Consider the following 57,671-nt stretch of genomic DNA (forward strand, 5'->3'; position numbering starts at 1 on the left):
GCACGCGAGCCTGCTGACCCTCGAGGGCGAGGGCCACGGCGCGTTCGGCCGCAGCAAGTGCGTCGACGCGGCGGTGGCCGCCTACATCATCGAGGGCAGGCTGCCGCCCGCCGGCACCCAGTGCACCGACGGCAAGTAGCCGCCGACCGTTGCCGGATGGGCGGCCGACGCCGCGCGGCGGCGGCGTCGTGGATGCGCGCGAGGGCCGCGGCGGCGCGGGAGCGCAGCCTCGCGCCCGGCACCCATACCAGGCAAATACCTGAAACACCGACCGGTATCCCAAAACAGCTATAGCTCCGCAGTCGTCGCCACGCCGTGCCGTCCGGGTGCGACGCGAAGCCGGGAGCCGCCGTCGTGTGCCGCCGGTTATCGCTCCCGGGCGTTCATGGCCTCGATCAGGGTCCGGGGGCGCATGTCGGTCCAGGTGTGTTCGACATGGTCGAGGCAGGTTTGCCGGTCGGCCTCGGGGTGGGTCACCCGCCAGCCGGCGGGGACGTCCAGGGTCGCCGGCCACAGCGAGTGCTGGTCCTCGTCGTTGACCAGGACCAGGTAGGTGGCGTCGTTGTCCTCGAAGGGGTTGGTCGGGTGGCTCATGTCGGCTCCCTGAGGAGGGTCGGCGGTCCGGGCGGACCGGGTGTGGGGGACGTCGGGTGAGGCGTGCCGGGCCCGTCCGTCGAGTCGCACGCGCTGATCCGGTCGAGGTGGGACGCGAGGATGGGGCCGATCCGGGCGAGAGCGTCCGGGTGCGTCAGGGCGTTGTGTCGCGCCGGGATCTCGTGAACCTCGATGCGGCCGGTGACGTGTCGGTGCCAGGACGCGGGCTCGGGGGTGTGGGGGTCGCGGTCGGCGCCGGCCTTGAACAGCAGCATGTCGCCGTCGAGGACGCCGGGGGTGAACGCGTGCGCCGCCGCCGCGTTGTGGTCCAGTACGGCCGCGACGGTCGCGAGTTGGTGCGGTTGCAGGGCGGCCAGGATGTGTTCTCGTTCGCGCAGCACCCGGGCGAGCCCGTCGTAGGTGATCCGGTGTGGGGCGAAGGCGTTCGGATCGCAGTCGAGGACGAGGGCCAGGTGCTCCGCTCCCCCGCGCAGGGTCGACGCGTGGGGGGCGATCGTGTACAGGGGATAGGCGTCGAGCACGGCCAGCAGCGCCGTGTGTTCGCCGCGCGCGGCCAGTTCGGTGGCCATGGCGTGCGCGATCAGTCCGCCCGCGGACCAGCCGAGCAGCCGGTAGGGGCCCCGCGGCTGGATCTTGCGGATCTCCTCCAGATAGTCGGCGGCCATCTCCTCGACCGAAGCCGGCGCCGGCGCGGACCGGCTCAGGGCGCGGGCCTGGAGCGCGTACACGGGTTGGTGCGGGGGCAGGTGGCGCAACAGCCCGCCGTAGGACCAGCCGACACCGCCCGCGGGATGCACGCACCACAGCGGGGGCCGGGTTCCGTGCGGGCGCAGCGGCAGTACCACCTCCAGGGCGCCGCCGGGTCGATCCGTCCCCGATCGCGCGGCCAGGCCGGCCGGGGTGGGTGTCTCGAAGAGGGCGCCGAGTGCGATGTCGACGCCGAGGACGGCGCGGATCCGGGAGATGAGGCGGGTGGCGAGGAGGGAGTGGCCGCCTAGGTCGAAGAAGGAGTCGTCGGCCCCGACGGCGGGCAGGTCCAACACCTCGGCGAACAGTTCGGTGAGGACCCGTTCGTGGGGGGTTCGTGGGGTCGTGTGGGTCTCGTCCCCGGTGTTCGGTCGGTGTTCGGGGTCGGGTAGCGCGGCGCGGTCGGGCTTGCCGTTGGGGGTCAGCGGCATGGCTTCGAGGAGGACGAACGCCGAGGGGACCATGTAGTCGGGCAGGTGTTGTCGGCTGTACGCGCGCAGTTGCGCGGGAGTCGCGGCGGGCTCGCCTGGGGCGGGGACGAGGTGGGCGGTGAGGTGTTTGTCGCCGCGGCGCCTCTCGCGGACGACGACCGCGGCCTGGGCAACCGCCGGGTGCGCGGTCAGAACGGCTTCGATCTCGCCGGGCTCGATGCGGAAACCGCGGATCTTGACCTGCTGGTCGACGCGACCGGCGAACTCCAGGCCCGTGCCGTCGGCGCGCAGGCGGGCGAGGTCGCCGGTGCGGTACATCCGTTCCCCGGGTGGGCCGAAGGGGCACGCCACGAACCGCTCGGCGGTCGTGCCCGGCCGGTTGAGGTAGCCGCGGGCGACGCCCGGGCCGGCGAGGTACAACTCGCCCGTCGCGCCGGGCGGCAACGGATCGAGCGCCGGGCCCAGGACCCATGCCCGCATCCCCGGCATGGGCCGGCCCAGCGGCAGCGGACGGTCGGCGGCGACCACGGGGCCGACCCGGTGGTGGGTGGCGAACGTCGTCGTCTCGGTGGGGCCGTAGACGTGCACCACCTCCGTGCCGGGACATGCCTGCCGCACCCGGGCGACGGCGGACGGGGAGACCACGTCGCCTCCGGTCCACACCTCGCGCACACCCGCCAGGCACTGCGGCTGCTGCTCCGCGATCAGGTGGAAGAGTCCGCAGGTGAGGAACACGGCGGTGACCGCGTGGCGGTCGAGGACGCGGTGGAGGGTGTCGGGGTCCAGGGGGTCGGGTGGGGCCAGGACGACGGTGCCGCCGTTGAGCAGGGGTGTCCACAGTTCGTAGGTGGAGGCGTCGAACGCCGTGGGCGAGTGGGTCAGGACGCGCTCGTGGGCGCCGCCGCGCCATGTGGGGGCCAGTGCCAGCGCGGCCACGTCGTGGTGGGTCACGGCGATGCCCTTGGGTTCGCCGGTCGAGCCGGAGGTGAACATCACGTAGGCGAGTTGGCGGGGGTGGCAGGCGATGTCCGGGGCGGCGGCGCCGTGGTGGTGTCGGTCGAGCGCGGTCAGCGTTTCGGGGGTCAGCAGCAGCGCCGCGTCGGTGTGGCGCATGATCAGGTCGATGCGGGAGGACGGGAACCGCGGGTCCAGCGGCACGTATCCGGCCCCGGCCTTGACGATCGCCAGCAGGGCCGCGACCAGGTCGAGGGAGCGTTCCAGCAGGACCGCCACCGTGTTCTCGGGTCGTACGCCCCGGTCGACGAGGGCGTGTGCGAGCCGGTTCGCGCGCTCGTCCAGTTCGCGGTAGGTCACGGTCGTGGCGCCGGCGATCACGGCCGGCGCGTCCGGGGCGGTCCGCACCCGCTCGGCGAACAGGTCGGGCAGCGCGGCCCACGGCACGGCGTCGTCGTGCGTCTCGGGCCGGTCGGTGCCGGAGCGCAGCGTGCGCCGTTCGTTCGGGGAGAGCAGGTCGATGCGGCCGATGGGTGTGTCGGGGTGGGTGGCGGCGGCCCGCAGCAGGCGGATCCATCGTGTGGTCAGTGTCTCGATCGTGGACCGGTCGAAGAGGTCGGTGGCGTACTCGATCAGGCCGCTCACGCCGGCGGGGCCGGCATGGGGGCTGTACCGCTCCTCCAGTACGAACGCGAGGTCGACCCGGGCGGTTTCGGGGTCGAGGGGCACGGCGGTGGTGCGCAGTCCCGGGAGCGCGAGGTCCTGCGTCGGCGCGGGGTGGAGGCCGAGCATCACCTGGAACAGCGGGTGCCGGGACAGCGACCGGGCGGGGTTGAGTTCTTCCACCAGTTGTTCGAACGGCAGGTCCTGGTGGGCGTAGGCGGCCAGGGCGTTGTCGCGGATGCGGGCGAGGAGTTCGGCGAAGGTGGGATCGCCGGAGGTGTCGGCGCGCAGGACGAGGGTGTTGACGAAGAATCCGACGAGGTCGTCGAGGGCCTGGTCGGTGCGGCCGGCGATGGGACTGCCGATCGGGATGTCGGTGCCCGCGCCCAGGCGGGTGAGCAGGGCGGCGAGCCCGGCGTGCAGGACCATGAACAGGCTCGCGCCGTGGCGTCTGCCCAGCTCGGTCAGGGCCGCGTGCAGGTCGGCGTCGAGTGCGACGGCCAGGTGCTCGCCGCGATGGGTGGCGGTCGCGGGGCGGGGGCGGTCGAAAGGCAGTGGCAGCTGATCGGGCAGGCCGTGCAGGGCGTGTTTCCAGTGGGCGAGTTGGCGGGCGGCGAGACTGTCGGGACGGGCCGGGTCGCCGAGCAGGTCGTGCTGCCACAGGGTGTAGTCGGCGTATTGGACCGGCAGCGGGTCCCATGCGGGTTCCTCGTCGCGGGCCCGCGCGGTGTAGGCGAGGGTGAGATCGCGCGCGAGCGGGCCCGTCGACCAGCCGTCGCCCGCGATGTGGTGTACGAGCAGCAACAGCACGTGCTCGTCCGGTCCGACGATGAACAGTTCCGCGCGCAGCGGCGGTTCGACGGCGAGGTCGAAGGAGTGTCGGGCGGCGGTGACGAGCCGGTCGCGAAGTTCGCTCTCGTCGAGTCGGGTGACGGGCAGGCGCAGGGATCGGCGGGTGTACGCCGGGTCCAGCACCTGCTGGTGGGGCGGTCCGTCTCCCGACGCGGGAAAGATCGTGCGCAGGCTCTCGTGTCGGACCGCGACGTCGGCGAGGGCGGCGTGCAGGGCCGGTCGGTCCAGGCGGCCGGTCAGGCGCACCGCGAAGGGGATGTTGTAGGTGGGGCTGGGGCCTTCGAGGCGGTACAGGAACCACAACCGGCGCTGGGCGCTGGACAGTGGCAGGTTCCGGGGGCGTTGCCGGCGGCCCAGGGCGGGTCGCCGGACGGGGCTTGCGCCGTGCAGTCGCCCCGCCAGGTCGGCCGGGGTGGGGGCCTCGAAGAGTGTGCGCAGTTCCACGTCGGTGTCGAGGGCGGCGCGGATGCGGGAGGTGAGTCGGGTCGCCAGGAGGGAGTGGCCGCCGAGGTCGAAGAAGTTGTCGTCGGGGGACACGTGCGCGAGGTCGAGGGTTTCGGCGAACAGTTCGCACAGCAGACGTTCCCGCGGGGTGCGGGGGGCTCGCGGGTGTTCGTCGGCGGGGCGGTGTTCGGGGGCGGGGAGCGCACGGCGGTCGAGTGTGCCGTGTGTGGTGAGGGGCAGGGCGTCCACGGTCGTGAACGTCGAGGGGATCACGCCTTCGGCCAGATGTTGTCGCGCGTACGCCGTCACCTCGGTGGCGGAGGGGGTGCGGCCGGTGGCGGGGATCAGGTAGGCGACCAGGTGCGCGCCGCCGTGCCGATCGCCCCGGACGACGACGGCGGCTCGGTCCACGTCCGGGTGGGCCGCCAGGACGGTTTCGATCCTGCCCGGGTCGATGGGGACACCGCGGAACTCGACCCGGTCGTCGGCGCGACCGCGAAAGTCCAGCCCGTTCTCGTCCGAGCGCCATGTCGCGAGGTCGCCGGTGCGGTACATGCGTTCGCCCGGCCGGCCCCACGGGCAGGCGACGAACCGTTCGGCGGTGGCGCCGGGCAGGCCCCGGTAGCCGCGAGCCAGTCCGGCTCCGGTGAGGTACAACTCCCCCGTCACGCCCGGCGGCACCGGCCGCAGGGCGGCGTCCAGCACGTAGGCGCGCATGCCCGCCACGGGCCGGCCGAGGCCGATCGGCGCCACGGGCCCGGCGGGGGCGAGCGGGGCGCCCATCAGCGCCCACGCGGTGGTCTCGGGTGGACCGTAGGCGTGGATCACGCGTCGTCCGGGCGCCCACCGGTCCCCCGGGTGCGCGTCGCCGGCGACGACCAGCCGGGCCACGGGGCCGTCGATCGCGGACGGCGGCACGGTGGTGTGCGTCGGGCGCGACAACGGTTCGGCGAGCGTGTTCGGCGGGTCGGCGACGGCGCATGACGCTTCGGCGAGCGCCGACGGCGCGTCGGCCTCCGGGTCGATCACCAGCGCGGCGCCGGACAACAGGGCCGCGCACACGTCCCGGACCAGCACGTCGAAGGCGCGGGAGAGCAACACGCGGCTGCCCGCGCCGAGCCCGAGCGTTTCGGCTTGGACGGCGGCCATGTGGGCGACGCCGGCGTGCGTGACGGTCACTCCCCCGGGGCGGCCGGGGTCGCCGAAGGCGTGCAGGACGCAGGCGCCGTGCCTGGGGTCGACGGCGATGCCCGGGTCGGTGTCCGGGCGTTCCTCCCCCGGGGCGGGGACCTGGTCCGGGTGGTCGAGGACGAGTGCGGGGCGGGCGCCGTCGAGGATCGTCCGGACGCGAGCGGTCGGGCTGTCGGGATCGACGGGCAGGAAGGCCGCGCCCGCCTTGAGCGTGCCCAGGATCGCGACCACGAGGTCGATCGAGCGGGGCAGCACGAGGGCGACGACGTCCTCGGGGCCGATGCCGCGGGCGATCAGGGCGTGTGCGAGCCGGTTCGCCCGGGCGTTCAGCTCCCGATGACTCGGCCGGCTCTCGCCGGCGATCAGCGCGACCGCGTCCGGTGTCCGCGCCACCCGTGCCGCGAACAGCTCCGGCATCGACCGCCACGGCGTCGCGGGGGCGGCCCGGTCGAACTCCGGGAGCACTCGGCGGCGTTCGTGCGCGGACATGATCTCCGCCCGGCCGATCGGCCGGTCCGGGTGGGCGGCCACCGAGGCCAACAGGCGGGTCCACCGGTTCGTCAGCGTCTCGATGCCGGCGCCGTCGAAGACGTCGGTGGCGTATTCGGCGGTGCCCACGATCCCGTCCGGGGCGCCGTCGGGGGTGTGCCGTTCGGTGAGGTCCAGGGTCAGGTCCACGCGCGCCGTGCCGGTGGGTGTCGCTCGCCCGCTCACCCGCAGGCCGGGCAACTCGATGCTCGCGTCGGGGGTGTTCTGCAGGGCGAGCATCACCTGGAACAGGGGGTGGTGCGCGAGGGAGCGGGTCGGGCTCAGCTCTTCCACCAGGCGTTCGAAGGGCAGGTCCTGGTGTGCGTAGGCGGCCAGGTTGGTGTCGCGGACACGGGTGAGGAGTTCGGCGAAGGAGGGGTCGCCGCCGGTGTCGGTGCGCAGGACCAGCGTGTTGACGAAGAATCCGACGAGGTCGTCGAGGGCCTCGTCGGTGCGGCCGGCGATCGGGGTGCCGATGGGGATGTCGTGTCCGGCGCCGAGGCGGGTGAACAGGGCGGCGAGACCCGCCTGGAGGACCATGTGCAGGCTGGCCCCTCGGGCACGGGCGAGATCGAGCAGGGTGGCGTGGAGGTCGGCGCCCAGTGTGAGATCGACGGTGGCGCCGCGGTGGGTGGCCACCGCGGGCCGGGGTCGGTCGGTGGGCAGCGCGAGTTGCTCGGGCAGGCCGGCCAACGCCTGCTTCCAGTAGGCGAGTTGGCGCGCGGCCAGGCTTTCGGGATCCGCCGGATCCCCCAGGAGGTCCCGCTGCCACAGGGTGTAGTCGGCGTACTGCACCGGCAGCGGCGTCCAGACGGGCGCCTCGCCGCCGCACCGCGCGCGGTATGCCGTGGACAGGTCCCGTGCCAGCGGACCGATCGACCAGCCGTCGCCGGCGATGTGGTGCACCACCAGCGACAGCACGTGCTCGTCGGGGGCCAGGGCGAACAGTTCGGCGCGCACCGGGGGTTCGATCGTCGGGTCGATGCCGCGACGCGCCGCCGACGCCGCCCGGTCGGCGAGTTCCCGCTCGTCGACGAACGTCACCGGCAGGGCCAGGTGCCGACGGATTTGTGTCTCGTCCAGAACCCGCTGACCGGGCAGGCCGTCCTCGGACACGGGGAAGACGGTGCGCAGGCTCTCCTGCCGCAGGGCCACGTCCACCAGCGCCTGTTCCAGTGCCGCCGCGTCGAGTTCCCCGTTCAGGCGCAGGGTGAGGGCGATGTTGTAGGTGGCCGTGGGGCCGTGCATGCGGTGGAGGAACCACAGGCGGCGCTGGGCGTGGGACAGCGGCAGCGGCGTCGGGCGGCGCCGTGGGCGCAGCACGGGCCGGGTGCGCCCCGCGGGGTCGAGCCGGGCGGCCAGACCGGCGGGGGTGGGTGCCTCGAACAGGGTGCGGATGCCCACCTCGATGCCAAGGACCGCGCGCAGGCGGGAGATGAGGCGGGTGGCGAGGAGGGAGTGTCCGCCGAGGTCGAAGAAGGAGTCGTCGGCGCCGACCCGGGGCAGGTCGAGGATTTCGGCGAACAACTCCCCCAGCACCTGTTCGTGTGGGGTACGCCCGGCCCGGCCCGCCTCGCCGAGGTGCTGCTCGGGAGCCGGGAGCGCGGCCGTGTCGAGCTTGCCGTTCACCGTCAGGGGAAGCGCGTCCAGCGTCATGAATACCGAAGGGACCATGTGGTCGGGCAGGTGCCGCCGCGCGTGCCCGCGCAGTTCCGCGGCCGTCGCGCCGCCGGGACCGGGAACGATGTAGGCGACCAGGCGCCGGTCGCCGGGCCGGTCCCCCCGCGCGGCGACCGCGACCCGGGCCACGGATGGATGGCCCGCCAGGACGGTTTCCACTTCGCCGGGTTCGATCCGGAAGCCGCGGATCTTGATCTGCCGGTCGGCGCGGCCGAGGTAGACCAGGGCGCCGTCGGCACGCCGGCGCACCAGGTCCCCGGTGCGGTACATCCGCTCGCCCGGTGTCGCGTACGGGCAGGCGACGAAACGTTCGGCGGTGAGGCTGGGCCGGTTGCGGTAGCCGCGGGCCAGTCCCTCGCCGGCGAGGTACAACTCGCCGGGCACACCAGGGGGTACCGGTCGCAGGGCGGCGTCGAGGACGAAGGCGCGCATGTCGGGCAGCACGGTGCCGATCACGCTGGCCCCCGCCGCGGCGGCGGTCGCCCGGTCGAACGCGGCTTGGGTGACGTACATCGTGGTCTCGGTGGGGCCGTACAGGTTGAGCACCGCGGCCCCGCGGTCGCCGTGGCGGCTGTACCAGTCCTCCAGGCGCGCGGGGTCCAGCGCCTCGCCGACGAGGGTCACGGTGCGCAGCGAGAGCGCCTGCCCGAGCTGCGGCGCTTCGCGATCGGCGTGCATGAGGGGATGGAACGCGGACGGGGTCTGGCAGAGCACCGTCACGCGCTCGTCGACCAGCAGGCGCAGGAACTTCTCCGGGGAGCGGGTGGTGTCGTGGGGGACGACGACCAGGCGCCCGCCGTGCAGCAGCGCGCCGAAGATCTCCCACACCGAGACGTCGAAGGTGTAGGAGTGGAACATCGTCCACACGTCGTCCGCGCCGCACGCGAAGTGGCCCCGGGTCATCGCGAACAGCCGCACCATGTTGCGGTGGGAGACCATCACGCCCTTGGGCCGGCCGGTCGAACCCGATGTGTGGATGAGGTAGGCCGGATGCCGGGGGTCGATGGTGACGAGCGGGTCGGAATCGGGGAGATCGCGCAGGAGCGCGACGGTCGAGGGGGCGTCCAGGAGCAGCGAATTCGTTTCGGGGGCGGGGTCGATCGCGGCGTGGATCGCGCAGTGGGTGAGCAGCAGGGTCGCGCCGGTGTCGGCGAGCGTGTCCCCCAGTCGGGTGGCGGGGCAGTCGGGTTCGATGGGCAGATACGCGGCGCCGGCCTTGAGGACCGCGAGGATCGTGGTCACCATCTCGACGCCGCGCGGCAGTAGGAGGGCGACGATGTCCTCGGGGCCGACGCCGCGGGCGATCAGGGCGTGCGCGAGGCGGTTCGCCCCGGCGTTCAGCTGCCCGTAGGTCAGGGAGTCCGCTCCGCACACCACGGCGACGGCCTGCGGGGCGGTGCGGGCGTGTACTTCGAACAGCTCGGGCACGACGGTCCGCACGACAGCGGTCGGCGCGGGTTCGCGGGGGCCCATCGACTCGCGGCGCTCGTCGTCGGACAGCAGTTCGAGATCGCCGACTCGCCGTTCGGGGTCGGCCGTGGCCATGGCGTCGAGCAGGCGCAGCAGCCGGGTCTGGTGGTCCATCAGGTCCGCGTCGGTGTACCGCTCCGCCGGGGCGTGCAGTTCCAATCGCAGGCCGGCGCCGTCGCGTTGTTCCAGGACCACCAGTGTCGGGCCGGCGACGCCTCCCCGGGAGAGGTTGTGCGTCGTGGAGCGGTGTCCGGCGAACGTGAGGGGGGCGCCGAACGTCATGACGTTGACGGTCATGGTGAACCGGGAGCCGACCGGGTCGGGCAGGCCGAGGTCGCGGGTGATGTCCTCGCCTCGGTAGCGCTCGTGCGCCACCGCCTGCTCCACCGCGGCGTCGACGCTCGCGAGCAACTCCGCCAATGGCATGGCCGGATGCATCCGCAGGCGCAGCGGCACGATGTTGGCCAGTACGCCCGGGATGTTGAGCAGGTCGCGCCGCATGCGCCCGGAGACGACGAGGCCGAGGAGCACGTCCCGCGCGCCGGTCAGCCGGTGCGCGTAGGCCGCCGCCGCGGCGATGGCGTAGCGCGACCGCTGTGTCCCGCTCCGCTCGCTCGCCGCGCGCAACGCTTCCGGGGATGCCATCGGGCGCGCCCGGGTTCGGCGTCCGGTACCGGGAAACCACACGCCGTCCTCCGCGCCGTCGTCGCCGTGCGCGAGGTCCGGTCGGGCGGGCAGCGGGGCCGGGTCGGGCAGGTCGGCGAGCGCGTTCGTCCAGTACGCGCGGTCGGCGTCGAACTGCTCGGAGGTCCGGTAGTCCAAGTCGGCTCGCACCAGATGCTCCGGCGATCCGAACGGGGAGGCCCCGGGGGCCTTTCCGGCGACCAGGGCGGTGTACACGCGCGCGACCCGGCGCGCGACGAGGGCGAAGCCGAAGCCGTCCATCGCCAGGTGGTGACTGCTGCCGTACCACCACCAGCGGTCCGTTCCCAGCCGGAACAACGCGAACCGGAACAGCGGGCCGCGGGAGACGTCCACGGGGGTGTCCATGTCCGCCGCCACCCACGCTCGTGCCGCCGCCTCGGGGCAGGCTTCACCGCCGACGTCCACGTGCGGAAGCGACCACTGCCGGTCCGCGTCCACGATCTGCGTCGGGCCGTCGCCGCCCTCGACGACGCGCAGGCCCACGGCCTCGGCCTCCGACACGGCCTGTCGCAGCGCGGCCTCGAACAGCGCGGCGTCCACCGGGCCGTGGATCTCCACGCACTCCGCGACGCGGTATGCCGCACCGATACCCGGGCGACGCTGCTCCGCGAGCCAGAACTCCCGTTGCGCGGAGGTCAGCGGCAGCGTGCGCGAGGCGACCTCCGCGCGGCGCTCGTCGGGGCTCGAACCGGCCCCCGGGTCGGGACTGGAGGCGGTCGTGGCGCCGGGACTGGACAACGGAAACCTCCGGAAGGGGATGGTTCGGGCAGCGGATGAGGAACCACGGATACCGGGTCGGTCGGTACGGCACCGCCCGGGCGATCACTTCCGAAGGGACAGGGGGAGGCACCGGAACAGCGGTCGCCGGGTTCGTCGTTCGCGTGGCGGGGCCCGGCCCGGGGCCGCCCAGCATGCCTGCGCGTCGATCGCCGACTCGACGCGGCAGTTCTCCGAACATACGAAAAATCAACCATTCGGTTAGTCGAATGGGCAAGGACAAAACACCACACAACACGAAAGAGTGAACGCTACTGGACCGCTCGGCGGGCCGCGAAAACGTCCCGGCAGACCCCGGCGGGACGGAGGTTCGCACGGTCGTCGCGAACAACACCGCCCGCGACTGCACCATCGCGGTGGAGATCGACCGGATCGCGACGGACGAGGCTGGCAGCACGGTCCTGGACAGCGGGGGCCGCGGCTTCCTCGTGCCGGCCGCCCCCGGTCTTCCCGCCTACCGGGCCGGCGTGATCCGGACCACGCAAACGAGCGGACGTCATCCGTACCGCTAGCGTGGGGCCATGGATCATGTTGCCGCCGCGCGTGCCGGGTCGGGCGTCGGCCTGCCGCCGATCGCGGCGAAGCTCCGGGTTCCGCGCCCGCTCGGGGTCCAGGTGCCGAGGCCGCGGGTACGGGCGTTGGTGGAGGCGGCGGTCGCCCGGTCGCTGGTCGTCGTGGTGTTGGGCCCCGGCGGGACCGGCAAGACCTCGGCGTTGGCGGAGTGGGCCGAACAACGCGAGGCCCGGCCCGGCGGCGCGGCGGTGGCCTGGTACTCGCTCGACGGGCGCGACAACGACCCGGCCCGTTTTTGGGCGCATGCCCAAGCGGCGCTGACCCGCGCGGCCGGATGCGTCGACCCGGGTCACGGCGTGTTCCCGCTCGGCAGCGACGGATGGACGGCCGAGCTCGCCGACCGCATCGCCGACGCCGGGCGCCGCGTCGCCCTGGTCCTCGACGAGTTCGAGCACATCGTCAATCCGCAACTGGCCGAGCAGCTGGATCTGTTGCTCCGCACCGCCGCCGGCGCGGTGACGGTGATACCGATCACCCGTGCTCGGCCGCCGGCCGTCCTGGAGCGCTACCGGTTGTCCGGGCGGCTGGACGAGGTGACCTGGCACGAACTGCGGTTCACCCCGGACGAGGCGCGCGACCTCCTCGGCGCCTTCTCCGGTACGACGCCGCGCGCGGCCGAGGCGAGCGCGCTGGCCGAGGCCACCGACGGCTGGGCCGGGGCGCTCGCCCTCGCCGGGCTGCGTCTCGCCGGCGGTGCGGATCCGGCCCTGCTCGCCGCCGAGTTGACGTGCGGCGACCGTACCGTGTCCGACTATCTGCTGGACCACATGTGGCGCGGACTCGACGTCGAGCTGCGTGATTTCCTCCTCGACACGGCAATCCTCGATCCGGTGGTCCCGGCGGTGGCGGACGCGATACGCCGTCGGGGGGCCGGCCGGACGAGCCCGACCGCGGACCCCCCGCCCGGCACCGACGCCGCCGACCACCTGGACCGGCTGCGCCGCGACGGCCTGTTCGTCACGCCCGCGTCGCCCGACCCGGCCGGCGGCTTCCGCTACCAGCGCCTGTTCCGGCAGGCGCTCCTCGGCCGGCTCGCCGCCCTGGGCGGCGCCCGGGCCCGCGGTCTGCACACCGCCGCCGCGCGCTGGTACGCCGCGCACGGCGCGCCGGAGACCGCGATCGAGCACGCGCTCGGCGCCGCGGACTGGCCGCTCGTCCTCGACCTGGTCACCGAGGTCTACGACGAGCTCATGGCCGCCGACCGCCTGTTCACCCTCGAACGGTGGCTCTCCGCGCTGCCCGACGACGTGGTGCGCGGTGCCCTGCGGCTGGGCGATCGCGCGATGCATCTGTGGTGCACGCTCGGCCGGTTCGACGAACGTGATCGATGGGCGCGCGTGCAGGGGCGGGCGCCGGGCGGGCGAATCCGCGGGATGGACGAAGCGTGGCGACTGTGCCTGCCGCGCGAGCGTGGTGACCTGGTGGCGTCGGTACGCGAGGCCCGCGCGTTCGTCGGCCGCGGCACCGAGCAGATGACCACGATCGGTGCGATGGCCCGCATCAGCCTGTCCCGCTCCCTGCTGCTCGCGGGCGAACTGGCCTCATGTCGCGCCGAGATCACCGACGTCCTGACCGCGGCCGGGTCGGCGCGGCCCGCGCTGCCCGCTCATCTTCGCTGCGTCGCGCACGGACTCGCCGGTATGGCCGCGCTGTCGCAGGGGGATCGCAAGGCCGCCGAGCGGCACGTCCAGGACGCGGAGCGCCTGCTCCTGGAGTGCGCCTCGCAGCCGGTGGCGCGCAGCCGTCCCGAGTACGTCATTCTCGCGGCGCTGCTCGAATACCCGCCCGGCGGACCGGCGTTCGCGCGTTTGACGGCGTTCCTGGACGACTCGCCCGGTGTCGGCAACGACCATTCCATGGCGGCGTTCGCCGCGCTGACGCTCGCGGATGCCCACGTGGAACACGGCGAGGTCCAGGCGGCGGTGGCGCGGCTGGCGTACGCGGACGCCCGGCTCGCGCGCTGCCCGAATCCGCTGGGGCTCACCGACCTGCGCGAGCGGGTCGCCGGCGCGCTGGCGTACGCGGCGGACGGGAGCGAGGCGGCGACCGCGGCCACCGGGCATCCGGTCGAACGCCTCAGCGAGCGCGAGACGCTCGTCCTGCGCTACCTGCGCAGCGAGTTGACGCTCCGGGAGATCGCCGCCGATCTGTACATCTCGGTGAACACCGTCAAGACGCACGCTCGCCACGTCTATCGCAAGCTGGGCGTCACGGGTCGGGCCGCCCTGACCGCACGCGCCGAGAACTGACCCGCGCGCCGGCGCGGCGGTGTCCGACCGGGTCGCCTCCGCGCCGCCGCGCGCCGGCCGGGTCGATTCGCGCGGAGCAGGGGCTATCGCCTGCGGTGCGAGGCACACTGGTGCCGTGTCCGACATCGCAGGCCGCCTCTTGAGCCTCGCGTGGTCCCCGAAGACCATCATGAACCCCGACTTCGCGCTGCTCCTGCACGTCGAGGACGATTGATCGCCGAGCCGCTGCCGAGGCCGGTGGCGGTTGCGCACAAATTCGGTCATGGTTTCGCAGCGGGGGGCGGAAAGCGCATCTAGGATTGCCGATCGTGCACGAATGGACGGTTTCGGCGCACTGCGCGCGGTTCTTCCGCGCGCTCGTGCGCGATTCAGGTGGGGATTCCGCCCGGTTCGACGAACTTCCGGGGCTTTCGTCGGAGGACCTCGGCGATGATCTGATACGCGTTCCGACCGCGTCGGCGGTCGCGTTGTGGGAGCAGTTGGTGGTGGCCGGATCCGGTCCCTTCGTCGCGCTGCGCCTGACCGACGCGGCCGACATCGGGACGTTCGGTATATGGGACTACCTGAGCACCTGCGGCCCCGATCTGCGTACGGCGTTCGCCACCGCGGCGGAGTACCTGAGGGTGGTCGGCGACGCGGACACGCGGATCGAGGGCATCGAGGACGGTTCGCTCTACACACTGCGGCAGTCCGTCGGGGTTGATGTCCCCGATGTGGCGGAGGCGTTCGACCTGATGGCGCTGGCGGTGTTTCTGCGCCGGGCGAGCGAGGCCACCAAGACGCCGCTCGTCCCGCTGAAGGTGACCCTCGCGCATCGTGCCCCGGCCGGGTTTCGCCGGCACGCCGAGCATTTCGGTACGCGAAACATCGAGTTCGAGGCGGCGGCCAACTCCGTGACGTTCCGGCTCGACGACGTCCGGCGTCCGCTGCCCGGCTTCCAACCCGGCCTCGACCAGTTCCTGCGCGGTTGCGCGGACCGGATCATGGAGACGTCCCGCGCCACGCCGACCTGGCAGGAACGCTTCCGCGCGGCCCTGGACTCCGCGTTCCGGGGCGACACGGTCGCCCTCGACCAGGTCGCCGCCCGCCTGCACCTCAGCGGCCGCAGCCTCCAGCGCAGATTGTCCGCGCACGGTACGACCTGGCGCGGCGAGGTCGCGGCCGCCCGCGAGGAACGCGCACTGAGGCTGCTGCGCGAGACCGATCTGCCGCAGCAGGCCATCGCCGCCCGCGTGGGCTACACGGACGCGCGTACCCTCCGCAGGGCGATGCGCCGATGGCGGGGCGAGACCCCGGAGGCGCTGCGGGCGGCCCGGCCCGACACAACCGGGCCGGACATCGCACAGCCCCTGTTGGGCTGAAACGTCCCGAACCCGCCGTCAGGACGCGGCGAGTTCGGCCGCGACGGCGTCGGCGCCGAGGGCGATCATCCACGACAGCGGGGCATCCGGCGCGTATTCCCGCATGACGCGGTCGAGTTCCTCCTTGGCCTCGTCGGTGAGGGACGCCTGCCCGTCGGCCAGGCGGGCCACCTCGGCGCGGTAGCACAGCAGGTAGTCGCGCTGTGCGGCGAGGACCTCGACGCCGGTCGGTGCGCCGTGGCCGGGCAGGAGTACGGCGGCGTCGGCGAGTTCGGTGGCGAGGGTGTCCAGGACCCCCAGCCACTGGGCGCCGTGGCCGTCGGCGGTGTAGGGGTGGGTGCCGTGGAAGGCCAGGTCGCCGATGAACGCCACGTCCTGCTCGGCGTTGGCGGCCCGGGCGAGGAAGACGCTGTCCGCGTGGCTTTCGGCGGGGCCGAGGTCGCGGGCGGTGTAGCGGACACCGTCGAGGGTGACGGGGTCGCCGTCCTTCAACTGCACGGTGGGGAAGGCGGTGACGGCGGGCCATTCGTCACCGTAGACGGGTCCCCATTGGGCACGTTTGGCGTCGGAGATGTCGCGGATGACGCGGTCGACGGCTTCGGTGGCGTAGACGGGGACGTCGCGGCCGTCGATGAGGGCGTGGACGCCGTTGAAGTGGTCGGGGTGTGCGTGGGTGACGAAGACGCCCAGGAGCGGCTTGCCGAGGGCGTCGACCTTGGCGACGAGTGCGGCGATCTCGGAGTTGAGGAGGTTGGTGTCGACGACCACAACGCCTTCGCCGGTCTCCACCAGGTAGGAGTTGACGAGCAGGCCGGCTTCCGAGGCCGTATGCGTGTGGATGGTCAGGCCGTGGGTGTCGCGGGACATGGTGGATCTCCAGGGGACGACGCGTCGGGACGAAGGGTGTTCCGCAGCGCGGCCGTTGCGCGAGCCCTCCGGGTGTGCCGGTGTGTTCCGCGTTCGCCGCTCGGACGGGACCGTCGACGGGGATCGAGATCACGTTCCCCGGCTGCGGAACGAACCTAACTCCGTACGGACCGGGCATCCTTGGACCCGATGCGCCGCCCGGCGGACGGAACACGCCAACCGTTCGGGGGAGTCGCCGCCCGGGGCTGCTCACTCGCCGGTGACCACACGGGCCACCTCCTTCGCGTGGTCCTTGAGGAAGTAGTGGCCCGCGCCGTCGATCACGTGCAGGGTCACGTCGCGGGCGTAGCTCTCCCAGGCGCGGTAACGCGTCGCGTAGCCGTCGGTGAGCGGGTCGTCGGTGCCCATCACGGCCCGGACCGGGGTACGCAGCCGCTCCCGGTCGGTGGCGCCCTCGCGGTGGAGTCGCATGGCCTCGGCCATGTCGTGGCGTACGACGTTCAGGACACGGTGGCGATCCGTGTCGTCCAGCGCTCCGGAGAAGCCGCCCAGCGCGTGCAGTGTGGCGTAGAGCTGCTCGTCCGCCACATCTGCCGGATCCGCCACGTCCGCCGGCAGGTCGTCGCCCGGTGGGATCGCGGCTCCCAGGACGATCGCCGAGGGCGCGGCGCCGAGGTCCTCCAGATGGCGGGCCACGTGGACCGCGAGGAGCGTGCCCGCGCAGTGCCCGTAGAGCGTGTACGGGCCGCGCACCGTCCGCGCGATCTCCTTCGCCAGCAGCTCGGCGGTCTCGGCCCAGGGCCGCAGCGGCTCGTCGGGGCGCACCGGGTCGTGTCCGGGCAGCTCGACGGCCCACAGATCGGCGCTTTCGGGTAGCTCGCGGGCGAGGGCCCGATAGGCGGTGGCGTTGCCGCCGCCGTACGGGACGCAGACGACGGTGTGCTCGGGGACCGTCCCGTCCTCGGGCTCGGGGGTCAGGCGGTGCAACAGCCCGGACGCGTCCGCCGTCGAGACCAGGCATGCGGCCAGTCGACGGGGGGTGGGGTTCTTGAAGACCTCGACCACGGGCAGCCCCCGGCCGATCGCGCGGGCCAGGGCGACCGCCTTGAACGAGTCTCCCCCGGCGTCGAAGAAGTCGTCGTCGATGCCCACGCCGTCCTGGTCGAGGTCCAGGACGCGGCTCCACGCCCGGACGACGTGCAGTTCGAGCGCCCCGGAGGGCCCGGCGGCGGGTACCGACACGGTGCGCGTGGGCGCGGGCAGGGCCGCGTGGTCGAGTTTGCCGTTGCGGGTCAGCGGGATGGAATCCAGCGACACGAAGCCGGCGGGAACCATGTGGTCGGGCAGCACCCTGCGCAGCTCGGCACGCAGCACGGCCGGTTCGGGCAGGACATGGGAGCCGGCCCGAACCACGTACGCGATCAGCGCCTTGTCCCCCGCCGCGTCGACGCGCACCGCGACCCGTACGTCGGCCACGTCGGCACGCGCGAGGAGCGCCGCCTCGACCTCGCCGGGCTCGATCCGGAACCCGCGCAGCTTGATCTGGTCGTCGGAGCGCCCGACGTACTCCAGCTGCCCCGACCGCGTCCAGCGGGCCAGGTCGCCGGAGCGGTAGAGGCGGCTGCCGCGCGGCCCGTACGGGTCGGCGACGAACCGCGCCGCCGTCAGCCCCGGACGGTTCACATAGCCGCGGGAGAGCTGGTCCCCGCCGATGTACAGCTCCCCCACGACCCCCGCGGGTACGGTACGCAGTGCCCCGTCGAGCAGGCGCACGTCCAGTCCGGGCAGGCCGGTGCCGATCGTGCTGCCGGCGCCGCCGTGCGCGAGCGCGGGGTCGAGCGGGCCGTGGGTGACGTGCACGGTGGTCTCCGTGATGCCGTACATGTTCACCAACCGTGGGGCGTCGGCGGGGTGCCGCTCGTACCATTCGACCAGACGCGCCGGATCCAACGCCTCGCCGCCGAACACCACCGTGCGCAGGGCCGATCGGCGACCGGGCTCGGGGTTCTCCCGGTCCGCGCGGATGAGCTGATGGAACGCGGACGGCGTCTGATTGAGCACCGTCACCCGCTCGCGCACGAGCAGCGCGAGGAAGTCGTCCGGCGACCGGACGATGTCGTCCGGGACCGTCACGAGGCGCCCGCCGTGGAGCAGTGGCCCCCACAGTTCCCACACCGAGAAGTCGAAGGCGGGCGAGTGGAACATCGTCCACACGTCGTCCGCGCCGAAGTCGAACAGGTCCCGGGTGCGGGTCATCAGGGCGAGTACGTTGCGGTGGGTGACCAGGACACCCTTGGGGCGGCCCGTGGAGCCCGAGGTGTAGATGACGTAGGCCGCGTCGCCGGGGCGGTGGGTGCCGCGTTCGTTCGCGTCGAGGTCGTGGCCCGGAAGCGCGGCGAGCGCCGCGTCGGGACCGGGGCCGCCGATGACCACGCAGGGCGGCCCGGACGGCAATCGTTCGGCGAACGAGGCGTCGGTGAGCACGAGTTCGGGGCTTGCGTCGGTGAGCGTGTACACGCTGCGGTCGACGGGGTGGCCCGGGTCGATCGGCAGGTACGCGGCGCCGGTCTTCAGGACCGCGACCAGCGCGACGATCAGTTCGGCCGAGCGGGGCAGCGCCACGGCCACCAGTCGGCCGGGCCCCGCGCCGCGCCCGCGCAGCAGGCGGGCCAGGCGGTTCGCGGCGGTGTTCAGCTCCGCGTAGTCGAGCGTTCGTGCTCCCCCGGTGACCGCGGGCCGCCGCGGGTGCGCCGCCGCCGTCGCCTCGAAAGCCCGCGCGAGGGTCAGGTCGGGCACGGGGTCACCGGGGCCGCCCGCCCGCGACCAGGCGCTCAGGCGCAGTCGCTCCCGTGGTCCCAGTACGTCCACCGCGCCGATGCGCTGCGCGGGATCGGCCACGAGTTGTTCCACGACCCGCACGAAACGCTCGGCGAGGCGTTCGGCGGTGTCGCGGTCGAACAGGTCCGTGGCGTATTCGAGCCGGCCGACGATGCCCTGGCCGGCCGCGTCGGCGAACAGGTTGAAGCACAGGTCGAACTTGGCGACGCGGCTGCGCAGCGGCTCCAGGCTCACCCGCAGCCCGGGCAGCGTGAGGTTCTCCCGAGTGAAGTTCTGCCAGGCGAGCATCACTTGCACCAGCGGCGAATAGGACGTCGAGCGCTCGGGGTTGAGGACGTCCACCAGTCGTTCGAAGGGCAGGTCCTGATGGTCGTAGGCGTCCAACGACTTGCCGCGCACCTGGTCGAGCAGGTCCAGGAAGGCGGGGTTGCCCACCAACCGGGCACGCAGGACCCAGGTGTTGACGAAGAAGCCGATCAGGTCGGCGAGATTGTCGTCGGTGCGGTTGGCGATGGGGGAACCGATGGCGATGTCGTCGCCGGAGCCCAGCGCGTGCAGCAGGACGGCGAGCGCGGCCTGGACCACCATGGACGCGGTGGCGCCGCGGCTGCGCGCCAGTTCCTCGACGGCGGCGGCCGTGCGCGGGTCGATGGCGAACTCCACGACGTCGCCGCGGTGGCTCGCGACGAGCGGGCGCGGGCGGTCGGTGGGCAGCTGTAGGGGCTGCGGCAGGCCCGCGAGTTCCGCCTTCCAGTAGTCGATCTGCGTGGACAGGAGGCTTTCGGGATCGTCGGGGGAGCCGAGCAGTTCGCGCTGCCACAGCGTGTAGTCGATGTACTGTACGGGCAGTTCGCGTCGGCGCGGCGCCTCGCCGCGCAGGCGGGCGGTGTAGGCGGCGGACAGGTCCCGGGCCAACGGCGCGAGGGACTCTCCGTCGGCGGCGATGTGATGGATCATCAGCAGGAGGACGTGTTCCTCGGCGGCGAGGCGCACGAGCGTGGCGTGCATCGGAATCTGCGTGGCCAGGTCGACGGGGCGGGCCGCCGCCGAGGCCGACACCTCGTCCAGGTCCTGAGGCGCGACGTCGATGACGGGCAGGTCGATGGTCGCCTCCCCGGCATCCAGGACGTACTGGTGCGGCTCGCCCGCGGCGTCCTCGGGGAACAGGGTGCGCAGGCTCTCGTGGCGCCGCACCACGTCGCGCAGTGCCTCGGCGAGCGCGGCCGCGTCGAGCCGGCCGGTCAGACGCAGCGGGAACGGCGTTCGGTAGGTGCTCGATCCGCCCTCGAACTTGTCCAGGAACCACAGGCGGCGCTGCGCGAAGGAGAGCGGAACCGTCTTGCCGCGCGGTGCGCCATGCCGCAGCGGGGCGCGGGTGCGGGCGTTGTGCGGCAGGTGTTCCACGAGTTCGACGACCTTGGGGGCCGCGAACAGCACGCGCAACGACAGCTCGATGCCGAGCACGGAGCGGACCCTGGCCGCCAGGCGTGTCGCCAGCAGGGAGTGGCCGCCCAGGTCGAAGAAGTCGTCGTCGATGCCGACCCGGTCCAGGCCGAGCACCTCGGCGAACAGCCCGCACAACAACTCCTCCAGCGGGGTGCGCGGGGCCCGCCCGGTGGCTGTCGGCGCGAAGTCGGGGACGGGCAGGGCTCGCCGGTCCAGCTTTCCGTGGGGTGTCAGGGGCAGTGCGGCGACGGCGATGACGGCGGCGGGCACCAGGTGGGCGGGCAGTCGCTCGCCGAGCCGGCCGCGGAGCGAGCCGACGAGCACGCCGACGCGGGACGCGGCGGACGGGTCGGTGGCCAGTTCCCGATCGGGGCGGGCGGTGGCCGCGGGGCACAGGACGATGGGCCCGTGGCCGTGCGGGAGGAGCACGGCGTCGAAACGTTCGGCGCCGGTCGCCGACCCGGTGAGCCGGGCGGTCACGGTGCGCTGGGCCGCCCAGGCGAGCACGTCGTGCGGATCCAGGGCCCCGCCGCCGGCGTCCGGGTGTCCGGCGGCGGGGCCGGCCGGGCTCTCGGCCGTGGGACCGGCCAAGCCCAGCTCCGCCGCCAGTGCCGCCTCACCGTCGAGCCGGGCGTTGGGGATGCCCGTGACGACCAGCGCACCCTCGCCCTCGCGTGTGCGCCACAGCCGATCCAGGTCGTTCAGGTCCACTGCCCCCGGGCCCCACGGCACGCGCGGAGCGTCGTCGAGGGCAAGGGCGTCGGCGGGCGGGTCCTGGCGCAGGACGACGTCGTAGCGGTGTCGGGTGAGTTCGTTGTGGACCCGGCCGGGCTTGAGCGCGACGTCCACGCTCGCGACGCCGTGCCGCCGGGCCCAGCGGGTGAACCACTCGGGGTCCAGGGCCAGTTCCGGTTCCAGCAGGACCGCGCGCCGGATCGCGGTGCGGGCCGCCGCCGGGGAGTCGTCCGGGCGCCGGGCGCGCTGCGTTCCGACCCGGAACAGCCACAGCGTGGCCGTGTTGCGCACGTCGCCGACGAAGAGCCGTCCGCCGGGCGCGAGCAGCGGCAGGGCCTGGGCGAGCACCCGGTCCAGGTAGTCGGCGTCGGGGAAGTACTGCGCGACGGAGTTGAGCACGACGACGTCGAAGCGGCCGTGCGGCAGGCCCGTCACGTCGTCGGCCGCCTGGTGGCGCAGCGTGCACCGATCGGCGTACCCGGCCTGCTCGACCTCGCCGGCGAGACGTTCGATGGCCTCGGCGGACAGGTCGGTGCCCCAATACTCGTCGACCCGTCCGACGATCGACGACATCAACAGGCCTGAGCCGGCACCGAGTTCGAGTATCCGGCGCGGCTCACCCGCAAGAATGCGGTCCACCGTCGCGGCCCGCCACTCCCGCATGTCGGACAGGGGGATCGGCCGGCCCGTGTAGCTGGACTCCCAGCCGGAGAAGTCCTCCCCCCACGGGGCACGCGCCTTCGCGTAGACCCGGTCGTAGATCTGCTCCCAGTCGTGGATCCGCTGTGCCCGGTCGATGGCGGGGGGAAGGTCGGCGCCGGGTACCACGTACCCGACCAGGCGACGCTCGCCGGTCCGGTCCGCGACGATCGTCACGGCGGACTGCGCGACGCCGGGATGGGCGCTCAACGCGGCCTCGACCTCCCCCGGTTCGACGCGGAAGCCGTTGATCTTGACCTGGGAATCGGCGCGGCCACGGAAGTCGAGCCGCCCGTCGGGGGTACGCACGACGATGTCGCCGGTCCGGTACATGCGCTCCCCCGGGGGCCCGAACGGGCAGGCCACGAAGGACCGGGCGGATCGGGCGGCGCGCCCGAGGTAGCCGCGGGCCAGGCCGGCGCCCGCGAGATACAGCTCGCCGGGGACCGAGTGCGGGACGGGCCGCAGGGCCGTGTCCAGGACGTAGGCGCGGGTATTGCTTCGCGGCCGGCCGATGGGCAGCCGGTCGGGCACGTCTTCGCCGGCGGGGATGGGGTGGTAGATGGAGAAGCTGGTGGTCTCGGTGGGTCCGTACGCGTTGAAGATTCGGATGCCGGGGCAGGCAGCGGCGACCCGGGCCACGGCGGTCGGGGACACCACGTCGCCGCCGACCAGGATCTCGCGCAGGCCCGCGAAGCTCTCCGGCTCGCTTTCGGCCACCACCTTGAACAGCCCGGCGGTGAAGCACGCGAGCGTGACTCCCCGAGCGGCGACGAGAGCGGCGAGTGTGGTGGTGTCCAGGGGGCCCGGCGGGGCGAGGACGAGGGTGCCGCCGCGCAGCAGCGGGGTCCACAGCTCGTAGGTGGAGGCGTCGAAGGCCTGCGCGCAGTGCATGAGGATCCGCTCGTGCGCGCCGTTCGCGAAGCGGCGGTCCAGGGCGAGGCTCGCCACGGCGCGGTGCGTGACGGCGACGCCTTTGGGGGTGCCGGTGGAGCCGGATGTGTACATGACGTACGCCAGTTGGTCGGGGTGGTGCCGCCGCTGCGGGGCACGATCGGCGGAGCACGCGATCTCCCGCTCGACGGCGGGCTCGTCGATGACCAGGAACGGGCAGATGTCCGAGGGGAGTTCCATGGCGAGCAGGGTGTCGGTGAGGACGAGGGCGGGGGCGGCGTCGCGCAGCATGAACGTGAGCCGTTCGGCCGGGTAGTCCGGGTCGAGGGGCACATAGGCACCCCCGGCCTTCAGGATCGCGAGCGTGGCGACGATCAGGTCGGCCGAACGCCGCAGCGCCAGCCCGACCGGTGTGTCTCGGCCCACGCCTCGTGCGGCGACGACCCGGGCGAGCCGGTTGGCGCGGGTCTCCAACTCCGCGTAGGTGAGCTGCCGTTCGCCGTCGACGACGGCGACCGCGTCCGGGGCCTCGGCAGCCCGCTCGGTGAACAGTTCGTCGAGGGAGGTCTCCGGCAGTACCGTCGCGGTGTCGTTCCAGTCGGTCAGGAGCCGGTCGCGGACGGCGTCGGTGACGATGTCGATCGCGCCGACCGGAGTGTCGAGGTCTTCGGTGAGACGGTGCAGGATCCTCGCGTACGCGGCGACGATGTCGGCCGCGCGCTCACGGTCGACGAGGTGGTGCTGGTATTGGACGGCCACCTGCAGGTGCGGCTCGGCGAGGGCGACGACCGCCATCGGATAGTGGACACCGCTGAGCGGGCTCAGGCCGGTGATCCGCATCCCGGCGGCCGATGTCGCCTCGCTGATGGCCGCGCTGTCGACGGGGAACGACTCCAGGACGACCATCGTGTCGAACAGGGTGCTCAGGCCGAGGTCCTGCTGGATGTCGAGGAGCCCGTGGTGCTGGTGGTCCAGCAGGGCGCCCTGTCGGCGATGCAGTCCGGTCAGGATGTCGCGCGGCGTGCGGCCGGGGGCGCAGTCGACGCGCACCGGCAGCGTGTTGATGAACAGGCCCACCATCGAGTCGATCTCGGGAAGCTCGGGCGGCCTTCCGGAGACGGTGGTACCGAAGAGCACGTCCTGACGCCCGGTCAGCCCGGCCAGGAGTATTGCCCAGGCCCCATGCAGCAGCGTGCCGGCCGTGACCCCCAGTTCGGCCGCCGTCCGGGCGAGGTCACGCGCCGCCTGCGGCGACAGGGGTACCTCGATCAGTCCGAGCCCCGCGCTGTGCCCGTCCGCGGGCGCGTCGGGGACCAGCAGCGTCGGTTCCTCGATCCCGGCCAGTTCCGCGGTCCAGGCGTCGGCCGCCGCCCGCCGATCCTGTCGCGCGAGCCAGGACAGGAAGTCGCGGTAGCCGCGCACCGGGGGCAGCGCCGTGCCGTCGCCCGCTGCCGCGTACAGCCGCGGCAGTTCCTTCATCAGGAGCGGCACGGACCAGCCGTCGAACAGTATGTGATGGGCCGTCAGGACCAGTTCCCAGCGGTCCGCCGCCAACTTGACCAGGGAGAGCCGCAGCAGCGGTGGCCTCGCCGGATCGAAGTACGTGCCGCGGTCGGCGGTCAGGAACCGCTTCAGCTCCTCGTCCCGACGTGGCGCGCCCAGTGTGCTCAAGTCCAGGTACTGCCAGGGCAGTTCCACCCGTCGCGGCACCACTTGGCGCCACTCCCCCGACCTGTTCGCGGCGTACGCCGCGCCGAGGTTGGGATGCCGGTCGAGCAGGGCCTGCCCGGCCGCGCGCATGCGCTCCGGGTCCACCGCGCCGGAGAGGTGGAAGGTGAGCTGCATGTGGTACGCGTCGACGGACGCGCTGCCGGTGAGCATGGTGTGGAAGAGCAGACCGGACTGCATCGGGGTCAACGGCCATACGTCGATCAGCCTTCCGTATCGCGCCTGCCAGGCGTCCAGTTCGACCTGGTCGATGTCCACGAGAGGGGTGTCCGACGGGGTCGCCCCGCCCGCGTCGGGGCGGCCGGCGTGGTCGGCGAGTGCCTCCAGCGCCGTGCGCCACAGATCCGTCACGTCCTGTACGTCACGGTGGGACAGCAGGGTCTCGGGGTAGTCGATCCCGGCCTTGAGGCAGGGACCCTCGGGTGATTCGTCGACGTACGCGGTGATGTGCAGCGGGGCGCGCGCGGGCATGTCCGGGCCGGGCCCGGGGATGAGGTCCGTGGTGCCCGCGCTCGGCGTGAAGCCGAGGCCGTCGGCCGTGTTCCCGGCCACGGCGGGCGAGTTCACGTACGTGAAGGCGATCTGCCCGGTGGGGTACCGGCGCAGGGTTTCGCCGGTCTCGGGGTTGAGGTGGCGCAGCAGGCCGTATCCGATGCCGTTGTCCGGGATGCCCGCGAGTTGTTCCTTGACGGCCTTGACGGCGGCTCCGGCGGCCGGCCCGCCCGCGAGCGCTTCCTCCAGGTCGACACCGTGCACGTCGAGGCGGACGGGATACACGCTGGTGAGCCGGCCCACCGTGCGGGAAAGATCGGCGCCCGGCACGGTCGACTCCTCCCGGCCGTGGCCCTCGACCCGCAGCAGGAGCGAGGTCTCGGTAATGCCCCTCAGCTTCCGCCACCGAGCCAGCGCCAGCGCGAGCGCGGTGAGCAGGCCGACGTCGACACCGCTGCGGAACGCGGTGGGCAGGGTGGTGAGCAGCGCCCGCGTGCGGGGTGCGGGCAGTTCCAGGTGTATGTGGCGGACGGTGGACGTCACGTCGAGGGCCGGGTCGAAGGGGCGCGGGCCCAGGTCGGGGTCGGGTCCCGTGACGACGCGTCGCCACAGGGCGAGTTCACCGGTGCGCCGGGGCGAGGCCGCCTCCTCGGTGAGGGCCCGCGCCCACCGGCGTACCGAGGTGGCGACCTCGGCGAGGCGCGGCGTACGGCCGTCGCGGACCTGCTGCCAGGCGGCGGCCAGGTCCGGGAGCAGGATGCGCCAGGAGACGTCGTCGACGACGAGGTGATGCAGGACGATGCTCAACCGGCCGGCGATCGACGGGCCCGCGTCGAACCACACGAACCGGGCCATCACCCCGGCCGCCGGGGCCAACCGATCGGCCGCGTCGTCCAGTTCCGTGCGCGCCCGGTCGGACCAGTCCTCACCCCCGGCGCCGTCGACGGGGACGCGGCGGATGAGCCCCGGCACATCGACGGCGCCGGGCGGGGCCACGTCGAGCCCCGGCGCCGCTTCGCCGTTCACCAGGGTCGAGCGCAGGACGTCGTGCCGGTCGACGACCGCGGCCAGCGTCGCGACCAGAGCGGCCTCGTCGATTCCGACGGGCAGATCGACGGTCGTCGTCGTGGCGAACCGGCCGTGGCCGCCGCCCGCTTGCAGCATGTGGTGAGCCGCCGGGAGAAGCGGGGCGAAGCCGACACCTCCACCCGCCGACTCGGCGAGCACCGGCGTGTGCCGCACGTCGCCGGCCACCTCGGCGAGTTCGGCCACGGTGCGGCATTCGAAGAGCTGCCTGGGTGTGACCTCGACGCCCTGTGCCTTGGCTCGCGAGACGACCTGGATCGAGCGGATGCTGTCGCCGCCGACGGCGAAGAAGTCGTCCTCGACGCCGACCCGTTCCAGGCCGAGCACCTCCGCGTACACCCCGGCGAGCACCTTCTCGACGGGAGTACTCGGGGCGCGGTAGGCACCGACGGTGACCTCCGGTTCGGGCAGGGCCCTGTGGTCCAGCTTGCCGTTCGGGGTCAGCGGGACCCGGTCGATCAGCACGAACACCGACGGCACCATGAACTCGGGCAGTCTGGCGGCCACGAATCGGCGCAACTCTCGCGGCGACACGGTCCCGACCAGGTCCAGGTCCAGCTCGCCGACGCCGGCCGCGGCGCCGAAGCCGGACGAGCCGACGCCCACGCCGACGCCGACGCCGACGGGCACCGCGTAGCCCACCAACTGCCGCTCGCCGGTGCGGTTGGCACCGACGACGACCACGGCCTGTGCGACGCCCGGGTGTGCGGTCAGGGCGGCCTCGACCTCGCCGGGCTCGACCCGGATGCCGCGGATCTTGACCTGGGCGTCGGTGCGACCGAGGTATTCCAGGTGCCCATCGGCGTTCCGGCGGGCAAGGTCGCCGGTACGGTACATACGCCCGCCGGGCGGCCCATAGGGATCGGGGACGAAGCGCTCGGCGGTCGGGCCGGGACGGTCGCGGTAACCGCGCGCGACGTTGCCCGCCACGTACAACTCGCCCGGAAGGCCCGGCGGTACGGGGGCCAGACCGGGGCCGAGTACGTAGGCGCGCATATTGCCCAGCGGCACACCGATCGGCGCGGTCACCGCTTCGGGCCGGTCCTCGCCGACGATGTGGGTGGTGGCGTAGAAGGACTCGGTCTGGCCGTACGCGTTGACCACACGCACGCCGGGAATGGCCTCGCGTACCCGTCGTACGAGCGCGACGGGCAGCGCCTCGCCCGCCAAAACGACGGCATCGGCCTGCAAACCGTCGCCGCACCGGTCCAACAGCGCGGCCATGACGGACGGAACCGTGCTGATCACCCCACCCTGCCAACCACCGCGCTCGGCGATCGTCGGCACGTCCGGAACGACCTCGACCGTGCCACCGGCGGCCAGGGTGGTGATCACCTCGAAGACGGAGACGTCGAAGCCGATGGAGGTTCCCGCGAGCATACGGGTGCCCGCGTCGATGCCGACCTCGTCCTTCAGGCGCAGCACGCCGTTGACGATGTCGCGGTGGGTGAGCGTCACGCCCTTGGGGGTGCCGGTGGAGCCGGACGTGTACATCACGTACGCGGCGTTCGCGGGCCGTACCGGCTCCGGGTCCCGCTCCGGCGCCGGGGCCGCGCTCGTGAAGTCGACGTCACCGAACAGCAGAAGCGGGGTCCCGGTTCGCGGGAGGACGGGAGCCGTGTCCGTGTCGGTGAGCACGAGTGCAGGCCGTGCGTCGGCCAGGATCAGGTCCGACCGCGCGCCGGGGTACCTGGGGTCGATGGGCAGATAGGCGGCACCCGACTTGAGGACGGCCAGCATGCCCACGATCAGCTCGATCGAGCGTGGCAGTGCCAGCCCCACCAGGGTCTCCGGGCCGATGCCCCGGCCGGTCAGCTCCCGGGCGAGCCGGTCCGACCGCGCCTTCAACTCGGCGTAGCTCACCCGCCGATCCTCGGAGACCACCGCGACCGCGTCCGGGTCCGCCGCCGCCCGTGCCAACAGTTCCGGAACGGTCACCTCGGGCAGCTCGGCCGCCGTGTCGTCGGCGATGCCCGGCACCTGTCGGCGCGCACCCGGCCCCAGCAGGTCCAACGAGCCGATCGCGGCGTACGGGTTTTGTGCCGTGCCGCTGATGCAGGCGACCAGGGTATCGGCGAAACGACGCACGTCCTGCGCGCTGTACAACGTGCTGTTGGCGTCCACCCGGATGTGCAGGCCGCTCCTGGCGTGGCCGTCGTAGTAGATGGCGAGGTGCAGGTCGTCGAAGGCGCCCCAGGAGAAACCGGATTGCGCGTACGCGGTCGCACCCGCGTAGTCGACCTCCGGTGCGACGAAGGGGAGGATGCTGAGGGTGACTCCGAAGGGACTGGCGACCGACCCCACGTCGGCTCTCCCGGCCCCTGAACGGATGTCGGAGACCTGGTGGGCGGAGTGCCGCCCGATCTGCCACAGCTCTCGGGACACCGTGTGTGCGAAGTCTCGGAACCGCGTGGCCAACGGGGCGTGCACGCGGAAGGGCAGAGTGGTCGACTGCGAGCCGTAGAAGTCCCTCGCGGCCTTCGTGCGGCCGAGGGCCATCGTCGAGAAGGTGAAGTCCCGGCGCCCGCCCACGTGCCGGAAGAAGACGGCGGCGGCGGCGGTCAGGAAGGCGGGCATCCGCACGTCGATGGAGGCGGCGGCCTCGAACCACGCGTCCGTGTCCCGTGTCGGCACCGCCAGTGTGTGGTGCAGCACCGTGGGTCGGCCGGCGCTGCGTTGTCCCGGCAGCCGTAGCGGTTCGGGTGCCTCGTCCAGGCGCGTTCGCCAGAATTCGGCGTCCTTGGCGAACTGCGGAGAGCTCCGGTAGCGGAGGTCTTCCAGGCGGATCAGCTCCGGTCCGCCGTGGGAGCGCTCCGGGATCGGCGTGTCGTGCTTCAGGGCCCGGTAGCACTCCGCGATGCGGAGCGGCAGGAGCCGGGTCAACGTGTAGCCGTCGGCGACGGTGTGATGGGCGGCGAGGAACACCAGGTATCGCGACTTCGAGACGCGGGCGACCCCGGCCCGGAACAGGAGGTCGTGTTCCAGATCGAACGGCTCTCGCTCGATGGCCTCGGCCCATGCGTGGGCCGCCGACTCGGGGTCGGCGGCAGCGCTCGCGTCGTGGAAGGAGGGCGTCCAGGTGTCCGTGTCGCCCTCGCGGAGCACCTGCCGCAGCTCGTCTGCGAACTGCCGGAAGTTCACCCGTGCGGCGCTGTACTCGTGGAAGACGACGCGCAGCGCGGCGTGCAGCAGTTCCACGTCGACATCGCCCGCGACAAGCCATCGGCACGCGGGGATGTTCGGCACATCCGGCGTGATCTTCTGAGCCAGCCACAGGCTCTCCTGCGCTTGTGAAACGCCAATGGAACGCACCGGATTCGGCTCCCTCGTAAAGACGCGTCGGAATGATTCCCCGAATTCGGAATCCTCCGTTCCGGAACTCGGCTCCACCGACCGGCCGATCCCCTGGGAACATGATGCGAGAAAGCGAATTCGACGCAACTCGGCATGCGTCGCAGGCACGGCTTTCGCCGTGGAATCTTTTGTCCTGTCTACAGGACGGGCCCGGAAAAGCGGATGTGATCCGTCCGCATAATCTCCGGCCGGTGTAATGGCCGGTAGGTCTCGAACCATTGATTCCCCGCGGGGGCGTCCCGGATCCTGTCCTGGTGCATACTCCGGCGCCCTTGGTGTCCACTCCGGTCCCGCCAAAGATCCCACCCCATCGAAAAGGAGGTCGAATTGAACGGCATGACCGGCCGGAGCGGGTATCCGAGCCCTGACATCTGGTTCAACTGGAACACCATGGTCGTCGACGCCGCACCGCACCCTGCGGCGTACTCCGGAACGTTCTTCGACGAAACCCTCCGCGACGGAGTGCAGGCACCCCACATCAGAAATCCTTCGTTGGATCAAAAACGCGCCCTGGTCGACCACATGGCTCGCGCCGGGGTGCGATCCGCCGACCTGGGATTCCCCGGGTCCGACCCTGAGGCACTCCGTGAATGCGTGGCTCTGACCCGGCACATCATCGCTTCCGGACACCCGATCGTCCCCGGCTACGCCGGCCGCACCCATCCCGCGGACATCGCCGCGATCCGGGAGATCGCGGCCCGGGCCGAGACCGCGGTCGACGCCTACGTCTTCGTCGGTGTGAGCCCCATCCGGCAGTACGTCGAGGACTGGAGCATCGCCGGCATCCAACGCAACATCGTCGATTCGGCCGCGGCCTGCCTCGACGGCGAGGTCGACTTCGTGCTGGTTCTGGAGGACGCGGTGCGCTGCACCCCGGAGGTCCTCGGACAGGTCTACGACGCCGCGATCGATTCCGGAGTGACCCGGCTGACCCTGTGCGACACCGTGGGGGCGGCCCGCCCGGAGGGTACGGCCGCGCTGCTGCACTGGACCTCCCGGTACTTCCGGAACCGGCAACGATCCGTCGACCTGGAGTGGCACGGTCACAACGACCGGGGGCTCGCCCTCGCCAACTCCCTGACGGCGCTGGCCCTGGGCTGCACCCGGGTGCACGGCACCATCCTGGGCATCGGAGAACGCGCGGGGAACGCCTCCCTGGACCAGCTCATCGTCAACAGCCATCTCGACGGACACGGAACGTACGACCTGAAGGCGCTCAGGCAGTACGGCGAGTACGCGGCGGAGGTGCTCGATGTGGACATCCCGCAGAACTACCCCGCGCTGGGCCGGGACGTCTTCAAGACCAGTGCCGGTGTGCACGCCTCCGCGATCCTCAAGGCGCACCTGAAGGGCGACACGCTCGTCAAGGACAGCGTGTACTCCAGCGTCCCGGCCGGTTACCTGGGCCGCGAACAGGAAGTGCTGATCGATCGGGCGTCGGGGACCAACAACGTCCGCTACTGGCTGACCGTCCACGGCTACGACAGCACCGACGCGTCCCTCCTCAAGAAGATCCTGGACGGCTCCAGGGCCCATCGGGTTCCCCTCACCGACGAACAGATAGGGCGGATCATTGCGACCGCGGAGTGACCCCCGAGACGGGTCCGGGGAGCGCCGGATCCGCCTGCGCGGCAACGTCCTCGTCCTGACCGAGGACACCGATGTCGTGGCCGCCCAGTTGTCGGGCGGTGCGGTACCCGGCGTCGCCGAACTGCTGCGCGCGCCGCTCATGGACAACATCTCCACCGACGAGATCATCCCGGGCTGGTGCTGCTACTGGTACGACGAGAAGCTCGGTGACTACGCCTACCTGGGACTGCGGGACAAGAAGGTCGCCGAGGGCGCCCTGAAGTCCTTCGCACCCCGAATCATCGTCAGCGGCGAGGCGAAGGGCTGCGGCTCCTCCCGAGAACACGCCGTCTACGCCGAGAAGTACGCGGGCGTCGAAGTCGTCTTCGCCCGGTCCTTCGAGCGCATCTACGAGCAGAATTGCCGCAACGTCGGCATCGTCACCTGCACCGACTTCGACCTGCTGGAGTCGCTCCTCGACGGCGAGGAACTGCCGCTCGCGGCGTTCACCCGACGTGCCAACGCCATCGAGCGCGCCATCGTCGACCTCGGGGGCCTGTTCGGCTTCAATCGCCAAGGCTGCGGCCTCGCGCCCGACTTCGCGCCCGCCCGCCCGCTGAACGTCGTGGAGAAGATCCTTCAGCGTGCCCTGTCACCGCGCAACCCGCTCCCCGAGAATGCCTCGGTGCGCGTCGGCGAGTCGTACTTCGTCACGACCGACGTCCGGTTCTCGCACGAGTACGTCACCCCCATGGCCGCGGGCATGTTCACGCGACAGTTCGGACCGCACGCCCGGCTCGAACAACCCGACACCTGCTACTTCTTCCAAGACCACCTCTCCCTGGCCGCCCCCGTCCTCAAGCGCCGGGAGAACGGCGACCGGCTCATCGCCCGGGTCGAGGACCTCGGGGTCCGGCAACGAGAGTTCGCGGAACTCGGCGGCGGACACTTCATCGGCCCTCGCGAGGATGGCGGCAGCCGGGCGATCTGCCACAACCACGTCCTGGAGCACGTCGCCCGCCCGGGGGACGTGATCATCGGTACGGACAGCCACACCTGCACGGCCGGCGCCGTCGGCGCGCTGGCCTTCGGGGTGGGCGCCACCGACATCGCCAACGCCTGGTACAACCGCGAAACCCTGGTGAAGGTGCCGGCCGTCGTCCGGGTCGAACTCGAGGGCGCACTGCGGCCGGGCGTCTGCGCCAAGGACGTCATGCTCGGCCTGCTGGTCCACCCCGGGATCGAGGGGAGCCGGACCCTGGGCAAGGTTTTGCTGTTCACCGGCTCCGGCGTGGGGTCCATCGGCGTGGACGAACGCGCCACCCTGTGCAACATGGCGGTGGAGGCGGGAGGCATGACCGCGTTGTTCGAAGCCGACGACGTCACCCACGCCCATCTGGCCCGCCGCACTCCGGCGACTCCCGCCGGCGCCGCACCGTCCCCGGATCCCGGCGCCCGGTACGACTCCACCGTCACCGTGGACCTGGGCTCGATCCAACCCATGGTCGCCCTGCCGGGAGACCCGCGCAACGCCGTCCCGCTCGCGTCGGTGCGCGAGGACGTCCGCGTCGACAAGGTGTACGGCGGCTCCTGCACCGGCGGCAAGGCCGAGGACATGGACATGTACGCCGCCGTCTTCAGGCTCGCCCGTGACCAGGGACGATCGGTACCCGCCGACGTCCGCGCGTATATCCAGGTCGGCAGCGAGGCCGTGCTGAAGCACGCCGCCGAACGCGGCTATCTCGACCTCTTCGAGCAGGTCGGCGTCACCGTTCTGCCGCCCTCCTGCGGCGCCTGCATCAACGCCGGGCCGGGTGTCTCGGAGCGGCCCGACGAAGTCACCGTCAGCGCGCAGAACCGCAACTTCCCCGGGCGGTCCGGACCCGGGCAGGTCTACCTGGCCTCCCCGTACGTGGTCGCGGCGAGCGCCATCGCGGGACGGCTCAGCTCCGTGGAGGACATGCTCGCCACCGGAGCGCGGACATGAGGATCGCGGTGATTCCCGGGGACGGGATCGGCGGCGAGGTCGTCCCGGCCGTGCTGCCCGCGCTCGAACTCCTCAGCGACCACTTCGGGTTGGACCTCTCGTACCGCATCTTCGACTGGGGCGCCGAGCGGTGGCTGGCCGAACGGGTCGGTCTGCCGGCCGACGCGCTCGACCTGCTCGCCTCCGACTACCCCGCCATCCTCCTCGGCGCCCTGGGCGACCCCAGGATCCCCGACATGGCACATGGTCGCGACATTCTGCTGGGCCTTCGTCGCGGCCTCGACCTGTACGTCAACTACCGGCCGTTCACCCCTCGTGGCAGCGACCGGGCGATCGCCCTGTTCCGGGAGAACACCCAGGGCCTGTACGCCGGAGTCGGCGGCACCGTCTCGCACGGGAGGCTTCCGGCCGTGGCCATCGACGAATGCGTATACACGCGGGAGACCGTGGAGAAGTTCCTCCGCTATTGCCTGCGCACCCTGAGCGAGAGCGGTCGCGAACGGGTCACCCTGGTGCACAAAAGCAACGCCGTCCCCCACACGGGTCGCCTCTGGCAGGGGGTCTTCCGAGCCGAACTCGCCAATTTTCCGAACCTTGTGGGCAGTGAGGAGTACGTCGACTCCTTCTGCTACCACCTGGTGCGCGACCCCTCTCCCTACGAGGGCATCGTCGCCTCGAATCTCTTCGGCGACATCGTCAGCGACATCGGCGCGGCCCTCATGGGCGGACTCGGGCTGGCCGCGAGCGCGAGCGTGTGCCCGGAGACCGGCAGCGCCCTGTTCGAGCCGGTACACGGAAGCGCGCCCGACATCGCGGGCCGGGGCATCGCCAATCCGTATGCCGCGGCGACGGCGGTCGCCCTCATGCTCGACCATCTCGGCCACCCGCGGGCGGCGGCGCCGCTGCGCCGGGCGCTGGCCGCCGCGGCGCGGACCGACTCCGCCACGCCGGACCTGGGCGGTCACGGCACCACCGGCACATTCATGGCGGAGGTCATGACGCGGCTGGAGAAGGATCTCGCCGACGATGGGACCGAGCCGCAGGCCTGACCGCGGGGGCGGTGCGTTCAGGCCACACTCCCGAATTCACCGATGCGGAAGCAGTGCAATGCCTGCGCCGGGCTGTACGTCGTGGGCCGCGAGCGCCGGTCAGGTGGACGTGGCCGCCGCTGCCGTCGCGAGCAGTTCCGGCACCGTCCCGCTGAAGTCCGGCAGCAGCATCACGGCCACCGCCCATGCCTCCGGGTCGCCGGCGATCGTCGCCCGCGCGTGCTCGGCGAGCACGGCCGAGGCTTCGGCGTGCCCGTCGGGGAAGACGCCGGAAAGGTCCGCGAGTGCCTCCAGCAACCGCGCCGCCGGGTGGCCGAGTTCGACGAACTCCCGGACCGAGAGCACTTCGTCGGCGAGGGCGTTGCCGAACCAGCAGAGTCCGAGACGAGCCTCCCGCGTCGTGGGCGGCAGCGGCCCGGCGAGTGCCGCGAGCGCGTGCTCGCGCACGCCGGCGGCCAGTTCGACGGCCAACCCGTCGTCCACGTCCGCGGCCGCACGGAGCAGTTCGGCGGGACACGACGCATGCCGGGCGAGGAGCACCAGCGCCGCGCGGGGCAGCGGCTCGTGCGCGTGGGCCGCCACGGCCGCGGGCCAGAACGCATCCGGAACGTGTCGCGCCGCGCGCTCGGGCCGTTCGCGGATGGCGGCTACGAGTTCGTCCGGATGCTCGCGGCGCAGGGTCTCGGCCCGCAACCGGGCCAGGCCGTCGGGTGCGTTCAGGGCCCACCGCCGGGCCTGTCGCGCGGTGGACGAGCGGGCCGGCAGCGACCGCAGCCGGGGGTCGAGCAGCGCCGCTCGGCCCTGTGCCTCCCACAGGCTGAGCAGCCCCCGCAGCACGCCCGCCGGACCCAGGTCGTCGGCGCGGCGGAGCAGCACCCTACGGAGGAACACGGCGTGATGCCCGTGCACCGCCTCCAAGTAGCCGTCCTTGTACGGCCCGTTCAGCCAACTGCGGTCGAATACGGTCAGCCGCACACGAGGCGACGCGTCGCGGCGGGTCGCGGCGAAGACCGCATACCGGGTGGCGGCGTCCGACGACTCGGCCAACAGCGCGGCGTTGATGTGCCGGTCGTGCCTGGCCAGGAGTACGCCCGCCGTTTCCCGGTCGGGGATCAGGCGGGCGACGAGGGCGCGCGCGTCGAGCTCCGGGTTTCGCATCAGCGCGAGGACGAGGTGGCCGGCAAGCGGCTCGTCGACCCGTCTGAACACGTCGCGGACGTCGGAGGGCAGCACCGCGAGCACGGCGGCGGCGTCCTTCGGCGGAAGCCGGCCCAGCAGTCCGAGCGGGGACGTGTGGCCCCAACGCTGCGACATGGCACGGGCGGTGTCGGCATCGGGCGGGTCGGACCGGACGAGGGGCGCCCCGGCGCCGGGGCGGTCAGGGTCGGCGGCCCTTGCGGCGTCCGCGCACAACTCGGTGAACGTCCCCGGGTAGTCCGGGGCGTGCTGCGCCAGCCACGCCCACGCGGCCGCGTCGGGGCCCGGAAGCATACGGGCCGCTTCGTCCACGACGCGGCCGAGGGATGCGATGTGGGGCTCCCCGTACACGGCGCGCGCGTGCCGTGCCAGGGTGCCGAGCGCACGCCACGCGGGTCTGCCCTCGAAGGCGAGTCGACGGGCGGTCAGGACGCGCCGGTCCAGCGCCACGCACAACGCGGTGTGCCGGCGAGCCGTGGTGACGTCGAGCGGCGACTCGGCGGCCAGGACGAGGGCGGCGTCCGTCGGGCAGTCGGGGTGGACGAGCAACCGACGGGCGATGTCGACGCGGTATGGCTCGCGCAGGTGCTCCGCGACGACCAAGTCCCAGTCGCTGCGGGAGTGTCCGTCGAGTGCCTTGCTGTCCAGGCCGGTCTTGAGCTTCCGTAGCCATTCCGCCAACGGGGTGCCCGGGTCCGGGCCTGCCGCGCCGCCCGGCGGCGACTGCGTGCTGTCGGCCGGGGCGTCGGCCGGGGCGTTGCGGACCTCGGAGCCAACGATCGACGGGAGCCCGAGACGGACGCGGACCCGCGCGGCCGTCTCCACATCGGCGTATGCGAGCAGCAGATCGGCCGCGGACGCCCGGCCGCCCTCGTCATCCTTCACCCCGCGACGATACCGACGCGGGCCCGCCACTGTCGGCCCACGGAACCATCTCTATGCCAAGGCCCGGTGCGGCACACGCTTCGGGGCGGAGCGCATAGTGTGCTCATGGACCGATTCGTGGGCTCGGCACGTCTCGAGTGGTGGGCCAACACATCGCTCTGCCTCGGTGAGTACGAGATCGACATCACCATAGCGGTCGATGCCGCGAACGCGTGGCACGCGTCCGGCCGCCATTCCATCGCTCTGGACACGACCGAGCGTGAAGGCTGGGACTTCCTCATGGAACTGGACCCACACTTCTCCCTCGCATTTCCCGGCGAGGACCACGGCGGCATCCTGGTGCACATCGACGAGGCCAAGGACGGAACGCTCACCCTCACGGAGACACAAGGCCGGGATGGCTCCGTGAACATCACCTTCGATCTCACCTGAGGCCGGATCGCGCCCCGGACCGCGGACTCGGCGGGTAGCCCCGCCCACCACATCGCCGCCTCGTCGTCCCCGCTCGCCCTGCGGCCCATCACGTCACCTCGCGCTGCCGAATTCCCCGTGATGACACCGTCTTCGTTCCCGCCCCGACCGAGTTGCCGCGCCGGCCGGGCTAGTTGTAGCCGGAGTCCATCGAGCCGCTGAACCAGATCACCCAGATCCAGAACAGGCAGGCGACGATCGAGCAGACCAGGCCCAACAGCGAGCGGGTCCGGGAGACTTGCTCCCGTCGGGACTCCCGGACGTTCACGATGCCGATCAGGACGCCGGCGACGCCGGCGAAGGGTGCCGGCATCCATGTCAGGCAGCAGATCACCCCGGCCACGGAGAAGAGCCCGAGCCAGAGCGGAGTGTCCGGGTGGAAGGAAGTCCTCGAAACGTCGTGCACCATGCGCGCTACCACCCCTCGTCGCGGAGTCCGCCCCCATCGGTTTTGAACACGTTCAAAACCGATGGGGCGAGACTAACCTTCCACTTCCGCAGGTCGTGAGGCGGGGTGCGAGAACGATCGCGGGGGCAGGTCGTTCACGCGGATCGCGGCCCCGGACCCGGCCCGGTCGGGAACGCGATGGTGGTGGGGGCCGGTTGGGCGTGGCCTCGGATGGCGGCGATGATCCCGGCCGCCCAATGGCGGGGGTGGTCGTGGCCGAGGGCCGCGTCCAGTCGCATCATGCGGGCGCGGCGCTCCCGTCGGGGCATGCGCAGGGCCCGGCGCAGGACCCGGACGAGGTCCGCAGGCGAGTGAGGATCCGTCAGGAGGGCGCCGCAGGCCAGTTCCTCGGCCGCGCCGGCGTGGCGGGAGAGCACCAGGACCCCGGATCCGTGCGCGGCGGACTGCGCCGCGGCGAATTCCTTGGCGGTGAGGTTCATTCCGTCCTGGAGCGATGTCACCCAGAACACGTCCGCGGCGAGGTAGTGGTCCACGATCTCGTCGAAGGGCAGGTTTCGCGGGTGGTACTCGATCGGTTGCCAGGTCGTGTTGCCGAACCTGTCGTTGATGTCGGCGATGCGGTGTTCGAGCGCGGCCCGGGTCTCGTCGTGGACGACGATGCCGGGCTCCGGTGGGGGGCATACGAGGCGAAAGCGCAGGCGGCCACGCAGGTCCGGGTCGGAGGCGAGGAGTGCGCCGACGGCGTCGACCTTGCGCTCAGGGGCCTTGGCGTAGTCCAGGCGCTCGACCGCGAGGACCACGTGGCCCGCGGCGGACGGCGAGCGGGGTGCTCTGGCCCGGACCCGGGCGTCGATCGCGTCTCGGTCGACGCCCAACGGGTGCACGCCCACGCTCGGCGTGACCCGGGTCCTGCCCAGTGTGGCCCGGAAGTTGCCGGCGAAACGCACGGTTTGGAATCCGGCCCAGTCCAGCGCCGTCAGGGAGGCGCGCACCTCGGCCGCGACGGGCAGCGCGGCGAAGACCGACGCCGGGGGAAACGGTGTGTGGTGGAACAGGCCCGTGCGCAGATCGGGTCGCAGTGCGCGCAGGAGTCCCGGCACGAGCCACAGGTTGTAGTCGTGCAGCCAGACGGTGCCCCGTTCCGCGGCCCGGTCGGCGATATGTTCGGCGAAGCGGCGGTTCACGGTGCGGTACCGGTCCCAGGCCGCGTGGTCGAAGCGGATGCGTTCGGGTTGCGACATCAGCGCCGGCCACAGCGTCTCCTTGCAGGCACGGTGGAAGTACGCCGACCACGTCGAGACGTCGAACGGTTCCAGCGACAGCGCGGGGCCGGGGCCGGGACCGGGACCGATGGCCCTCGGCTCCGGATCGGGCGGCGTCTGTCCGGCCACCGATCCGGCCACCCACAGGGCCGAAACGTCGCGGGCGTCCGCGTGTTCCGTGCCCAGGACCGCGCACAGCGTCGGCAGGATCCCGTTCGGGCTCGCCGGGGGCCGCCACCCGGTCGACGTCCATTCCCGGGGTGGGCGGTGATAGCCCACGACCACCGCGTGCCCGGGCTCCGTCCAGCCCAGGTGAGCGAGTGCGGCGAGGATGCCGGCAGCGCCGTGTTGCTCGGCGCGGTACACCTTCTCGTCGCCGGCGAGCGCCCGGTCCAGACCGGGCTCGGAGCCGGCGACCACCACACCGTGCGCGCCGATCTCGAACATCGACAGGTCGTTGAGCGAGTCGCCGGCGACCAGGACGTCGTCCCACGCCCAGCCGTGCCGCCGTGCCAGCGCCCGCACCGCGGCGCCCTTGCCCGCTCCGGGAGGCAGGACGTCGAAGTAGCGATCGGCCGAGTACGCCCACGAGCATCCCAGCGCGCCCACCGCGCGCGTGAGTTCCCCGGTCAGGTCTTCGGGGGGCAGCTCGAACGAACACCGCCCCTGTTGGGCCACTCCCTCCTGGTAGGCAAGGGTGGGGAACCCCGAGAGCGCCGCACGGACGCGGGCCGCACCGGGCCAGCCCTCGCGTAATCGGGACTGCAGGTCCGCCACCGGGCTCAGGTCCGTGCCGTCGGCCACGGTGGCCCCGACGTCGGCGACGATCCACCGCGGCCTGGGCACGAGCGGATCGTCCAGCACCCGACGCACCGAGGGCAGTGCGCGGCCGGTCGCGAACACCACCGTGATCTCGGGGTGGCGCGACAGAACCCGGCGCAGCCGAAGGCGCTCGCCGTCGGTCCCGCCCAACAACGTACCGTCCAGATCGGTGACCAGGACTCTCACCGGCGCTCCCCCATTCGATACGGACGCCACCAGATACCCCGTGTGCGAACCGCGCGTCCCTGACGGCCGGGAAGCCGGACGCGCCCACGGGCTCCGGAGCGCGGTCGGGCGGCGGGCGCGCGCTGTCGTGCTCAGATCGACGTCACGGGTTCGACCATCGCGAGCCACGCGGACAGTTCGCCGACCGTGACGGCCCCGCGCGATCCGGGCGAGGTGGCGGCCGCCGATCCGCAGGCCACCGCCGCCGCCAGGCACCGGGTCATGTCCCAGCCGGCGAGCAGGCCGTGGATGAATCCGGCGTTGAAGCAGTCGCCCGAGCCGGTGGTGTCCACGACCCGAACCGGCACCGCGGGAACGGCGAACCGACGCCCGTCCCGCAGGACGATCGCGCCGTGTCCACCGCGCTTCATCACGACCGTGGGGACCAGTTCGCCGAGAGCCGCGACCGCGTCGTCGGCCGTGGCGGCCCCCGTGAGCCGTAGCGCCTCGTCCACGTTGGGCGCGAAGACGTCCACCTGTGCCAGGACTTCGCGCACGGTCGGCGTCTCCAGCGTGACCGGAACGTCCTGGCAGTCCATGAAGACCGACGCGCCCGTCGCGCGTACCGCACCCAGTGTCGCCGCCACGCCCGGGCCGTACCGCAGTTCGGGCAGGACCAGGATCCGCGGCCGGTACGCACGGGCCAACTCGTCCACCGGGCGGGGCATCGACGGGTCCTGGAAGCTGACCATGGCCCGGTCCGCGGCGTACGACAGCGCGACCGTGACGCTGCGCAGCGGCCCGGGGTGGTGGCGGAATCCGGACTCGTCCAACCCCGCCGCTCGGGCCCCGGCCAGGACGTGTCGGCTGAACTCGTCGTCGCCGAAGTCGGTGGCCCACACCACGTCGTTGCCCAGCCTGTGCAGCGCCAATGCCGGATTGAAGGCGCCGCCGGGCAACATTTCGAAGCCGCCGGCGAACGTCTCGCGTCCCACGGCCGCCTCGCCCGGCAGGTCGCGAAAGATCAGGTCGGCGAAGTACGCCCCGGCGACCAGGACTTCACGACGTTCGTCGGAGATACCCATGCCCGCATCATCTCGCTCCCGAGAGATCGCGTGCATATACGATTACCAGGCAAATAGCCTATTGGGATGAAATTGCCGTAATACCCCTATGTGACTGCAGCATGATGCGATGTCATATCCGTGCCAGAACGCCCCGCTCGTCTCGTCACGGGAAGGCAGCAACATGGGCAGATTCAGGTACGGAATCGCGGCGACGGCCATCGTGCCGGCCGCCTTGGGATTGTGTGCGATCGCGGGAGGCCCTGCTCACGCGGAAGCGGGTCAGGACAACATCACCATGTACAAGCAGGAGAAGACCCAGTGGTGCTGGGTCGCCTCCGGCCTGACCATCGCCAAGTTCCAGGGCTTCGGCTCCACGCAGACGGACTTCTGCACCCGCGCGCAGCCCTACTACGGCTGCAACAACCAACCCGCCACGCTCGACGACATGGCCAGGGGCTGGAACAGCCTGGGCATGACCCACCCCGGCTCGGGCCTGAACAGCGCCGCCACGTTCAACCAGGTGTACACCGAGGTCAAGGCGGCCCGGCCGGTCGGTGCCCGCATCGGGTGGACCTCCGGTGGTGGCCACATGAACGTGGTCTACGGCTTCGACACGTCGCGCAACACGATCGCCGTGGCCGACCCATGGCCGGACACCGCCACGTACACGTGGTGGAACTACGCCGACTACGTGAGCAACAGCTCGTCGAAGTGGACGCACTCCCGCATCGGCATCTCCGGCTAAGGCAGGCGACATGCGCGACACCATCGGCACCACAACGCCCGGCAAACGAACCGGCTTTCGCTTCTCCCGTCTGTCCGTCGTCCTCGCATCGAGCGCGTCCGTCCTGTTGTCCGTCGCCGGCCCGGCCCACGCGGCCCCGGCCAAGGACCCGCTCCCGGCCGACATCCCCGACTACCGGGCGGCCCTCGACGCGGTGAAGTCCACCGCCGTCCGCGACTCGGTCTGCCGCTTCCTGAGCACTCCGATCCCCTCCGGCACCGCCGGGACGGTGCAGACCATCCCCGAAACAGCCGAACCGTGCCAGGGCCTCCCGGCGTTCACCATCAAGGACCCGGTGGCACTGAACGAGATCACTGCCGGATTCGTCGCGGGCACGGCCCCGCCCCTGCCCACCGAGGCCGTCAAACTGACGAACCTGCTCTCCTCGCTGAGCACCACCGTCAACGGCCGCACCGCCACCGTCATGCTCGCCCCCACCCAGGGCGGCGGCTGGCATCTGGCGGCCATCCGCGACGGCGACGGCGACGCCGGCTATGCGGGCAAGGCAACCGTGGGCACCCTCGTCTTCACCGAACCGCAACTCCGTGGCTGGTACCAGCTCAGGCTCGACACCGTCGAACCGCTCAACGAGCAGGCCCGGCAGGGGCTGGGCGGCCGGGCGTCGGTGTCGCTCGGCGACTACCAGAAGCTGGTCAAGGCCCGCTACGCCGACAAACTACCCGGCTCGGAGTACGACACAAAGGGGTTCTCCAGCGGCTACAGCCCCCGGCACACGACGGACGAAGCGTCGTCCTCCACCCCGCTGTTCGCCGGCTCCGGCGCGGCCCTCGCCCTCACGGGCGGGGCCGTCGTCCTCCATCGGCGCCGACGGGCCAACACCGGCTGAACCCGACCCGGCTCACCCCTCCCCCACTCCCGGCACCTCGGGATGGACGCCGTCGTGGTGGGGGCCGGGGTGGCTCGAGCGGCATCCTCGGCCGTGGTGCGGCCGGACGCCCACGGACTCGGGTGGGCCGTCGAAGCGGGGCCTCAGGGCGCGTCGACCATGACCCGGCCGGTGGTCGGAGTCTGCGCGGCGGTACGGCCGCCGTAGGCGGACTCGACCCGGGACCGTTCGGCCGCGTCGGCAACGGGGTTCCGGCAGCCGACTCCCGCGCTGGAGCCCGACATCAGCTTGGAGCACGGACCCGGTTTGGTGTCCGGGAGGCCCAGGTTGTGGCCGATCTCGTGGGCGGCGATGCGGGTCTTGTCGTAGCCCTGGTCGACCGCCTGGCTGCCGAGTTCCACCCACGCCTGCCCACCCGGGCGGACCGGGCCCAGGCTTGCCTGCGGCCAACCGTTGGTGGCGGTGATCCGAATCTGGGCACGGGTACCGGGCGGCGCCTTCACCAGCTTCACGTTGGTGACGTTCGCGTTCCAGGCAGCGACTCCGGCTGTGATGGCCGCTTCCCAACCACCGGCTCGGGAGTCGTCGTAGTAGAGGGTCGTCGCCGCCGAAACGCCGTTCGGGGCGGCGGCGTTGGGCGGCGCGGCCGCGGCTTGCTCCGCAGGCGCCATGACCATGGTGACGACCGCGGCGGTCCCGACCACCGCGAACCACTTGGAGTGGGGCATGAACATCCTTCCGCTCGACTTGTCCGTGGCGTGGCGAGGCACAGGCCCCTTGGATGTTCGGCGACCTGTCGACTCGTTCGATGGGAGTATGTGCGTCCTCGTCGGTTTCCAGGCATACCAGTCGGCCATAACATCCACGCGGAAACGGCAACCTCGGTCGCGGCCGGCCCGGGCGGGGCCGGCCGCGGCCTGTGTCGGGTGGGCGGGCTATCCCAGTCCGCCGTTGAGGGCTGCGGCGAGTTCGCCGTTGTCGGTGTCGCCGCTCAGTTCCCAGAAGAAGGCGCCGCCCAGCTTCTGTTCCTTGGCCCACTTCGTCTTGACGGCGAGGCTGGCCGGTGTGTCGTAGCCCCACCATTCGTTGCCGCAGTGGCCGTACGAGGTGCCGCCGGCCAACCCGGTGGCGGGGCAACGAACCTTGAGCGCGCGGTAGCTGCCGTCACCGGACGCGGGCGCGGTCGCGGTGCCGCCCGGTTCGCTCTGGGTGACGCCCGTCCAGCCGTGGCCGTAGAAGGGAATGCCGAGCAGCAGCTTCTTCGCGGGTACGCCCTTGCTCCGGAGCTTGGCGATGGCATCGGCCGAGTCGAAGTTCGGCACGGGGATACCCGGGTACGACGTCAGCGGCGAGTGCGGGGCGGTCGGGCCCTGCGCCATCCACGGACCGAAGAAGTCGTACGTCATGACGTTGTACCAGTCCACGGCCCCCGAGGCGCCGCCGTAGTCGGCGACGTCGAGCTTGCCGCCCGGGGCGGCGTCGGCCGTGATCGCGGCGCTGACCAGGGCGCCGGCGCCGAAGCGGGCACGGGTGGCGTCCAGCAGGGTCTTGATCGACCCGAAGCCGCTCGCGTCACAGGTCAGCCCGCACGCGTTCGGGTATTCCCAGTCCAGGTCGATACCGTCGAACACGTCGGCCCAACGCGGGTCTTCGACCACGCTGTGGCACGACTCGGCGAACGCGGCCGGGTTCTGCACGGCCTGGGTGAAGCCGCCGGACCATGTCCAGCCGCCGAACGAGTAGAGGACCTTGATGTTCGGATACTTCTTCTTCAGCTCGCGCAGCTGGTTGAAGTGGCCCTTCAACGGCTGCTCCGCGGTGTCGGCGACACCGTCGACGCTGTCGGCGGCGGTGTACGGCCTCTGGTAGTCGGCCCAGGGATCGCCGACCACACACTTGCCGTCCACGACGTTGCCGAACGCGTAGTTGATGTGCGTGATGTTGCGAGCCGTGCCGGAGGTGTCGATGTTCTTGGCCAGGTAGGGGCCCCAATTGGTGAAGTAGCCCAGCTTGACTTTCGCTTCGCCGGTGGTGCGCACCTTCGCGGGAGCGCTTGCGGGACCGACCTGATCCCTCGTGTCGCGCGCGACGACGGTGTAGGTGTAGCCGGTTCCGGTGTTGAGGCCGCGGTCGACATAGGACGTGTGCCGAACGGTGGCGACCTTGACGCCGTCGCGGAGCACGTCGTAGTTCCGCACGCCCCGGTCGTCCCTGGCCGCGCGCCAGGAGAGTGTGACCGACGTATCGGTGACGTGGCTCGCGTGGGGCCTGCCCGGCGCGGTCGGCGGCCGGTCCCGGCCCCGGTCGGACGTCCGGTCGGACGTCTCCGAGCCGCCGACGCCCTCGGCATGGGCCGGCCCGGTCAGGGCGACCAGGGCGCCCAGGGGCAACAGCAGGGCCGTGAGCAGAGCGATGAGCATACGACCGCGCCTGGTGCCCGGCCGATCGGGGTCTCGCGGGTGCGTGACGGGTCGTGCGGTGCCTGTGCTCAAGGGAACTCCTCGAACTCGGTCCGAACGTACGGGGACTGCGTCGCCACGTAGGCGTGTCGAGAGCTACGACACACCCCGTCGCGGCTGCCCGAGCCTAGGAAGGGCCCGAACCACCGGTCAATGGTCTGCACCAGATTGGTCTGGACCAAAGTCTCTCGTGTTCAACGAACCTCGGCGGTTCGTGGTCAACGTCCGCCCGGTTCGCGCCCGTGGCGTCCATCACCCGCGGCGTGCAGCACCATGCCCCCGGCCGCAGCGCGTCGGCGCGATCAGGGTTGGGCGTTGTACGGCCTCCGGACACGTGGCCGGGGCTACCGAACGACCACGGGGATCCGGCACGCTTTTCAGTAGCCGTCGGGTACGGGCTCGGCGAAGGCGATCGAGGAGGACGACTCCATGTCCCGGAAGGCATATCCCGGCTTACGTCCGCTGCGCGTCCTGCGCCTGTCGGTCGCCGCCGTGCTGCTCGCGGCGGTGGCACTGGTCGGCCCCGGCGGCGCGGCGCCCGCGCAAGCGCACGCGGGCGGCGGTGTGTACCGGCTGAAGCTGTGGTGGATGTGGCAGCGCGGGGACAACTTCACCGCCGCCACCCCGGCCGACGACCAAAGCGCCGCGCCCGGTTACCTGCTCATCCGATACGAGCCGTGGGTCTACGCGGACCCGGAGGCCGGCACGGTCCCGCTCCAGCTCTACTGGCACGCCGGCCGCGAGGACAACGCCAGTGTGGCCGACATCAACAGCCTCGACGCGGTCGCCGCCGCCGGGTACACCTACATCCGCACCCAGGGCTGGCTCTATGCGACTCCGGGCCCCGGCAGGGTGCCGCTGTACCTGTACTGGCACGCGGGTCGCCAGGACTTCCTGACCGTGGCCACGCAGGCAAGTATCGACTCCGCGATCTCGGCGGGCTACGTCCTCCAACGCATCGAGGGCTACGTGATGTCCAACCCGTAGGAGCTGTCGACCTCACCCGGTCAGCCGACGCGGTGGGCCCCGCGGCCACGGCGTCCTGGTGTCGCCACCGCTCGTCCTCGACCCGCGCGGCGCGGTGGGCGCACCACAGCCACCACCCCGCCCCCGCCGACGCGGCGGCCACCGTCACCCCGAGCGCCGCCCACACACCCCCGACGACGAACGCGACCGCCACCAGGATCGCCGCCGAGGTCCCCGACCACCGCACCCCGCCTGCCACGCAGGGCTCACGAGGTGCGGTGGTATCGACGGACCGGAACCGCGGCCGTCTCCGTGGATGGGCGTCAGGGCTTGGGCAGGGTGCAGCCCGGCAGGCTCAGGTCGACCTTGTTGCCGATACCTATGCAGGGCACGATGATGTACGTCTCCTGGGCGTAGTTGATGCCCTGATGGATGGTCACGTTGCCGTTCTGGTCGACCTCACACGGGTTGTTCTCCGTGCAGGTGGCCCCATCCTCGTTGCCGGTGTTGTTGACGGCGACGACCTTGCCGGTCGTCGTGTCGATCACCGGGGAGCCGGACGTCCCGCCGATGGTGTTGCAGGACGACGTGTAGCGGACCGAGTCCTTCCAGGTCCAGTCCGCCTCCTTCAGGCGATACACGAAGCCGTCGACGTTGCAGCTGTAGATCCGCTTCCAATACCCGGAAACCACCTTGATCGCCGAACCGGCCACGGGGTGCTGGTCGTTGAGGGTCAGCGCGCTGATCCCATACGACCTCTGGATCTGCGCGTAGGTCTGGGTGAGTTCGTAGATCGAGATGTCCGTGTCGGTCATCGTGGCGTACGAGACCTTGTGGGCCCGCAGGGTGGCGACCCTGGAACCGGAGGCGCCGAGCAGCGAGAAGGTGCGGGACGACGGCTGGTCGGTGATGACCTCCCCGGCACCGGGGAATCCGGTCTCGAGGCAGTGGCCGTTGGAGAGGACGAGCGCGGGGTCGCCCGGCTGCGAGTTGGGCATCCGGATCACGGATCCCGAACAGTTGCTCAGCGCCACCGTACCGGCGAAGTTGACCGCCTTGACGGTGGCCGGCGGGGCACCGACGGCGGGTGCAGTGCCCGCGATCGCGAACAGCAGGGCACAGACGACGCCGAGTGCGCCGACGAGGGACTTCTTCATGTGAGGTTCCCCTTTTGAGGGTGGGGACGATGAAGGAGCGCAATTGTGTGGTGCATGCGCATTGTTGAGGCTTCGACACCCAAGGGACAAGTGAGCAAAGTGAGTTGGCTGTTTCTTTGCGCACGCCGACCATTGCCACACCCGCCCGAAGCCCCTCCGTTGCGTCTTGTCGTGAGCGGAGGAAGAACACGACGAACCGTCGCCGGTGGTGCTTGCCGGCCTGGTTGATCGCGGCGAGGATCTCGGGGCCCGACCCGTGAAGTCCAAGTCGCCGATGTCGCTTCATCCTGCGGGTATTCGGTGGCGATTGGGGCGGAGGGCCATCCACGCGGGGCCTACGGAGGCGGCCAGGGCGGCCGTGAGGCATGTGGCGATGACGCCGCCGACGAGCGGCCACGGCACGACCAAGGGGACCGAGGTGCCGCCGAGATCGCTCAGCGCCGAACGCAGGCTCAGCAGCGACGGCACGGCGACGACCGCGCCGAGCGCCGTGCCGATGGTCACGACGATGGCCGACTCGGCGGCGATGGCGCACAGCGCCTGGCGGACGGTCGCGCCGGAAAGGCGCAGGACGCGCAGATCGGGCAGCCGATCGGCGGTGGCCATCATCAGGGTGTTCGCGATCGCGATGGCCGTGTAACCGACGGAGACCACCACGAGCAGCACGGTGAAGATCCACACGAGGCGTTGCTCCTCGGCGTCGGCCGACGAGGCGTAGGCGGCGACGCTCACCTCCTTGCCGCCGAGCGGCGCCGGCGCGGGATCGGCTCCGGTGCGAAAGACGGCCGCCGTCAGGGCCGAGGGATCGTGGGCGCGGACGGTCCCGCGCGGGAACAGGACGTCGTAGGGGGTCGACCGGTCGGCCAGCACGGCGACCACGCGCATCGTCTCGGTGGCGCCGTCGCGGAAGGTCACCCGCGCGTCGCCGCCGTGTCGCCACCCCAGGCGCGCGGCGGCGCTCTCGGACACCACCATCGTGGTGGGGCCGCGCAACTCGGCGAGGGAGCCCTGCCGAACCTCGACCCGGTCGCCGACGGCGGCGAATTCGTCGGTGACCACACCCGCCGCCTCGACGACCGCGTCCTTGTCGCCGTAAACGGTCGTGGGTGTCAGCGGGGTGCCCGCCACCTCGGCCACCGCGGCGTCCGTCAGGCCCGGGGTGTCATCGGGCACGATCACGCGCTGGGCTCGCACCGACGCCGCGCGCCGCGCCTCGTAGGACTGCGCCGTGGTCGCCACCATGCCCGTGATCAGTACCGCCAGGCCGACCGTCGCGAGCACCGGCGCCGCGGTGGCGGCGGTGCGGCGCACGGCCGTCAGCATGCCCTCGCGTACGAGCAACCCGATCGCCCCGGCGCCTCGCGACAACGGCCATGTCAGCACCCGCACCACGGGAGGCACCACCGCCGGGGCGAGCATGGTCAGCCCGACGATGAGGGCCATCGGCGGATACAGCCCGAAATCCGCGAGCGCCCGGGGGTCGGCCGTCGCCGTGACCGCCGCCGAGACCACGCCGAGGGCCACGAACAACAGCCCACCGACGACGCGCCCCCGCGACATCGGCCGGTTGTCCACGTCGGCCTCGCGCAGGGCCTCCAAGGGCGCGATCCGCGCGGCGCGACGGGACGCCGACCACACTCCCGCCATGGCCACGACCATGCCGAGCACGAACGCGCCGGCCAGGGGCAGCACGCCGACCTCGACCGTGAAGCCCTCGGGTTCGAACCCGAGATCGACCAGGACGCCGGCGAACCGGGGAGACAGGACTCCGCCGAGCACGACCCCGAGCCCGGCCGCGAGCGCGGCGACGGCGCCCGCCTCCGCGAACAGCGCGCGTCGAACCTGCTTCGGCGTGGCGCCGATGGTGCGCAGCAGACCGAACTCGCGTCGACGCCCCGCGACCGAGAGGGCGAACGTGGACGCCACGACGAACACGGTCGTGAACGCGGCCAGAGCCGCCATGGCGGAGAGCACCTGAAGGCCCACCCATCGAGTGAACGCGGCGTGGCCCGGTTCCAGTTCGGCGCGGTCGGAGCCGGTGAGCACCCGCCCCTCCGCGCCCACCACCGCCCGCACCGCCGCCGGGTCCGGCGTCGCACCGGCGCCGGCGAGCAGGCCCAACACGCGTACACCGCCCGCGAGTCGATCCGCCCGGCCGTCCGTCAGGTAGATGCCGGGGCCGTCGACGAGGCCCGACACCGTGTAGGGCGCGGGTCCGGACGCGGTGAGCACGGTCACCGTGTCGCCGGGGCGCGGCCCGAGCCGGCGGTCGAGCACCACCTCGTGGTCGGCGACGGGTGGCCGCCCCGCGACCGGCGCGTGGGCCGCGAGCGCGGCGCTCGACCAACCGTGCCCCAGCGGATCGTCGGACCGCGGATCGCCGGCGGGGCGCCCGCCGATCACCACCTGGGCGTAGAACGAACGGTCCACCACCACGCGCCCGACTCCGGGCACGGCCGCGAGTCGATCCGCGAGCCGCCGCGCCCGTTCCGCCGACCACGGGGGGCCGTCGTCGAACGGCGGCGCCTGCGGCCGGGCCTCGCCGCTGCGTACGAGCACCGGCGCGGCCGCGAACCGCTCCGGGGTCTCGGGGCCCGAGGACAGCAGGACCACGCCCGTCGTCGCGAGGATCGTCACACCCAGCCCGAGGCCCACGAAGGAGCTGAGGAACGAGACCCACCGGGCCCGCATGGTGGCGAGCGTCAGCACAATTCCTCCAGCCACGCCATGCGGGCCGCGATGGTCTCGGCGGAGATGCCGGCCCCGTCGGCGCCGCGATGGATCTCGTCGGCCACGCGGCCGTCGGTGAGCAGTACCACTCGATCCGCGAAGGCGGCGGCGGTCGGGTCGTGCGTGACCATCACCACCGTCTGGCCGTGCGCGTCGACGACCTCGCGCAGCAGGCGCAGGACGTCGCGCGATGCCTTCGAGTCGAGCGCGCCGGTCGGCTCGTCGGCGAACACCACCGCGGGCCGGGTGATCAACGCGCGGGCGATGGCGACGCGTTGTCGCTGCCCGCCGGACAACTCGGCCGGTCGGTGGCGGGCGCGATCCGCGAGCCCCACCTCGGCCAGGGCCGCCGCGACGCGCGCCGGGTCGGGGCGGCGCCCGGCGAGGCGCAGCGGCAGGGCGACATTCTGCTCGGCGGTGAGCGCGGAGACGAGATTGAAGGACTGGAAGACGAAGCCGACGCGCGAGCGCCGAAACAGCGTCGACCCGTGCTCGTCGAGGGCGCGCACGTCGACCCCGTCGACCCGGATCTCGCCGCCGTCGGCGCGGTCGATGCCCGCCGCGCATTGCAACAGCGTGGACTTGCCCGAGCCGGAGGCGCCCATCACCGCCGTCAGCGTGCCGCGCGGGAAGTCGAGGGTGACGCCGTCGAGCGCGATGACCCGCTGGGCACCCGCGTGGTGCGTCTTCGTCACGCGAAGCAGGCGCACGGCCGGGCCCGTCGGTGTGGATGTCGGTGTGGATGTCGGTGTGGAGGGCGCTGTGGTCATGCCCTCCAGGAAACCGTCGGCGAACGCCCGGCACATTGGTGCCAGGGCGAGAGCCTGACTAGCCCTGGCACTACCGACGCGGCCGTCGGACGCCGGTTAACGTCGTCGTATGTTCGCGCAAGCCTCGTGGGACTCGATCGGTCGGCGACCGGTGCGTTTCCTGGTGTCCCCGGCGCCATGGCGTGCCCTGTCCTATCTCGGGGCGAGTTGGGTCGTCGGGGCGGTCGTCGTGGTGACCGTGACGTCGGTCGTGGCCGTCGGCGTCGCGACGTGGGAGACATCGGTGGGCCCGGTGTTCACCGCGTCGCTGGGGCTCGTGGCGCTCGCGTGCATGGCGGTCGCCGCCGCACCGTTCGAGCGGTGGCGGCTGCGGCTCATCGGCGCTCCCCTCGCGGCGCCGGAGCGGTCGGGCGGTGTGCGGGCGCGGCTGCGCGAGCCCGCCGGGCGGCGCGAACTGGGCTACGCGCTGGTTTCGTTGCTCGCGCTGTGGTGGGTGGATCTGGGCATCGCGTCGGTGGCGTTGGTCATTCCGGGGCTGTTGGTCTCGGCGCCGTTGCAACCCACGGCGCCGTTGTGGATGGCGGTGGTGTTGCCGTTGGCGGGGGTCGTACTGCTGCCCGTCGCGCTGTTCCTGATCGCGGCGTGGGCGGGCGTGCGGGCGACGATGACGCGTGCCGTGCTCGCGCCTCGCGAGGCGGAGTTGATCGAGGTGGTGCGATCCAGGGCGCGTCTGGTCGACGCGTTCGAGACGGAGCGCCGGCGGATCGAGCGCGATCTGCACGACGGCGCGCAGCAACGCCTGGTCGCGTTGAGCATGAAGTTGGGCCTGGCCTCGCTCGACCTGCCGCCCGGGTCACCCGCCGCCCGTGAGGTCCACGAGGCACACGAGATGGCGCGGGCGGCGCTGACCGACCTGCGTGAACTGATCCGCGGCGTGCACCCGCAGGTGCTCACCGAACGGGGACTGCCGGCCGCCGTCCGCGATGTCGCGGGGCGCTCGCCGGTCCCGGTCGACGTCGATGTCGAAGTGGCCGGGCGATTGCCCACGGCGGTGGAGGTGACCGCCTATTTCGTGGTGTGCGAGGCGTTGACGAACGTGGCCAAGCACAGCGGTGCGCAACGGTGCACGATCCGCGGGCGGGTGGCCGACGGGTTGCTGGCGTTGGAGGTGCGTGACGGCGGTGCGGGCGGTGCCGACCCGGAGGCGGGCACTGGGCTGACGGGTCTGGTCGATCGACTCGCGGTCCTCGACGGCAGAATGCTGTTGTCCAGCCCGATGGGTGGCCCGACCCTGCTGCGAGTGGAGATCCCGTGTCCGGCCTCAGAGTAGTGCTCGCGGAGGACGCCGTGCTGTTGCGTGAGGGCCTGGTGGGCCTGCTGGAGCGCTTCGGCCACGAAGTGGCCGCGGCAGTGGGCGACGGTCCTTCGCTGATCGCGGCCACGCGGGAGCATCGCCCCGATGTGGTGATCGCCGACGTGCGCATGCCACCCGACTTCACCGACGAAGGGCTGCGCGCCGCGCGCGAACTCCAGGCGGCGATACCGTCGTTGGCCGTGCTGGTGCTGAGCCAGTATGTCGAGCAGACCTTCGCGGAGGAGCTTTTCGACGCGCGTGGCGCCTCGGGCGGCATGGGTTATCTGCTGAAGGAACGCATCGGCGATGTCGAGGAGTTCGCCGACGCCCTGATCCGCGTCGCCCGGGGCGGAACCGTGGTCGACCCCGAGGTAGTCCGCCAACTCCTGGCGCGTCGGCGCGATCCGCTGCGGCGCCTGACTCCGCGCGAGCGCGAGGTCCTCGCCCACATGGCCGAGGGACGCTCCAACGCCGCCATCGCCCGTGCGTTGGTGGTGACGGAGGCCGCCGTGGCCAAACACATCGCGAGCATCCTGACCAAACTCGACCTCCCACCGGCCCCCGACGACCACCGCCGAGTCCTGGCCGTCCTGGCCTACCTACGCGGCTGAAGCACCCGCGCGACGCGGCCGGCACGTCGAGGACACCCGGCCCACCCGGTCGCCCGGCGATTGCACGGCGGCTGCGCGTCTCGGGTGCGGATGGACAGGCTCTGGTTCACGGCGGTGTAGTACGCGGCGACAGCCTCGGTATCGGTGTCCAGCGGCAGGTCGCCGTCCCGCACGCCGCGATCCAGGCGCAGCCGCAAGTCGCGCGGCCCCTCGTCCCGCCAGGTGGCGAGGAGGTCGCATACAGGGGCGCTGGGTTCGGTGCAGTTGGTGGCGGCGACCACGATCATGCGGCCGGCCGGTCCGTCGGCGTCCGAAAACGGGCGCATCATCGGCATCGGCAGCACGCCGGCCGAGCGCGCCGTTCGCGGGGGTCGCGCTGTACGCGATGCGACACCGACATGAACCGGCCGACGCCGCCGACGCGAACCTCCACCGCGAACTCACCGCCCCGGGCCGGTTCCCAGCCCCGGACGACGTCGCCGCGACGGTCACACACCTCGCCGCGGCGCCAACGCCTGCCCCGGCCGGGAGGCACGCACCGCAATACTGGGGGCGGGCGGCACCGGGACACCCGAAGCACCGCCCCGCAGACCCCGAATCCCGGAAGGACCATCGCCGACGGAATCGAGTTCGGCCACATCGATGCCCGAACCCTCCGCGCGCCGCACGCAAGCACCCGTCGCAGCCGGGCCATCGCCGCTCGCGTGCTCAGCGGCGGTACGCCGCCGTCGCGATCTCGACGAAGGAGCGGATCAACGGGTTGCTGTCGCCGTCGTTCCACACCGCGACCACCCGGCTCGGCGCCATGTCGACCAGCGGAACCACGGTCAGGTTCTCGGGCAGCACGTTCTCCGCCAGGCCGTGTCCCAGCGGAGCCAGACCGACGGTGCTGTTCCAGAGCACGGCCTGCACACATTCCTGGACGACGCGCACCACCGGGCCCTCGCGCGGCTCGCCGGCGTTCCAATACGACTGCCAGATCGGGTCGGTGCCCGGTGGGAACTGGAACCAGCGGCGGTCGCCCAGATCGGCGATCTCCAGACGCGCTGCTGCGTGGCCGATTGCGCTCCTTCGAGACCGTCAGCCGGTCCCGCGAGGCCCGGCCGGGCGACAGATGGCCGAGCATCGGGACCGGTTGGTCGACGCAGGGGCTGCCCGAGGGCACATAGGCGAGCCGGGCGCTGTACGGGGCACGGGGGACGTTCGCCCATTGCGGTGAATCCGGCTGAGCGGCGGAGGGGTTGTCATGCCGATGGGGGAGGAAGTCCTCGCCACGGTGGGCGGATCCGCGCGCCGGTCCCACGACGAACGCGGGGTACACATGACGAATGCCGACCGTACGAGTATCGACCGCCGGAGCGCTCTGCGCCTGACCTCGGCCGCCGCGGTCGGCACGGGCCTGGTCGTCGGCGCCGGGGGTGCCGCCGGCGCCGCGCCGCCCCGGGCCGGGAAGTTCACCCTGACCGGCAAGCGATCGGGCGCGAACATCCCGAACGTGCTGACACCGGGCGCCGGATTCTTCGTGCACTACGACCTGACCGACGCGGACGGGAAGGCGGCGGGCACGGAAAGCGCGTTCACCGTCCCGGTGACGGTCGGGCCGGACGGCGCCTTCGTCGTCTCGACCCTCGTCCTGAGCCTGAACGACGGCCTGATCACCGCCGCTTCCGGATTCCCACGCCCCCTGCCGTCGGTCACCGAAATCGCACTGACCTACACGCCGTGGTCCCACATCTTCGCGGTGACCGGCGGCACCGGCACCTACATCGCCGCCACCGGCACAATCACCATCGAACACCCAACCAGGGACGACGACCGCCTGACAATCGACCTGACCTGACCCGATCCGGCACGCTCCGATGTGCGACCCGACGCTCCGAGGCAAGGGGGCGGCCGACGGGGGCGGGGCCGTGCGGCGTACCGTGCTTCGGTGTCCCGTCTCGAAGTCTCCGACCTGATCGTCGGCCACGCGCCCGGCTCACTCGAGCGGGTGCCGGTCGCGCGCGCCGACGTGGTGGCGACGCTGCGCGCGGCGGGTCAGTCCCGGGGCGCGCGGATCGCCGCGCGACTGCCGGTGGTCGACGGCGGCCTGCTCGATGCGGCGTACGTCGACCGCCGTCTGGTCGCCGTGCACACCGAACTCCAGCGCCTGAGCGAGGAACTGCGCATTCCCGAACGGCTCGCCCACCTGTTGGGGCCGCTGCTCGCCGCGGTCCGCTCCGCCGAAGGCGCGCCCGATCGTATCCGGGTCGTCGACGTCGGCTGCGGTCTCGGCCATGTCGTGCGTTGGCTCGCCGCCCACGAAGTACTCGGACCCGACGTCGAGTTGGTGGGCGCCGACCTGCACGCCGCGCTGGTCGCCGAGGCGACCCGACTCGCCCAGGACGAAGGGCTCCCCTGTCGGTTCGTGCGCGCGAACGCCTTCCGGCTCGACGACACCGCGCCCGGGGCGATCCCCGAGCCGGATGCCGCGGCCCGTACGGCGACGGTCTACATCTCCACCGGCCTCCTGCACCACTTCCGCGGCCCCGACCTCGACGCCTTCTTCGCCGCCCAGGCGACCCCGGACACGGTCGCCTTCTGCCACTACGACATCGCCACCACCCGCATCGCCCCGTTCGGCGCCTGGCTCTTCCACCGCGCCCGCATGCGTGACCCCCTCGGCCGCCACGACGGCACCGCCTCCGCGCGCCGCGCCCACGACGACACGACCCTGCTGCGCGCCGCCCACGCCGCGCATCCACTCGTGCCACTGATCCACGAGCCGAAGACACGCAGCAACCCCCTGTGCACGACGCTGCGCCCGGTACTCGGCGTGCGCCCCGACCTCCTCGCCCCGCTGCGCGCCGCACTCGGCAAGGATGCCCGCAGGCTCCAGGAGGTCGCGGGATGAGTGTGGTGCTGCTGGTGGCCCTCGGCATGGTCGACGCGGCACTGGCCGGCTTCCGGGCCTCCAACGGCCGCAACGGCCGGATCCGTCGCCGAGCCGCCGACCTGCGGGCCGCCCGACGCGGCCTGCTTCCGGGTGCACTGGCGCTCGCCGCGAGCGCCGCCGTGGCCCTGGCCGTACTCGGCGCGGCCGACGACCGCGGCGCCCGCTACGCCGAACTCGACGCGGCCGCATGGCGGATGCTCGCCGTCCTGCTGCCCTACGCCGGAATCGTCGCGGTGTCGATGCTCTGCTACCTCGCGGGCTCGTTCCGCCTCGCCACGCTCGCCATCCTCGCCGGACTCGGCCCGCTGACCATGGCGCGACCGCTGCTGGTCGCAGCCGGCGTCATCGCCGCAGGATGGACAACACCCGCCGGCACGGCCGTCGCGGCGACCGCGGGGAGCGCAATCCTCCTCGTCGAGCCGTACGTACACCGCCGCTGGTACCGGACACCGATCTAGAACATCACCGCTCGAGAGCGACGAGAGGATCCAGCGAACCGCCCGCCGGAGCCTCGCCGGGTTCGACGCGAAGCGCGCCGAGTAGCCGGACCGACCGGGCCGAGCGGGCCGAGCGGGCCGAGTCTTCGTCACCGCGAGCTCCGGTGGTTCGGGACGACCGTCACCGGTCGCGCGAACCGCCGGAGCCTCGGCGTGCCCGGCCGTCGGGGGCTTCCCGACTATGCGATCGGGAAATCGAAATAGGTGTCCGGGTAGGGCTCGTCCTTCAGCGTGTAATGCCACCATTCGCAGTCGTACGCGCCGAACCCGGCGGCCTCCATGATGGAGCGGAGATATTGCCGGTTGGTCGTTTCGACCTGCGTGATCCCCCGTGCGCCGTGGTGCGAGATCGGGTCCATCAGGTCGTGGTGGCCGCCCATCTGAGCCAGATCGCCGGTATCCAGGTGGTAGAGCGTCAGGTCGACGGTACTGCCTCGGCTGTGGCCCGACTTGGCGGCCACATACCCCTTTTCGAACATCTCGGCCCTGTCGATGTTCGGATAGTGTCGCGGCTTCGTCCGACCGTCCTCCGCCTCGGTCGACCAGCTCAGGAATCGGTCGACCGCGCGCTGGGGGCGGTAGCCGTCCCACAGAAGCAGGTCGAAGCCGACCGATGCGGCCTCTTCCCGTGCTCTTTTCAGGGCCGCGCACAAGGCCCTCGTGCCGACGATGCGATTGGCTGGATACCCGTCCACCGGCTTGCCGATGAAGTTGTCCCAGGTGGCGTACTTGGCGTCCCACCGCACCCCGGGGATCAGCTCGTCGACGAAGGCGAAGTCGTCGTTCATCGATTCTTTCCCTCGATCGCCAACGACACCAACCGATCGATCACTTCGGACAACGGGAATCCGGCGGCTGCCATCATGCGCGGATAACGGCTGTACGAGGTGAGCCCCGGGAGCGTGTTGACCTCGTTGAGAACCACGTTTCCGGCCGGCGTGAGGAACATGTCCACGCGCGCCAGCCCCCTGCATCCGAGGGCGCGATAGACGGCCTTGGCCGTCTCCTGGACGCGAGCGCGCGACTTTGCCGGGATGTCGGCGGGCACGATCGGTGTCGAATTGTCGGAGCCGTTTTCGGGCGCGGCCTCCTGGTGGATCTTGAAGAATCCGTGCGACAGCGCGATACGATCCACTTCGCCCGTGATCAATTCCGGATCCTTGCCCAATATCGCACATCCGACCTCGCTGCCGACGACGGCTTCTTCGATCAGGATCTTCGAGTCGTATCGACGTGCCTCGGCGATCGCATCGGCCAGTTCTTCCGGCCGGGAGACCTTGCCTACCCCGAACGACGATCCGGAACGGGCCGGCTTCACGAACGCGGGATAGGAGATCCCGTCGGCGTCGACCTTCTCGTCCGCCGTGATACCGATGAAGTTCGGCGTGTCGATCCCCGCGCCCGCGGCAATGGCATAGGCGAGGGATTTGTCCATGCACAGCGCGGAGCTTTGGATGTCGCAGCCCGCATAGGGTATTCCGGAGAGCTCCAGCAGACCCTGCGGCGCGCCGTCCTCGCCGAGCTTGCCGTGCAGCACGGGCAACACCACATCCAGGCGGATCGTCTCGTAGCGACCCGACTCCAGGAGGAGCAGTCCGTGCACGCTCGGGTCCGGTGCCAGCACGACCGGACGGCAGTTGCCGTCCTCCCAGTCCGGGTCGGGGCCGTCACACAGCTTCCAGGCGCCGCTCTTCGTGATCCCGACCCAGAAGGGCAGATACTTTTCCGGGTCGAGGTTCTCCGCGACCATCCGCGCCGATTTGACGGAGATGGAGTGCTCTTCGGAGCTGCCCCCGAATATGATCCCGATTCGTGTCTCAGCCACGCTGATCCCCGCTCTCGAACTTCAGGCAGTTGACGATGGAGTTTTCGACCGTGTCCCGGAGGGCGTGATCGGTGTAATAGGCGGTATGCGGGCTGATCAGAGCATTCGGAAGCTCGTGCAGCCGCAGCAGCGACTTGCTTTCGACGGGCTTGCCCCGGCGGTCGGCGTAGAAGATTCCTTCCTCTCCTTCGAGGACGTCCAGCGCCGCGCCGCCCAATTCGCCGCGCTCCAGCGCCGCGATCAGGGCCTCGGTTTCGATCAGTGCGCCGCGTCCGGTGTTGACGATGAAGGCACCGTCCTTCATCCGCCCGATGCGTCGGCCGTCGATGAGGTGATGGGTGTCCGCCGTGAGCGGTGTATGCAGCGTCACGATGTCGCTCACGCGCAGCAGCTCGTCGAGATCGACGTAATCCGCCGCGACGTTGGGAGTGGTGTCGTGGGCCACTATCCGACAGCCGAAGCCCCGCAATCTGT

General features: G+C 71.9%; 32 protein-coding genes and 1 pseudogene (2 of these 33 running past the window's edge). 15 read left to right on the forward strand and 18 right to left on the reverse strand.

Annotated elements, in window-relative coordinates; genetic code table 11:
- On the forward strand, positions 1 to 139 hold the 3' portion of the coding sequence (locus ACH4XV_RS30555) for an alpha/beta hydrolase (RefSeq protein ID WP_395795396.1). It extends 1,469 nt beyond the left edge of the window; only the last 139 of its 1,608 coding nucleotides appear in the window; its start codon lies beyond the left edge, outside the window; it ends in the stop codon at positions 137 to 139.
- A 227-nt stretch (positions 140 to 366) separates the two neighbouring features.
- Here ACH4XV_RS30555 and ACH4XV_RS30560 read toward each other — a convergent pair whose 3' ends face one another.
- Complete coding sequence (locus tag ACH4XV_RS30560; RefSeq protein ID WP_395795398.1) at positions 367 to 594, reverse strand: MbtH family protein; 228 nt, start codon at positions 592 to 594, stop codon at positions 367 to 369.
- A complete protein-coding gene (locus ACH4XV_RS30565; RefSeq protein WP_395795400.1) occupies positions 591 to 11,018 on the reverse strand; it encodes an amino acid adenylation domain-containing protein in 10,428 nt (3,475 codons plus the stop codon). The genes ACH4XV_RS30560 and ACH4XV_RS30565 overlap by 4 nt, the downstream gene beginning before the upstream one ends.
- Positions 11,019 to 11,578: 560 nt before the next feature.
- Between ACH4XV_RS30565 and ACH4XV_RS30570 the strand changes: the two genes are divergently transcribed.
- Together ACH4XV_RS30570 and ACH4XV_RS30575 are read left to right on the forward strand one after the other, a co-directional pair.
- The gene (locus tag ACH4XV_RS30570) at positions 11,579 to 13,879 is read left to right on the forward strand and encodes a LuxR C-terminal-related transcriptional regulator (protein ID WP_395795402.1); all 2,301 of its coding nucleotides are present in this window, start codon (positions 11,579 to 11,581) and stop codon (positions 13,877 to 13,879) included.
- 308 nt (positions 13,880 to 14,187) lie between these two features.
- The gene (locus tag ACH4XV_RS30575) at positions 14,188 to 15,240 is read left to right on the forward strand and encodes an AraC family transcriptional regulator ligand-binding domain-containing protein (protein WP_395795404.1); all 1,053 of its coding nucleotides are present in this window, start codon (positions 14,188 to 14,190) and stop codon (positions 15,238 to 15,240) included.
- An 18-nt stretch (positions 15,241 to 15,258) separates the two neighbouring features.
- Here ACH4XV_RS30575 and ACH4XV_RS30580 read toward each other — a convergent pair whose 3' ends face one another.
- Both ACH4XV_RS30580 and ACH4XV_RS30585 read right to left on the reverse strand, forming a co-directional pair.
- Entirely contained in the window at positions 15,259 to 16,107 is an 849-nt protein-coding gene (locus ACH4XV_RS30580) for an MBL fold metallo-hydrolase (RefSeq protein ID WP_395795406.1), read from the reverse strand.
- Positions 16,108 to 16,356: 249 nt separating this feature from the next.
- Complete coding sequence (locus ACH4XV_RS30585; protein ID WP_395795408.1) at positions 16,357 to 29,337, reverse strand: amino acid adenylation domain-containing protein; 12,981 nt, start codon at positions 29,335 to 29,337, stop codon at positions 16,357 to 16,359.
- A 378-nt stretch (positions 29,338 to 29,715) separates the two neighbouring features.
- Between ACH4XV_RS30585 and ACH4XV_RS30590 the strand changes: the two genes are divergently transcribed.
- From ACH4XV_RS30590 to ACH4XV_RS30600, 3 genes are read left to right on the forward strand one after another with little or no spacing between them, the layout of a single operon-like run.
- Complete coding sequence (locus ACH4XV_RS30590) at positions 29,716 to 30,969, forward strand: LeuA family protein (RefSeq protein WP_395795626.1); 1,254 nt, start codon at positions 29,716 to 29,718, stop codon at positions 30,967 to 30,969.
- Complete coding sequence (locus tag ACH4XV_RS30595; protein WP_395795410.1) at positions 30,953 to 32,935, forward strand: aconitase family protein; 1,983 nt, start codon at positions 30,953 to 30,955, stop codon at positions 32,933 to 32,935. The genes ACH4XV_RS30590 and ACH4XV_RS30595 overlap by 17 nt, the downstream gene beginning before the upstream one ends.
- Positions 32,932 to 33,984, forward strand: coding sequence for an isocitrate/isopropylmalate family dehydrogenase (locus ACH4XV_RS30600; RefSeq protein WP_395795412.1), 1,053 nt, complete (start codon positions 32,932 to 32,934; stop codon positions 33,982 to 33,984). The genes ACH4XV_RS30595 and ACH4XV_RS30600 overlap by 4 nt, the downstream gene beginning before the upstream one ends.
- A 99-nt stretch (positions 33,985 to 34,083) precedes the next feature.
- On the opposite strand, the gene ACH4XV_RS30605 is transcribed toward ACH4XV_RS30600, so the two are convergent.
- Positions 34,084 to 36,066, reverse strand: coding sequence for a hypothetical protein (locus tag ACH4XV_RS30605; protein WP_395795414.1), 1,983 nt, complete (start codon positions 36,064 to 36,066; stop codon positions 34,084 to 34,086).
- A 105-nt stretch (positions 36,067 to 36,171) separates the two neighbouring features.
- On the opposite strand from ACH4XV_RS30605, the gene ACH4XV_RS30610 reads away from it, so the two are divergent.
- Complete coding sequence (locus ACH4XV_RS30610; RefSeq protein ID WP_395795416.1) at positions 36,172 to 36,498, forward strand: hypothetical protein; 327 nt, start codon at positions 36,172 to 36,174, stop codon at positions 36,496 to 36,498.
- 169 nt (positions 36,499 to 36,667) lie between these two features.
- On the opposite strand, the gene ACH4XV_RS30615 is transcribed toward ACH4XV_RS30610, so the two are convergent.
- The 3 genes from ACH4XV_RS30615 to ACH4XV_RS30625 form a co-directional block, all read right to left on the reverse strand.
- Positions 36,668 to 36,946, reverse strand: coding sequence for a hypothetical protein (locus ACH4XV_RS30615; RefSeq protein WP_395795418.1), 279 nt, complete (start codon positions 36,944 to 36,946; stop codon positions 36,668 to 36,670).
- A gap of 134 nt (positions 36,947 to 37,080) precedes the next feature.
- Positions 37,081 to 39,216, reverse strand: a complete 2,136-nt coding sequence (locus tag ACH4XV_RS30620; RefSeq protein WP_395795420.1) for a trehalose-6-phosphate synthase — start codon at positions 39,214 to 39,216, stop codon at positions 37,081 to 37,083.
- Between the two features lie 131 nt (positions 39,217 to 39,347).
- Positions 39,348 to 40,280 carry a carbohydrate kinase family protein gene (locus ACH4XV_RS30625; RefSeq protein ID WP_395795422.1) on the reverse strand — a complete coding sequence of 311 codons (933 nt, stop codon included), beginning with the start codon at positions 40,278 to 40,280 and terminating at the stop codon, positions 39,348 to 39,350.
- A 163-nt stretch (positions 40,281 to 40,443) separates the two neighbouring features.
- Here ACH4XV_RS30625 and ACH4XV_RS30630 point away from each other — a divergent pair, with 163 nt between their 5' ends.
- A complete protein-coding gene (locus ACH4XV_RS30630; RefSeq protein ID WP_391585567.1) occupies positions 40,444 to 41,007 on the forward strand; it encodes a papain-like cysteine protease family protein in 564 nt (187 codons plus the stop codon).
- A 10-nt stretch (positions 41,008 to 41,017) separates the two neighbouring features.
- The gene (locus tag ACH4XV_RS30635) at positions 41,018 to 41,893 is read left to right on the forward strand and encodes a hypothetical protein (protein WP_395795424.1); all 876 of its coding nucleotides are present in this window, start codon (positions 41,018 to 41,020) and stop codon (positions 41,891 to 41,893) included.
- 143 nt (positions 41,894 to 42,036) lie between these two features.
- Here ACH4XV_RS30635 and ACH4XV_RS30640 read toward each other — a convergent pair whose 3' ends face one another.
- Together ACH4XV_RS30640 and ACH4XV_RS30645 are read right to left on the reverse strand one after the other, a co-directional pair.
- Positions 42,037 to 42,621: a snapalysin family zinc-dependent metalloprotease gene (locus ACH4XV_RS30640; RefSeq protein ID WP_395795426.1), complete on the reverse strand. Its 585-nt coding sequence runs from the start codon at positions 42,619 to 42,621 to the stop codon at positions 42,037 to 42,039.
- A gap of 207 nt (positions 42,622 to 42,828) precedes the next feature.
- Positions 42,829 to 44,313, reverse strand: a complete 1,485-nt coding sequence (locus ACH4XV_RS30645) for a glycosyl hydrolase family 18 protein (protein ID WP_395795428.1) — start codon at positions 44,311 to 44,313, stop codon at positions 42,829 to 42,831.
- A gap of 468 nt (positions 44,314 to 44,781) precedes the next feature.
- Here ACH4XV_RS30645 and ACH4XV_RS30650 point away from each other — a divergent pair, with 468 nt between their 5' ends.
- On the forward strand, positions 44,782 to 45,339 hold the full coding sequence (locus ACH4XV_RS30650) for a hypothetical protein (RefSeq protein ID WP_391585563.1): 558 nt from the start codon (positions 44,782 to 44,784) through the stop codon (positions 45,337 to 45,339).
- Between the two features lie 302 nt (positions 45,340 to 45,641).
- Here ACH4XV_RS30650 and ACH4XV_RS30655 read toward each other — a convergent pair whose 3' ends face one another.
- The 3 genes from ACH4XV_RS30655 to ACH4XV_RS30665 all read right to left on the reverse strand — a co-directional run bounded on the left by ACH4XV_RS30655 (position 45,642) and on the right by ACH4XV_RS30665 (position 49,975).
- Positions 45,642 to 46,475 carry a serine protease gene (locus ACH4XV_RS30655; RefSeq protein WP_395795430.1) on the reverse strand — a complete coding sequence of 278 codons (834 nt, stop codon included), beginning with the start codon at positions 46,473 to 46,475 and terminating at the stop codon, positions 45,642 to 45,644.
- 282 nt (positions 46,476 to 46,757) lie between these two features.
- Positions 46,758 to 49,184, reverse strand: a complete 2,427-nt coding sequence (locus ACH4XV_RS30660; protein WP_395795432.1) for an ABC transporter permease — start codon at positions 49,182 to 49,184, stop codon at positions 46,758 to 46,760.
- Positions 49,178 to 49,975 carry an ABC transporter ATP-binding protein gene (locus ACH4XV_RS30665; RefSeq protein ID WP_395795434.1) on the reverse strand — a complete coding sequence of 266 codons (798 nt, stop codon included), beginning with the start codon at positions 49,973 to 49,975 and terminating at the stop codon, positions 49,178 to 49,180. The genes ACH4XV_RS30660 and ACH4XV_RS30665 overlap by 7 nt, the downstream gene beginning before the upstream one ends.
- A 109-nt stretch (positions 49,976 to 50,084) precedes the next feature.
- On the opposite strand from ACH4XV_RS30665, the gene ACH4XV_RS30670 reads away from it, so the two are divergent.
- Positions 50,085 to 51,305 (forward strand): histidine kinase, encoded by a 1,221-nt coding sequence (locus tag ACH4XV_RS30670; RefSeq protein WP_395795436.1) that lies wholly within the window; start codon positions 50,085 to 50,087, stop codon positions 51,303 to 51,305.
- Positions 51,305 to 51,940, forward strand: coding sequence for a response regulator (locus tag ACH4XV_RS30675; RefSeq protein ID WP_395795628.1), 636 nt, complete (start codon positions 51,305 to 51,307; stop codon positions 51,938 to 51,940). The genes ACH4XV_RS30670 and ACH4XV_RS30675 overlap by 1 nt, the downstream gene beginning before the upstream one ends.
- On the opposite strand, the gene ACH4XV_RS30680 is transcribed toward ACH4XV_RS30675, so the two are convergent.
- Both ACH4XV_RS30680 and ACH4XV_RS30685 read right to left on the reverse strand, forming a co-directional pair.
- The gene (locus ACH4XV_RS30680) at positions 51,925 to 52,275 is read right to left on the reverse strand and encodes a hypothetical protein (protein WP_395795438.1); all 351 of its coding nucleotides are present in this window, start codon (positions 52,273 to 52,275) and stop codon (positions 51,925 to 51,927) included. The genes ACH4XV_RS30675 and ACH4XV_RS30680 overlap by 16 nt on opposite strands.
- A gap of 373 nt (positions 52,276 to 52,648) precedes the next feature.
- Positions 52,649 to 52,984 (reverse strand): annotated as a pseudogene (locus ACH4XV_RS30685) (LysR family transcriptional regulator); the annotation flags it as partial.
- 202 nt (positions 52,985 to 53,186) lie between these two features.
- Here ACH4XV_RS30685 and ACH4XV_RS30690 point away from each other — a divergent pair.
- The 3 genes from ACH4XV_RS30690 to ACH4XV_RS30700 all read left to right on the forward strand — a co-directional run bounded on the left by ACH4XV_RS30690 (position 53,187) and on the right by ACH4XV_RS30700 (position 55,333).
- The gene (locus tag ACH4XV_RS30690; protein ID WP_395795440.1) at positions 53,187 to 53,780 is read left to right on the forward strand and encodes a hypothetical protein; all 594 of its coding nucleotides are present in this window, start codon (positions 53,187 to 53,189) and stop codon (positions 53,778 to 53,780) included.
- A gap of 90 nt (positions 53,781 to 53,870) precedes the next feature.
- Positions 53,871 to 54,833 (forward strand): class I SAM-dependent methyltransferase, encoded by a 963-nt coding sequence (locus tag ACH4XV_RS30695; protein WP_395795442.1) that lies wholly within the window; start codon positions 53,871 to 53,873, stop codon positions 54,831 to 54,833.
- Positions 54,830 to 55,333, forward strand: coding sequence for an oxidoreductase (locus tag ACH4XV_RS30700; protein WP_395795444.1), 504 nt, complete (start codon positions 54,830 to 54,832; stop codon positions 55,331 to 55,333). The genes ACH4XV_RS30695 and ACH4XV_RS30700 overlap by 4 nt, the downstream gene beginning before the upstream one ends.
- 218 nt (positions 55,334 to 55,551) lie before the next feature.
- Here ACH4XV_RS30700 and vanX read toward each other — a convergent pair whose 3' ends face one another.
- The 3 genes in view from vanX to ACH4XV_RS30715 are tightly spaced (each overlapping or abutting the next) and all read right to left on the reverse strand, a layout consistent with a single transcriptional unit that may run on beyond the window.
- A complete protein-coding gene (gene vanX, locus ACH4XV_RS30705) occupies positions 55,552 to 56,160 on the reverse strand; it encodes a D-Ala-D-Ala dipeptidase VanX (protein ID WP_395795446.1) in 609 nt (202 codons plus the stop codon).
- The gene (gene vanA, locus ACH4XV_RS30710; protein ID WP_395795448.1) at positions 56,157 to 57,197 is read right to left on the reverse strand and encodes a D-alanine--(R)-lactate ligase; all 1,041 of its coding nucleotides are present in this window, start codon (positions 57,195 to 57,197) and stop codon (positions 56,157 to 56,159) included. The genes vanX and vanA overlap by 4 nt, the downstream gene beginning before the upstream one ends.
- Positions 57,190 to 57,671: the 3' end of a D-isomer specific 2-hydroxyacid dehydrogenase family protein gene (locus ACH4XV_RS30715; RefSeq protein ID WP_395795450.1), read on the reverse strand. The gene runs 577 nt beyond the window's last position; only the last 482 of its 1,059 coding nucleotides appear in the window; the start codon falls outside the window, past its right edge; its stop codon occupies positions 57,190 to 57,192. The genes vanA and ACH4XV_RS30715 overlap by 8 nt, the downstream gene beginning before the upstream one ends.

This window comes from Embleya sp. NPDC020630 (assembly GCF_044334985.1).
GTDB lineage: Bacteria > Actinomycetota > Actinomycetes > Streptomycetales > Streptomycetaceae > Embleya.

Bases quoted from the DNA above. Each gene is read 5' to 3' on its own strand.
- ACH4XV_RS30560 (WP_395795398.1), bottom strand. From the start codon at position 594: ATGAGCCACCCGACCAACCCCTTCGAGGACAACGACGCCACCTACCTG.
- ACH4XV_RS30570 (WP_395795402.1), top strand. From the start codon at position 11,579: ATGGATCATGTTGCCGCCGCGCGTGCCGGGTCGGGCGTCGGCCTGCCG.
- ACH4XV_RS30580 (WP_395795406.1), bottom strand. From the start codon at position 16,107: ATGTCCCGCGACACCCACGGCCTGACCATCCACACGCATACGGCCTCG.
- ACH4XV_RS30590 (WP_395795626.1), top strand. From the start codon at position 29,716: ATGACCGGCCGGAGCGGGTATCCGAGCCCTGACATCTGGTTCAACTGG.
- ACH4XV_RS30600 (WP_395795412.1), top strand. From the start codon at position 32,932: ATGAGGATCGCGGTGATTCCCGGGGACGGGATCGGCGGCGAGGTCGTC.
- ACH4XV_RS30610 (WP_395795416.1), top strand. From the start codon at position 36,172: ATGGACCGATTCGTGGGCTCGGCACGTCTCGAGTGGTGGGCCAACACA.
- ACH4XV_RS30615 (WP_395795418.1), bottom strand. From the start codon at position 36,946: ATGGTGCACGACGTTTCGAGGACTTCCTTCCACCCGGACACTCCGCTC.
- ACH4XV_RS30625 (WP_395795422.1), bottom strand. From the start codon at position 40,280: ATGGGTATCTCCGACGAACGTCGTGAAGTCCTGGTCGCCGGGGCGTAC.
- ACH4XV_RS30630 (WP_391585567.1), top strand. From the start codon at position 40,444: ATGGGCAGATTCAGGTACGGAATCGCGGCGACGGCCATCGTGCCGGCC.
- ACH4XV_RS30635 (WP_395795424.1), top strand. From the start codon at position 41,018: ATGCGCGACACCATCGGCACCACAACGCCCGGCAAACGAACCGGCTTT.
- ACH4XV_RS30640 (WP_395795426.1), bottom strand. From the start codon at position 42,621: ATGCCCCACTCCAAGTGGTTCGCGGTGGTCGGGACCGCCGCGGTCGTC.
- ACH4XV_RS30645 (WP_395795428.1), bottom strand. From the start codon at position 44,313: ATGCTCATCGCTCTGCTCACGGCCCTGCTGTTGCCCCTGGGCGCCCTG.
- ACH4XV_RS30650 (WP_391585563.1), top strand. From the start codon at position 44,782: ATGTCCCGGAAGGCATATCCCGGCTTACGTCCGCTGCGCGTCCTGCGC.
- ACH4XV_RS30655 (WP_395795430.1), bottom strand. From the start codon at position 46,475: ATGAAGAAGTCCCTCGTCGGCGCACTCGGCGTCGTCTGTGCCCTGCTG.
- ACH4XV_RS30665 (WP_395795434.1), bottom strand. From the start codon at position 49,975: ATGACCACAGCGCCCTCCACACCGACATCCACACCGACATCCACACCG.
- ACH4XV_RS30670 (WP_395795436.1), top strand. From the start codon at position 50,085: ATGTTCGCGCAAGCCTCGTGGGACTCGATCGGTCGGCGACCGGTGCGT.
- ACH4XV_RS30680 (WP_395795438.1), bottom strand. From the start codon at position 52,275: ATGCCGATGATGCGCCCGTTTTCGGACGCCGACGGACCGGCCGGCCGC.
- ACH4XV_RS30690 (WP_395795440.1), top strand. From the start codon at position 53,187: ATGCCGATGGGGGAGGAAGTCCTCGCCACGGTGGGCGGATCCGCGCGC.
- ACH4XV_RS30700 (WP_395795444.1), top strand. From the start codon at position 54,830: ATGAGTGTGGTGCTGCTGGTGGCCCTCGGCATGGTCGACGCGGCACTG.
- vanX (WP_395795446.1), bottom strand. From the start codon at position 56,160: ATGAACGACGACTTCGCCTTCGTCGACGAGCTGATCCCCGGGGTGCGG.